Source organism: Granulicella pectinivorans (assembly GCF_900114625.1).
Classification (GTDB): domain Bacteria; phylum Acidobacteriota; class Terriglobia; order Terriglobales; family Acidobacteriaceae; genus Edaphobacter; species Edaphobacter pectinivorans.
This window is the reverse complement of sequence record NZ_FOZL01000001.1, coordinates 2,185,238-2,242,908: the sequence shown is the minus strand read 5'-3', so window position 1 is coordinate 2,242,908 and position 57,671 is coordinate 2,185,238. Positions and strand designations below refer to the sequence as shown.

Genomic DNA, 57,671 nt, shown 5'->3' with positions numbered 1-57,671 from the left:
TGAACGAGGCTGCGCTGACGGCAGCGCGCTTCAACCGCAAGTCGGTCCACATGTACGACTTCGAGATCGCCAAGGACAAGGTTCTAATGGGCGCGGAGCGGAAGTCGATGCTGCGCACGCCGGAAGAGCTGAAGATCACGGCGTATCACGAGGCCGGGCACACGCTGGTTTCGGCGCTGCGTTCGCACTCGGATCCGCTGCACAAGGTGACGATCATCCCGCGCGGCATGGCGCTGGGCGTGACGGTGTATCTGCCGGAGCAGGATCAGCACACGGTCAGCCGCGACTATCTGGAGACGCGTCTCGCGATGATGATGGGCGGACGGGTTGCGGAAGAGATCTTCCTGAAGCAGATGACGACCGGAGCGGGCAACGATATCGAGCGCTCGACGGCTCTGGCTCGCGCGATGGTGTGCGAGTACGGCATGTCGGACCTTGGACCGATGACGTTCGGCAAGAAGGAGCAGGAGGTGTTTCTGGGCCGGGAGATTGGCCAGTCACGCGACTTCTCCGACGATACCGCCAAGCAGATCGATGCCGAGGTACGGAAGTTCGTGGATGCGGCTTACAAGAGCGCGTACGAGATTCTGGACTCGCACCACGACATCATGCACCGCATGGCGCAGGCCCTGCTGGAGCGGGAGACGCTGGATTCGGTGGAGATCGCCCTGCTGATCGAAGGCAAGGAACTGCCACCGGCGCGTTCGCCGCTGTCGGCTGTAGATCCTGGACCGGGCGATACGCAGGAGGTTCTGAAGCCGGGATCGGGGCGCAAGCCCGGGTTCGGTGAGGGACAGCCTTCGCCGGCTTAGTTCAGATCGATATGGAAAGAAAATAAAGAGGCGGCCTTCCGGCCGCCTCTTTGTTTTCCGATGCGCATGCCTACTTCTTTTTTGCGACAGGGGCCTTGGTTTTGCCGATGGACTTCTCGGCTACCGAGGTGCGGGCCTTCTGGGCGGAATCCTGCTTACCGCGATCTTCGCCTGGGATGGCTCCGTTGATGTCGCCTACGGAGAGGCCCTTACCGCCTGCCATCTCGGAGTCGACGGGGTGGAGACCAAAGGACGAGGTCCAGGGACCGCGCATATCGTGATCCCGCTCGTTGCCGTCGCCGGTGGAGGCGTTGAAGTACTCGTCGACAATACCGGGTGTGGGCTTGAGTCGACCGATGGAGAAGGGGTTCTTTTCGAGGGACTCGAGGGCTGCGGAGAAGGCCTTCATGTGGGTAATCTCACGAGTCATCAGGAACTGCAGGGTGTCAATGGAGCCGGGGTCGTCGGTGTGGTCGATGAGGCGCTCGTAGACGATCTTGGCGCGGGCCTCAGCGGCGATGTTGGAGCGGAGGTCGACGTCGAGTTCGCCGGTGATCTTGAGGTAATCGGCGGTCCAGGCGTTGCCCATGGAGTCGAAAAGGGCGACGCCACCGCCGCCGGCGATGGTGACGAGCGGGTCGGCCTCGGCGGCTTCGCGGTTGGTCTTGAGGGGGGCGAGGTGCATGCGGATGAGGGCGCCGACGACTTCGAGGTGAGAGAGCTCTTCGGTGCCGATGTCGAGGAGGAGATCGCGGCGGGCGAGATCGTCGACGCAGTTCCATCCCTGGATGGTGTATTGCATGGCGGCGGCGAGTTCGCCGTTGGCTCCGCCGAACTGCTCGAGGAGCATGTTGCCAAAGCGGACGTTCGGCTCACCGATATTAACGGTGTACATGAGTTTTTTGACGTGGTGATACATGAGTTTTGGCCCTGGATATTCTGGTTTGCGTGCGAACGTTCCAGTCCATTGGATGCAGGATGACAGGGCTGCCCTGTCCCCCGGACGGATTATGTGCGCTGGGCGACGGAGGGCCGGAAGAGCGAACGGACAGCAGATCCTCTGCGGAAAAATGCACAGAACGGACAGAACAGGCAACGAAGAAGACTTTGTTGAGAGAAGTTTCTTAGAGCTCCATGGCGAACTGGTGCGTGTTCTCGTAGGTGCGGGGTGGGTCGCTGGCGAGGGCCAGGATGAGGCGCTCGAGGACCAGGAGCTTATTCGCCGGGGAAGAGCGCAGCTCAAGGTCGGCCTTCGCGACGAGGCGCAACGCACGGGTGAGGGCAGAGCGGGACTTGTAGCGGCGGGCCTGGCGGATGAGGTCTTCGGCGGCGAAGGGCGGCATGCGGAAGCCCTGCCAGAGGACCGACCAGATCGCGCGGGAGTCGCGCACGTTCTTCTCGTGGATGATGAGCATCTGGCGGAAGGTGCGGGCGAGCATGTAGAGGTGGCCGATGGAGGAGTCTTCGCCTCCGTCGCTCGCGTTCAAGAGGCCGTGGAGGAGAAGCAGGGCCTTCGGGCGGTCTTTGGCGCTGATCGCGTCGGTGAGCTCGTAGAGGCTGCGCTGCTTGGCGGCGAGGACCATGGTTTCCACGTTGCCCAGGGTAATGCGCGGTGTGCCACCGGATTCGATTTGGGGGGCGGTGACGTAGAGGGCGAGCTTTTCGAACTCGCTGGCAACCATCATCATGTCGGCTCCGAGTGCGTCGACAAGCTCGCGGGCGGCGTCGGGGTCGAACTGGATGTTGCGCTGCTCGGCAGCCTGGGCCAGCCATTTGACCGCATCGGGGCCGTCTACGCGGGCCAGTTCGACGAGGCCGCACCAGTCGCCGAGGGTCTCGCGGATCTTCTCGTAGCGCTCCTTGTCCGTCATGTCCATCTTGCGGAGGTCGGTGGGGAGGCGGAGGTGGTCGGCCACGAAGATGACGACGGCCTGCGGGTTGGGCGAGCGGAAGTAGCTGTCGATGGCGGCGAACTCTTCCTTCTTCGAGCCGCGTCCGTAGAGGGCCTTGATGCCACGGACGAAGATGACCTGGAAGGGGGCCATCAGGGACGGAGTGCGGGCGAGGTCGAGGGCGTCGAAGATGGTGGTTTCGGCGAGGTCGAGGTCGTGGAGGGAGAAGTCGCGGGATTCGGGCGGGGCGAGCGCGACGAGGACACCGGCGCGGCAACGCTGGTAGAGGAAGGCCTCGTCGCCGAGGAGGACGTAGCCCGGGCGCAGGGCGGAGGTGACGATCTCGGCGAGGAAGCGGTCGCTGGCTGCGAAGGATTTGATGGGGGCGGCCTTTGCCGCTACAGGCGAGGTCATTGGAACGACTCCAGCATGTCGCCGACGAGGGCCTGGGCGAAGTCACGGGCGAGGCGGCGAACGGCGGCGGAGTCTTCCTGCACGAAGAGCGTGAGGTCCTGCGTGGACTGGTACTGCTCGCGGTAGGTGAGGGCTTCGTTGCGATACAGGATGGTGCCGTCGCGGGCGGTGAGGATGACGCGGGCGGTAATGGTGACGAGGTAGCTGGAGGTCTGGCCGGAGGTGGCGTCGTAGGTCAACGGGGTCACGGTCTGCGACAGGATCGAGCCGGTGAGGGTGGCGTCGGCGTCGTTGTCCTTGGACGTGGTGAGGATGCGGTATTTGGTGCGGGTATCGAGCTCGCGGATGACGGCCTGGGTGAAGGTCATCTCGGTGCGATAGGCCTGCGAGTGAGTGGTGAAGATGGGGACGTCGAGGGTGCGGACGTTGGCGGGAAGGTGGGTCGCGGAACCTGCGCGGTGGTAGCCGCAGCCGGAGAGCGGGAGAAGGAGGGCCGAGATCAGGACTAGGGGTGTGAGGAGGCGGCGCATGCTCGTTTCTATTGTCGCATTGCGCTTGCTGGAAAGATGAGCAAAAGATTGTGGGGAACGGGCGGAAAGACGGAAGAAGAGGCAAGTGCGACAGTCAGGCGCAGATTCCCTTCGGGAGCGTCAACCAATCGGCTCATTGAGGTGTTGGAGGTGGGTGTCCTTGAAGTACGTGGGGTATTTGAGGCCGTAACCGAGGACGCGGTCGAAGGCGATATGGGAGATCCAGATGAGTGCGACGGCGAGTGTGGCCTCGCGCTCGGCGTTCCATGCGTAGAGGGCGAGGAGGAGTGGAACCCATACCGTGTGGCCGAGGTTGTAGAGGGCGGAGCCGAAGCGGGGGTTTGCGAGGTAGCCAAGCATGAAGAGGTCGGGGGTGAGAAAGAGTATGGCAAAGCGAAACCATCCGGCGCTGGCCTGGAGATGGTGATAGGCGACGAGGGTTACGACCAGGATGGCAGCGGCTTCGAGGCGGATGAGGAGGGCGGGGCGGGTGAGCATGGTCGGGTCTCTTGATTTGGCTGTTGGCTTAGATACGGGCTTTGGACGCTGATCGTTCCGCGTGGATGCTTTTGCCTGGTGGAGGAAGGCTATCTGGCTTCGCTCGATACCCCATCGGGATGACTCTATCGCGGTAAACTGGTAGGGATATGATTCCTACCCTTGAATGGCTTCCTACCGGCGTTAATTTCCTGGATCAGACCAAGCTTCCGCTTGAAGAGACCTACGTTCTGGCTACCGACTACATCCAGGTCGCAACCGTGATTCGCGACATGATCGTGCGGGGGGCTCCGGCGATTGGGGTTTCGGCGGCGATGGGCGTGGCGATCGGGATTTTGAGGAGCGGGGCGACCTCGTTCGACCAACTGGATGTCGAGGTCGCGGAGATCTGCTCACATCTGGCGGGGACTCGGCCTACGGCCGTCAACCTCTTCTGGGGGATTGGGAAGATTCGGGATCTGTATGAGCAGCGCAAGGCCGCGGGGGACTCGATTGCGGCGATCAAGGACGCCGTCGTCGCCGAGGCCTGCCTGATGTACGACGAGGATATCGCGGCGTGCAAGCAGATGGGTAAGAACGGCGCGGAGCTGCTGCCGCAAAAGGGCACCGTGCTGACGCATTGCAACGCGGGTGCGCTGGCGACGTGCGGGTATGGATCGGCTCTGGGCGTGATTCGCGCGGCCATCGAGGCTGGGCACGAGATCGATGTGTTTGCCGATGAGACGCGGCCGTTTCTGCAGGGCGCTCGCCTGACCGCCTGGGAGCTGATGAAAGACAACATTCCCACGACGGTGCTGTGCGACAACATGGCCGCGCACCTGATGGGCAAGGGACGGATTCAGGCTGTGATCGTGGGCGCGGATCGCATTGCGGCCAATGGCGATACGGCGAACAAGATCGGCACATATGGCGTTTCGATCCTGGCGAAGGAGCATGGGATTCCGTTTTATGTGGCCGCGCCGTGGTCGACGATCGACCAGGCGACCGCTACGGGCGATGGGATTCCGATCGAGCAGAGGTCGGCGCTCGAGGTCACGCACTCGAACGGGAAGCAGATGACGCCGCACGGTGTGGCGATCGAGAATCCCGCGTTCGATGTGACACCGGCGAAGTACATTACGGCAATTATCACGGAGCGCGGCGTGCTGCGGGCGCCTTTCTCGGAGTCGATCAAGGCGATGGGCGAGATGCCTGAGCCGGCTCGGCTGAGGGCAGTTACGGTCTAGAAAGGCTTGTTCTGAGGGAGGACCGTTGCCCGCAGGGCGATCCGTGCCTGACTGTTCTCCGGATGGTGCCTGCGCAGACGTTTCTGGCCCTCGCGTTGCCTGGAGTTTTGTTTCCGGACAACCGAGGGCCGGGCAATGTTCGGCAGCGCATGGTTCTATGCGGGTTATCGACCGGACTTTCTTGGGGTGACGGGTTGGTCTAGACTTGGGTCACGCTGGTTCCAGCTCCGGAGATTCGATGACACGTTCGTTCCCTGCCCTGCTTTTTGGTTTTACCCTGGCTCTTCCGTTTGCGACTGTGGCCCAGACTGCAGCGCCCGCTGCTCCGGCGCTGCCGGCGGCGCCTACGGCCAATGCCCCCGTGGCTCAGGCTCCCGCACCGGGAACGGGTGTGGTGACGACGCTGAAGGCACAGTCGAACCTTGTGATTCTGGATGTCGTGGTGACGGATAAGAATCACAAGGCGATCCATGGGTTGAAGGCCTCGGACTTTCAGGTGCGCGAGGCGGGTACGGCACAGACGGTGAAGACGCTTGAAGAGCATACGCCGGCGACGGTCGCCCCGCCGACGGCTCCGACAGGACCTCTGCCGCCGGGTGTATTTACCAACCTGACGGCAGTGCCGGAGAGCGGGCCGCTCAATGTGCTGCTGATCGACAGACTGAATACGCCGGTGGATTCGCAGGCATTTCTGCACCAGCAGCTGGTGCAGTTCATCAAGACGATGAAGCCGGGGACGCGGCTGGCGGTGTTCGGGCTGAACCGGCAACTGGTGTACCTGCAGGGTTTTACGAGCGATCCGAAGGTGTTGCTGGCTGCGCTGGAAGCGAAGAAGAACCTTCCGGGACAGTCGCCTCTGCTGGACTCGTCAAGCGAAACGGCGGTGTCGGATACGCTGACGGATATGGGTGCGTCGGCTGACACGATTGCGAATGTGCAGCAGTTCGAGGCTCAGACGCAGAGCTTCCAAACGCAGCTTCGGGTGCGCTATACGATGGACGCGATGAACGTGCTGGCGCGCTATCTCTCGGCGTTCCAGGGCCGGAAGAACCTGATCTGGTTCTCGGGTTCGTTCCCGCTGTCGATCCTGCCGGACGGCGATCTTCAGGATCCGTTCGCGGCGATGGCAGATATGGGGGATGAGTTTCGCGAGACGACCGGACTGCTGACAAAAGCGCAGGTGGCGGTGTATCCGATCGATGCACGCGGCTTGCAGAGCTCGCCGGTGTTCAACGCGTCGCAGAACAATTCAAAGTATGCAAGGAATCCGGCTGCGTTTGCGAAGGCGAACAGCGATGCGCTTGGCAAGATTGCCGATGAGCACATCACGATGCGGCAGATGGCGTCGGAGACGGGCGGCGAGGCGTTTGTGAATACGAACGGGCTGGCCGACGCGGTGGAGAAGGCGATCGAGAACGGATCGAGCTACTACACGATTACGTATACGCCGTCGAACGTGAAGGCCGACGGAGGCTTCCGCAAGATTCAGGTGACGACGACGGGTGGGTATGAGCTGGCGTATCGACGGGGATACTACACGGATGGAGCTCCGAAGAAGGACCGGGTGCAGTTGACGACGTCTGCCGCGACGGCTCCGGCACCGACGCCGCAGCAGATGGAGGTGCGGAACTCGATGGTGCGTGGAGCTCCGACGCCGACGCAGATTCTGATGAAGATTTTCGTTGGACCTCTGGGACCTCCCACGGAGGCAACGCTCGCGGAGAAGAACGTCGCTCCACCGACGACGAAGGGACCGTACCGGAACTATGTCGTGAACTACGCGGCTCTGCCCTCGGATATGGGATTCAAGAACGTCGGGCCGGGCAAGTATGAGATCGCCCTGCAGTTTCTGACGTATGTCTACGACGTGAACGGGGTGTTGGTGAACTCCATCGGCAACACGGTGCAGGCGGTGGTGACGCCGGCGAATGTGAAGGCGATGATGGAGACGGGCTTGCAGTTCCGTCAGGTGGTCAGCGTTCCGGCGAAGGGGGATTACTTTCTGCGGATTGGGCTTCACGACCTGCTTGTGGATCACGTGGGAGCCATCGAGGTTCCTGTTGCCGCGGTGAAGAATCTGCCGGTGGTGGAGATTCCGAAGCCGAAGCCGGCGCCTCCAACGCTCAGCGATCTGCCAAAGTAAGGATGTGAGTATTTTGCGAAGGCGGTTCTTCGAGGTGCGAGCACGTTCGCTGGTAAGGGCGAACGTGCTCGTGGCGGTGAGCATGGTGGGTGCTCTGCTGCTGTCGGGGTTTCCGCGGATACAGCCTACGGGATGGCAGGTACTGCCGGCCCTGGTGTGCGTGGCCGGCACGATCGATACAGCCAGATGTATGCGGAAGACGTGGAGCTTTTACCACGGAGGTGTGTTGCTCTGCCTGTACATGGACCTGATGGTGCTGGTGGCTATCTTGTTCTTTTTGTTCTATCCAGCGTCTCCAAACTGATAGTCTTCCTGCGGAGACCACACAGCATGTCGAGCCGCATCTCTGCACCCGGTGTCCTTCTTCTTCTCAGCGTTTTTTCGTCACCTCTGTGGGCTCAGGACGTGACGGTTCTTCAGGCTCGTTCGCGTATCGTGGTCGTGGATGTCGTCGCTACGGATTCGAAGGGGAACCCCGTGAAAGGCCTGACGGCTGCCGATTTTCAGTTGCTGGAGGACAAGGTTCCGCAGACGATCCGGCATTTCGATGAACATGCGACGGTTGCCGGCGACGCTCCGGCGATATCGACGCCAAAGATGGCTCCGAATACGTTTACGAACGTGGTGATGGCTCCCCAGGGCAGTGCGCTGAATGTGATTCTGGTGGATGCTTTGAATACGCCGCGGGAGGCGCAGCCGATGTTGCGGTCCCAGCTTGGCGAGGTCGTGGATAAGCTGCCGCCGAATACCCGGGTGGCAGTGTTCGCGCTGAGCGACCGGGTGGTGATGCTGCAGAGCTTCACTTCGGACCCTGCGGTGCTGAAGGCGGTTCTGACGCAACGGAAGCGTATGCCGGCTTCGGCGTCGCTCCAGGCACAGGGCGGTGGGGCGGGGTTAGTGGGAAGCGACCAAATCGTTGGGGCTTTCGATCCGGGGACTCCGATCGCGATGTTCGAACGATCCATCACCAACATCGTCGGGGACCAGCAGATTGGGATGACGCTGGATGCACTGCAAGAGATCGGCCAGTACCTGGCGGCTTTGCCCGGCCGCAAGAACCTGATCTGGCTCTCCGGTAGCTTTCCGGTGGACTTTATTCCCGATATCAACTCCGCGGGTGGGTTAGGGACGTTCAGCAGTATGAGGTTCTACGCCGAAGAGATGAGGAAGGTGAGCTCGGAGCTGGCGCGAAGCCAGGTGGCGGTGTATCCGATCGATGCGAACGGAGTGCAGATCGATCCGGCGTATACGTCTGCATTGCCGGGACGACCTGCTGGAGCGGTGGAGAACGACCCGGGCTACAACTCACGCATGTCCTCGGCTTTTTCGACGCATCTCGAGAAGGTTCATGGAGAGATGCGGCAGATGGGCGAACAGACTGGCGGACATGCGTTTTATGGTTCGAACAATCTGGCGCGGTTTGTGAACCAGGCGATCGAGCGCGGCGCAAACTACTACACGCTGACCTACGTTCCGACGAACACGAACTGGAACGGCGGGCCACGCTCCATCCAGGTGGAGATGGTGCATGGAAAGAAGATCAACCTGGAGTATCGTACCGGGTATCTGGCAACGGACAAGACGGTGACGGCAAACAACCAGCAGACGACGCCGGAGAGCCAGAGGACGGCGTTCAGCACCGTGGCCGCGTCGATGAAGCGGGGCGCTCCGACGCCGACGGAGATTCTGTTCAAGATTCGGGTAACGCCTTCCGGGGTGATTGATCCGCCGGCCAAGGCAGAGGTGCCGGTTGGGGCCGGGCCCCTGGCTGCGGTGTCTCGCAAACAGCAGAGACGCTACAAGGTGGATTATGCGGTGAATCCGGAGGATCTGCATTGGAGGGTCGACAACGGCGTCCGCGATGCTACGGTCGAGTTCATGATGGTGGGCTATGACCGCGATGGAAGCGTGTTGAATTCAGCCAGCCGCACCCTGTCGTTGAAGCTGACGGAGGCCAACTACGCCGCTGCGGTCAAGGGTGGACTGCAACTGGCCCAGGAGATCGCCATGCCTGCCAAGGGCGACTACTACCTGCGGATCGGCGTGATGGACAAGGAGACCAACCATGTCGGCAGCGTCGAGGTCTCTACCGCAACGCTGGTGATGCCGAGGAGTTAGAGCGGCATCACGGGGTAGAGTGATATTCTGCCGGGGTTGAGTGATTTGATCTCCACGGGGGACGAGGCTTCATGCTGAAAGGTTTTCGCGATTTTATTCTGCGCGGCAATGTCGTCGACCTTGCTGTAGCCGTCATCATCGGCGCGGCGTTTGCCGCGATTACGAACTCGCTGGTTACGGATATCATCAATCCGTTTATCGCGGCGGTCGTGGGCAAGCCTGACTTCTCGGCGATCGTGTGGCATGTGCATCTGTTTCACAAGGCCGGGGCAGCCGGAGCACCGGACGCCAATGCCGGCGTGATCCAGGTTGGCAAGTTCCTGAATAACGTCATCAGCTTTTTGCTGAATGCAGCGGTGGTCTACTTTGTGATCGTGCTGCCGGTGTCGAAGCTGCTGGCCCGCTTGAACAAGGCAGAGCCGGCGCCTCCCTCGACGAAGACCTGTCCGCAGTGCCTTTCAGAGATTCCGTTGGCGGCGAAGCGGTGCAAGTTCTGCACGGAGCCCGTTGCCGTTTAGGTTCTCGCCTTCCAGGAACACGCAAAAGACTGTGGGGAAAAGACGGAAAAGGCGGGACAAAGAAGTCAAAGCCTGGTGAGGTGGGTTTGCGGGCTGGGGGTTGGGCTCGGTCTGGCGGGGTCTTGCCTGCTGGGGCAGAGTGGACCCGCGCTGCCTGCGAAGGTGTTTGGCTTTCGGGACTTCGGCGCGACCGAGGCACGGTGGGATAAGGCCTTTCTGGCGGTGCCGGACCCGGCGCTGGCTCGGGAACATTTGAAGAGGCTGACTGCCGCTCCGCACTGGGCCAGTTCGCCCGAGGACTACGCGACGGCGCTCTATGTCGCCGACCGCTTCAAGGCGGCCGGGCTGGAGACGACGATCGTTCCGTACCGCGTGCAGTTGAACAGGCCGGTGAAGATACTGGTCGAGGCCTTTGCGGCCGATGGCGCACGGCTGATGACCGGACCGCAGGCGGAGCATGTGGATGGGACGGACGGGGGCGATCCGTACCAGAACGACAAGCGGATTCTGCCGGCATTCAGCGGTTCGTCTCCTTCCGGCGACGTGACGGGGACGGTCGTGTATGCGAATTACGGCACGTTGGCGGACTTCAAGCGTCTGCAGGAGATGCATGTCTCCGTCCGGGACAAGATTGTGCTGGTGCGGTATGGCGCGAACTTTCGTGGGGTGAAGGTGTACCTGGCGCAGCAACGCGGGGCGAAGGGCGTGCTGATCTACTCGGACCCTGCAGACGATGGGTTTGCGCGGGGCGATGCGTATCCGAAGGGACCGTTTCGTCCGGAATCGGGAGTACAACGTGGATCGGTGCAGTTTCTGCCGATCTTTCCTGGGGACCCAAGTACGCCGGGGTATGCTTCTGTGCCGGAGTTGCCGGACGCGGAGCGGGTTGCCGTCGGCAAGGGGCAGGTGACGCAGCCTTCGATCCCGGTGAATCCGCTGTCGTGGAAGGACGCGGAGCCGATTCTGGAGGCGATGGGCGGGGCCAGCGCTCCGGCAAACTGGCAGGGTGGACTGCCCTTCAACTACCACGTGGGCGCTTCGGGCAGGAAGGCCGTCAAGGTGCATATGCGGCTGGTGCAGGACATCGCGCTGCGGACCATATGGGATGTGATTGGCAAGATTCCCGGAGTGGGTGGAGCGGAGAAGGACGATCTGGTGGTGGCGGGCAATCATCGCGATGCGTGGGTGTTTGGGGCGGTGGACCCGAGCAGCGGGACGGCGGCGATGCTCGAGGCGGTGCATGGTCTGGGGACGTTGCTGCAGGCGGGCTGGCGGCCAAAGAGGACGCTCGTCGTTGCGTCGTGGGATGCGGAAGAGGAGGGGCTGATCGGTTCGGTGGAGTGGGTGGAACAGCACCCGGAGCTGATGAAGCGGACGGTCGCGTACCTGAACACGGATGTGGGGGTCTCGGGACCTTCGTTTTCAGCCTCTGCGGTGCCCTCCCTGAAGGAGTTTGTGAGCGATGTAACGAAGGAGGTCGAGAGCCCAGCCGGTGGAAGCGTGCATGAGCAGTGGAGGCTCGACCAGGAGAGGGCGCATCCGAAGGAGCCGGTGAGCGAACCCAAGATCGATGCGCTGGGATCCGGGTCGGACTACACGCCCTTCCTGCAGCATGCGGGTGTGGCGGCGACGGATATCGGATCGAATGGGCCATACGGCGTGTATCACTCGGCGTTCGACAACTTCAACTGGTTCGTGAAGAACGCCGATCCGAACTTCCTGTACGAGCAGCAGCAGGCACGGGTGTTTGGGCTGGAGATGCTGCATATGGCCGACGCGGATGTGCTGCCGATGGACTACGGGGCCTATGGCGCGGAGGTGGTCGGGTACCTGTCGGAGGTGCGCGCGAAGGCCGAGGAGAAGGGTTTGAAGCTCGACTTTACGAAGACGCAGCAGGCGGCGATGCGGTTTGAGGCAGCGGGGGTTGCGGCGCGGGTGCGGCAGGACGCGGGGAACGTCGATGCGGTGCGGATGAATCGCGCGCTGAAGGAGACGGAGGTAGCGCTGCTGCTGCCGAATGGGCTGCCCGGACGCGGATGGTACAAGCACAGCGTGTACTCGCCGGGGGAGTACACGGGGTACCAGGCGGTGGTGATTCCGGGAGTGAATGAGGCGGTGACGCTGGGGGATCGTGCGCGTGCGCAAAGCCAGTTGCAGGGGCTGGCGGATGCGCTGGGGCGGGCGAGCGCGGTGCTGGAGTCCGTGGGCCGGTAAGGCCGGGACACGAACGGAAGGCGCTTCTGGATTGCCTCCGGCGGGTACAACTTTCGTTCGGCGATCTTCGCCTTTGTGGGATGTGTTCCTTTTCAACGACTTGGGAAGATGTGACTGGAGATGGTTTTCAACGCATCCCCAGGAGACCGACCGATGACGCACGACCTGATCCTTGCCTGCGCTTTTCTTGCCATGCTGATTGCTCCCTGTATCGTAGCCATGCGCCATGAAAGCGAAGAGAGCGACTAGAGCCGTATTCGCCTCAGTATCCTGCGGATTTGAGTTTTCGCGATGAGTGCGTACTGGCTGCGAGAGCCCAACGCACAGTCGACCTGAACTGGAACGACCGCGCAACCATCTTTGCCTCTCCCACGTCTGTTGCAAACCGGAGTCAACGAACTCCGGGTTCCGAAAAGGCCGCTTCCCTCTTTGCGAGGGGCGGCCTTTTCGCTTGGTCGATGCCGGATGGTTGGGCTATCACACTCTTTTGGGAAACGCCATACCACTTCGTCGAAGGTGCCGGGCGAATAGTGCTATTCGCGTTTCTGGCCGGGGACGCGATGATCGAAAGGTAGATGGTTTCACCGTCTCGCAGGAGCTCTCCCCATGCTCACGACGGTCTGTCGGATGCAGCTTTTCTGGCGATGGTCATGGCTCCCGCACACATCACGATGCGTTACGAAGTCGAGGAAAACGAATAAGCATGAGTGAACTGAACCCCATGGCACTGGCTCGAGAGTTCTATAGCCGCGCGACTCCGTATCGTCTTCTGAAGCGCGTTGCCGGAATCGCCTTCAACTTCAGTTCCGTATCGCTTGAGGCGTATGAGCAACAGCACGCGGAAAAGCCTGCGGAAGCCAAGCCGCGGATGCATGGATTGCACCCGGCGTTTCCGGCTCTCTAACTTTAGATCGACAAAGAGGCCGCATCCCAGGGGATGCGGCCTCTTTTGCTTGTTACTGATTCAGGAGCACATAGAACTAGCTGCGCATCGCCATCTGTTCGGTGACGATCTGGGTGAGGTCGGGCTTCTTGAGGCCGTACTCGCTCTCGTTGAACTTATCGACCTTCGAGGACCAGTTCATCGAGCAGAACTTCGGACCGCACATGGAGCAGAAGGCCGCTTCCTTGTAGTAGTCGTCGGGGAGCGTTTCGTCGTGCATCGCGCGGGCCGTTTCGGGATCGAGCGAGAGGGCGAACTGTTTGTCCCAATCGAAGGTGTAGCGGGCGTGGGAGATGGCGTCGTCGCGGTCACGCGCGCCGGGACGATGGCGCGCGATGTCGGCGGCGTGAGCGGCGATCTTGTAGGCGATGATGCCGTCCTTGACGTCCTTCTCGTTGGGCAAACCGAGGTGCTCCTTGGGTGTGACGTAGCAGAGCATGGCCGCGCCGTGCCAGCCGATCATCGCCGCGCCAATGGCGGAGGTGATGTGGTCGTAGCCGGGGGCGATGTCGGTGACGAGGGGTCCGAGCACGTAGAACGGAGCGCCGTCGCAGAGCTCAACTTCCTTGTCGACCTGCTCCTTGATCTTGTCCATGGGGACGTGGCCGGGGCCTTCGATCATCACCTGTACGTCGGACTTCCAGGCGTGGCGTGTGAGCTCGCCGAGGGTCTTGAGTTCTGCAAACTGCGCCTCGTCGGAGGCGTCGGCCACGGAGCCGGGACGGAGGCCGTCGCCGAGCGAGTAGCTGACGTCGTACTTCGCCATGATCTTGGTGATGCGGTCGAAGTGCTCGTAGAGGAAGTTCTGCTTGTGGTGCGAGGTCATCCACTGGGCCATGATGGCGCCGCCACGGCTGACGATCCCGGTGATGCGCTTGGAGACGAGCGGCACGTACTCGATGAGGACGCCGGCGTGGATGGTGAAGTAGTCGACACCCTGCTGCGCCTGCTCCTCGATGACCTCGAGGTACAGATCGATGTTGAGGTCTTCGACCTTCTTGACGCGGGAGAGCGCCTCATACAGCGGCACGGTGCCGATGGGCACGGGTGAGTGGCGCAGGATGGCCTCGCGGATCATGGGGATGTCGCCGCCGGTGGACAGATCCATGACGGTGTCCGCGCCGTAGTGGACGGCTGTGTGCAGCTTGCGGAGCTCTTCGTCGACGTTCGAGACGAGGGCGGAGTTGCCGATGTTGGCGTTGATCTTGCAGAGCGACTCGACGCCGATGGCCATGGGCTCTAACTCGACGTGGTTGATGTTCGCCGGGATGATCATGGTTCCTTTGGCGACTTCAGACCGGATGAGCTCGGGGGCGATCTTTTCCTTGAGAGCAATGTAGGCCATCTCTTCGGTGATGAGGCCTTTGCGAGCGAAGTGCATCTGGCTCATGTTGGTGTCGCCGGTGCGTGCGGCCTCAGCCTTGCGCTTGACGATCCATTCGGCGCGGCCGGTGGGAACCCTGTATCCGTTTCCGTTCGTTGCGTGGCCGTTGCCGTTGTGTCCGTTTTCCGTACCGCTCATGCGCCTTATTCCTCCTGCTCATTCGATTCGTTGGCAAGATTTTGTGACTCGGTCAACGAAGTTCTATCGCTTGAGTATACGCGCGGCGGGGGCTGGCTACCCAGCGGAGCGAGCCTGCATCAGACCATGCAGAACGCGGAGAACGCAGGCCAGATGCAGCCGCTTCCGCTTCAGGGGCGCTTGAACGATGGCGCCGCGCTTGCTCGAACCGAGCGCCGCACGGTGACGCTAACCGCACAACCGAACGAACAACCCCAGACCGGACCAGGATTGTCAGGAGATTCCTATGAAGATTTTCTCTGCGAACATCGAAGACTTTCGCACGCTTTACACGACGCATCTTGAAAAAGCGCTGGATATGGAACGCAAGATCGTCAAGGCTCTGCCGAAGATGGTGGAGCATGCAAGCGACATCGACCTGTCGGTGGCGCTGCAGAACCACCTTGAAGAGACCAAGATCCACGTCAGCAAGGTGCAGGGCCTGTTGGAACGCAACACGGGTGAGGTAAAGACGAGCACCTGCAAGGTGATCGACGCCCTGGCGACGAGCGCAGCCGACACCATCACCGACGTCACCGATCCCTCCGTGCTGGACATTGCGCTGATTGCAGGCGCGCAGGAGGTGGAACACCACGAGATTGCGGTGTACGGCACGCTCAAGGCCTGGGCGAGGCTTCTTGGCCTTTCGAACGATGTCTCGATTCTGGAGTCCATTGAAGCCGACGAGATCAAGGCGGATCGCCTGCTGACGGCGCTTTCGACGCGCGTGAACCGCGAGGCGGACGTGGCGGTACCGGCGTACCGCTAGACCGTTTTTCGACCCCACAGCACTATGGGTAGGCCGATTGCAATCAGCCTACCCATGGTGCTTTCACGCTTGAGGAAGATTTTCCTATCCAACGTTAAGCGGCTAGGATGATTGTGGATGAACCTGGGTTGACGTCGCAAACAACTTGCTGTGAGAGGGAAGCATGATGGTGATGGGGCAACCGCCGAACCAGCCACGATGCGGGGCGTGCAAGGATGGAGTGCAGGCCCCCTTCGATTTCAGCATGGCTTTTCAGCCGATCGTGGATGTCGCCAGCGGTACGGTGTATGCCTATGAAGCGCTTGTCCGCGGAACGAAGGGCGAGGGAGCGCACACGATTCTCCAGCAGGTGACGGAGGAAAATCGCTACCAGTTCGATCAGAACTGCAGGGTGAAGGCGATTTCGCTGGCGGCGAAGCTCAATCTGGCGGCGACCGGTGCGCTTTTATCGATCAACTTTATGCCGGGGGCGGTGTATAGCCCGTCGTCGTGCATTCAACTGACACTGGAGACCTCGACGCGGGTGGGCTTTCCCTGCAATCTGCTGATCTTCGAGATTACCGAGACGGAGCAGGTCCAGGACCGGGCGCATCTGCGAGGAATCGTCGCGGAGTACCGGCGCCTCGGCTTCAAGGTGGCGCTGGACGACTTTGGCGCGGGACACAGCGGTCTGAACCTGCTGGCGGATTTTCCAACCGACATCATCAAGCTGGATATGGAGCTGACGCGCGATCTGCCCAACCGTCCGACGGCCCTCCTCATTCTAAAGACGATGGTGCGGCTGGCTGAGGAGTTGGGAAGCGAGCTGGTGGCCGAAGGGGTGGAGACGGTGGAGGAGTTCGAGGCGCTGAAGGCATGCGGCGTCAGGCTGATGCAGGGATATTTGTTTGCCCGTCCAGGGTTTGAGTGCCTGCCGGATGTCCTGCTGCCGCGTTGACCCCCCTGGCCGCAGGCCTCTACACTGGTAACGATGGCAAATGCGGCTCCACTACCCAAAAAGATTATCGCGGCTGTAGCGGTCATTCTGGCAACCGTCGGATACCTGACGTTTACCGGAGTGCAGGACACGAAGCAGTACTACGTGACCATTGGCGAGCTGAACTCGATGGGGAACAAGGCGTACACCCGACATCTGCGCGTGGCGGGTAACGTCGCACCGGGGAGCATTCACCGCAACGGGACCAATGCCACCTTCCAGCTCCTGGAACAGGGCAAGGTGCTGACGGTGAACTATCAGGGAATGGAACCGCCTCCGGACACCTTCAAGGACGATGCGCAAGCACTGGCGGTAGGCATGTACGGGCACGATGGTGTCTTCCACGCCACGCAGCTTCAGGCCAAGTGCGCTTCAAAGTATGCGCCGGCACCGGGTGCGACGCCGGGCGCGAAGCCCACGACCACGGCGGCATCGCTGCCTGTGGCTCGCTAAGAGAGATCTATGGGCGAGGCGACGACGTACTGCGCGATGGCCGCCTCCGGGATGAAGAAAGCCCAGACCGACGTTACACCGGCGGCTGCGGCTCTGATCTCGTGCTCCAAGATTTTTGGCTCCTATGCGGTGTTGCGGAATCTTTCGGTGACGTTTCCGCAGGGATCCTGCACGATGCTTCTGGGTGAGAACGGCGCGGGGAAATCGACGCTGTTGCGGCTGGTTGCGGGGCTGATTGCCCCAACGCGCGGGTCCGTCGAGGTAATGGGCAAGACGCCTCAGGCGCAACGCCAGAAGATGGCCTACATGAGCCACGCACCGATGCTGTACGACGAGCTTTCCGCAATGGAAAACCTGCAATACTTTGCGGGGCTGCATCGCGACGGTGGGTGTGCGTGCGTGGGAAATCCGGAGATGGCGCTGCGAGCGGTGGGGCTTGATCCGCACCTGACGCGACCCGTCGGGCAGTACTCGCAGGGTATGCGGCAGAGAACTTCGCTGGCGCGGGTTTTGCAGTCGGACCCCGAGATTCTGTTGCTGGACGAGCCGTTCTCGAACCTCGATGTCGGCAGCGCGAAGCAGATGGTCGATCTGTTAGCGGACTTCAGAACGTGGCCGGTGGCGGGCGGAGGCAAGAGGACGATTCTGCTAACGACGCACCAGGCAGCACTCGCAGCCGAGCTCGCGGATACGACGCTGACGCTGGCGGGCGGGCAGCTCGCATGAAGCATGCGGCACCAGCCAAGACGAATGCGGCACGGATCCTCGATGGGCTGAAGATCGCGTATGAGCTGAGACCGTACGAGGTCGATCTCGAAGACCTCTCGGCTCCGAACGTGGCACGCAAGATCGGGATGCCGGTGGAGCAGGTGTTCAAGACGCTGCTGACGGTCGCTCCCACGGGGGAACATTTCTTTGCGGTGATCCCGGGCGACGATGAACTGGATTTGAAGAAACTGGCGCTCGCGGCTGGCGTGAAGAAGGTCGAGCTGGCGTCGCTGAAGGATGTCGAGCCTTTGACGGGCTACATTCGCGGCGGCGTGACCGTGATGGGCGCGAAGAAGGCCTTCCCTGCGTATGCGGACGAGACGATCGAGTTGCATGACGCGATCAGTGTCTCGGCAGGATTGCGTGGGTTGCAGATCATCCTGGCGCCCGTGGACTACCTGCGGGCGGCGGAGGCCGAGGTCGCGGACCTGACCAAGGCGGTCGTGCGATGAGTTATTGGCGGCATGTCTGGCAGCATCTGCAGAAAGACCTTCGGATCGAGTGGCGATCGCGCGATGCGATCAATGGGATGCTTTTCTTTGCGCTGCTGGTGGTCGTGGTGTTCTCGCTGGCCTTCGATCCCACGGCGAATCCGACGCTGGCACGACAGATCTCGGGCGGCATCCTGTGGGTAGCGATCCTCTTTGCTTCGACGACCGCGCTGAACCAGACATGGACACGCGAGCAGAGGAACTCGGTGCTCGAAGCGCAGAGGATGGCGCCCTCGCCGGCTTCAGCGCTGTTTCTGGGCAAGGTGCTGGCGAACCTGCTGTTTGTGGGCGTCATCGAGGTGGTGCTGGCGCCGCTGTTCATCATCTTCTACAACCTGCATCCGCTGGGCGACGTGAGGCTGTTTGCGCTGATTCTTCCACTGGGAACGTGGGCTTTGCTCTGCAACGGCACATTTTTCGCGGCGCTCGGGCTGCGAACGAGGAACAGGGAGCTGCTGCTTCCGTTGATTCTCTTCCCTATTTCGCTGCCGGCGCTGCTGGGTATGATCAACGCGAGCGCGGGTGTCATGACCGGCGACGAGGGCTTCAATCCCCTGCTCTGGATCCGGATGTTGGGCGGATACGACATTATCTTCACGATTCTGTGCCTTTTACTGTTCGAGACCGTGGTGAATGCGGAGTAAGTAGCATCCATCGGCGCTCGAAGATCATCCATACACTGTAGTTTCTGCATGGATCAGGGATCGATTCCACAGGCATGGGAGATAACGATTGGCCGCGGACGCAGCACACCAAGACTGGAAACCACAGGCCAATCCCTGGCTGATTGCCGCGACCGTGGCGCTGGCTGCGTTCATGGAGGTGCTCGACACCTCAATCGCCAATGTCGCACTGCCGCACATCGCGGGTAATCTGGGCGCGAGTACGGACCAGGGAACGTGGGTGCTGACCAGCTACCTCGTTGCCAACGCCATCATTTTGCCGGTGGGCGGATGGGCATCTTCGGTGCTTGGCCGCCGCAACTTCTTCATGATGTGCATCGTCATCTTTACGATTTCAAGCTTCCTGTGCGGCATCGCGCCGTCACTGCCGATTCTGCTGATCTGCCGCGTGTTCCAGGGCATCGGCGGCGGCGGTCTACAGCCGATGGCACAGGCCATCATGGCCGACAGCTTCGAAGAGAAGAAGCGCGGGCAGGCCTTTGCGCTGTATGGGCTTGTGGCCGTGCTGGCCCCCTCCGTCGGGCCGACCATCGGTGGATGGATCACCGACAACTACTCCTGGCGCTGGATCTTCTACATCAACATTCCGGTGGGTATCCTGGCGTTCGTGCTGACGAGCCGGCTGGTGCAGGATCCGCCGTGGATCAAGGCCGACCGCAAGAACTTCTTCAAGTTGGACTACATCGGGCTGGCTCTGCTGACCATGGCAATGGGCGGTTTGCAGATCGCGCTCGACAAGGGCGAAGAGAACGACTGGTTCCAGTCACGCTTCATCTGCTTCTTCGCAGCCATGTTCGTCGTCGGCATCGTGGGGCTGATCTGGTGGGAGTGGAAGCACAAAAATCCGATCATGAACCTGAAACTGTTCAAGTTCAAGAACTTCGCGATTTGCTGCCTGCTGATGATGCTGGTGGGCGGCGTGCTGAACGCGGCGACCGTGCTGCAGCCGCAGTTCCTACAGCAGTTGCTGGGCTACACCGCGACCAATGCCGGCATGGCGCTTACGGCGGGAGGAATTGCGCTGGTGATCGTGATGCCGATGGCGGGTATTGCGACGGGCAAGTTTGCCGCGAGGAATCTGGCCGCGCTGGGCTTCACGTTCTTCGCGATCGCCTACTACTACGTGTCGACGCACATCACGCTCGATATGAGCTTCGGTGAGGCTTCGTTCCTGCGCGTGATCCAGATGATTCCGATTCCCTTCTGCTTTATCGCCATCACAAATGCGGCATACGTTGGACTGCCGAAAGAGGCGTCCAACCAGGTTTCGGGCTTGATCAACTTCGTGAGGAACGTCGGCGGCAGCATCTTCATCGCTGTCACCGGAGCCTTGGTGACGAATCGTTCGCTCTTCCACCAGGAGCGTTTGGCGGAGAGCATGCAGAACGGAAGCAAGGCGTATGCCGGAACGATTGGGTCGCTAAGCACGATGTTCGGTGGGGGCGCGGGTGGCACGACGATGGCGCAGGCGACGGTGTATCAGCAACTGAACCAGCAAGCCTCGGCGATGGGCTACCAGGACATCTACCGGATGCTTTGCTGGATGTCCTGCGCGATGGTCTGCTGTGCCTTCCTGCTGAGCAAGAACAAGCCAGGACAGGGTGCTCCAGCCGGCGAAGCCGTCCACTAAAGAGCGCGCGTGCAGGACATGGCGCAACCGGGAATCGAAGGAAAGAGAAACGGGATAAGAACAAGCGGTTGCTTGTTCTTATCCCGTGTTCAATCGCTGCGATGTCTTGCTTTTCGTAGGCTCAGCCGCACGTGACGCGACTAGTGAGCCGAAGCGCGGGTACCGATGACCTTCGTGACGATCGCAGTGGGCAGAGCTCCGGCAGGCAGCAGCGTAAAGAGGTTGGGGCCGAGCTTGCTTTGGGTGCGGATGACGGAGACGTCTCCGGAGCGGCCATCCAGGACGAGCAGAAGATGCTCGTCGGCGGAGAAGGCCATGGCCTCGGGCGACGAACCGGTGTGGAGGCTCGAGATGAGCTTGCCATCGTCGATGGAGTACAGTCCGATGGAGTCGGCACCGGAGTTCGAGACATAGAGCGTGGAGTTATCGCGGCTGACGATGCCGTGCGTGGGCCGTGTGCCGATCATGTAGGTGCCGCCCACCTGGTTCGACTGCGTATCGATCTCGGAGACGGAGTCGGAGTCGAGGTTGGAGACGAAGACCTCGCCGCCATCGGGCTTCAGTGCGATGTGGTTGGGGCTCTTGCCGACGTCGAGCAGCGTGAGGACGAAGTCACTCATGAGGCTGGGATTCTGCTTCGCGCTCCAGGTGCCGGGGGCCGCGGCGAGGTTCAACGCCATCACATGATGCGCGCTGGAACATGCCACGAAGGCCTTGGAAGAATCGGGCAGGATGACCGGGGTGCTGGCTCCCGGGCAGCCGCTGAAGATGCCGCGGAGAGCCTCGAAGGGCTTGTAAACAGGCGCCGTGAGCGTAGGCGGAACGAACGGCATGGCATGGAACACGCTGACGGTTCCGGAAGAGGCATGCGTGACGACCAGCGAACGGCCGTCGGGCGCAAGCGCGATCGAGCCGGGCTGAGCCGGCGTGGGAAGCTCGGCAATCTCGCGGCGCAGATCGAGATCGAGGACCGAGATGGAATTTGATCCTGAATTGGTTACGTATGCGCGATGGCCGGTGGAGTCCACGGCGATCGCCGTGGGCTGGCGATGCACGGGAAGCGTAAAGGCCACGCGGTTGGCCGCTGCATCGATCACCGAGACGGTTCCGGATGTCGTGTTCACGACATAGACCTCATTGCGCTCGGGGTTGACGGCAAGGGCCGTCGGCTGGCTGCCCACCTGCAGGGTGCGATCGGTGCGAAGATACACGAGATCGAGCACAGACACCGTGTTCGCGCCGCTGTTGGCGACGTAAGCGTACTCGCGATAGCCGGCCGGCGTATCCGGAAACCCGACATTGCGGCACCCGGTCAGCGTAAGTGCAAGCAACAAAAAGGCGGCGGACGCGCCGTACAAGGGAACAGCACAGGATGAGGTGAGTTTAGACACTGCTGCGAGTCTAGCGGTGTGAGGTGCGCGTCGCAAGTTCTGAAAAAAATCCATAAAAAAAGAGTTAAAGCGCGCAACTTCCGCCGAGTGGTGGGGGTCTAGGGTGACATGAGCGTGGTCTGTCATTGGCAGACGACACCATTAACGGTAAGTCCTCCTCGGACAACGGAGTTGGTTAGAACATCGATCACTCCGTTGCTTTTTTCATTTAAGGAGCTTACTTCTCCGATACCGGCTTGGGCGTATGGAACCATTGCCAGGTGATTCGTCCGAGATAGGCCAACTGAATGACCCAGACGCCAACGTAGACGTAGACGAGGAAGCGGTCCTGCATGGTTTCGAATGGAATGCGCATGATGCCTCCTGATTAAGCGTCGAGTGTGGCGAAGGCCGCGGCCTGTTCGTTGAGTTGACGGCGGCGCTCCAGCTTGTAGCGGACGACGAAGACAAAGGCAGCCCACAGGCACCAGCCAATCGAGCACCAGATGAACGCGGGGTAGAACGACGGGTCGAGATCGCCGTCGCCACCGAAGACCGGTGCAGGGTGCTGCGTGCGCCACCAGCGGATGGACATGAAGACGATCGGCACATCGACGGCGGCGAAGATGGAGAGGATCGCCGCGAGGCTCTGGGTCTGTCCGGTAGACGAAAACTTGCGCAGCACAAGATAGCTGACGTACAGGATCCAGAGCAGGAAGAAAGACGTGAGACGTGCATCCCATGTCCACCAGATGCCCCACACGGGGCGCGCCCACATCATGCCGGTGATGAGGCCGATCGAGCAGAAGAGCACGGTCAGCTCCGCCGCGGCGAGCGCATAGGCGTCGGCCACAAGCGCGCGAGCCGGGTTCTTCGTCCGGTAGAACAGGTACACAGCCGAGGCCACGAGATTCACGTAGGGAAAGATCTCCGCGATGATCGCGTGCGGCACGTGGTAGTAGAAGATGCGCTGGATGTCCCCCATCGTCGCCTCGGTAGGGGTGCGGAGGAGCGCGACGAAGGTGGCATAGGCAAGAACGGCGATGGTCGCGAGGAAACCGAGGATCGCGAGTGGCGGGATGCGGTGCTGGGCGGTGTCTTTGGTAGATTCCACGATACTTTTAGTGTAAATGTTTGTTCTGAAGGGCGGGTCCGCCACGCGCGAAGCGGAAAACGACCTCCGCCGGCATAGGCGCTCCTAAAGCTGGCGGGCCAGCACCAGCGTGATGTCGTCCGGCTGCTCTTCCGCACCGATCCAGGCATCGAGCGCCAGCATCACCTGCGCCGAGATGATGTGCAGCGGCTCATCGCGGTAGCGGGCGACGACCTCGATCAGCCGCTCTTCGCCGAAGTCCCCAAAATCATTCTCCGGCTCGGTCACACCGTCGGAGTAGCCGATGAAGATATCCCCTGGAGCCATGACGACGCGGCCTTCGTCGTAGTGCATGCCGTCCATAAGGCCGACGACCGTGCCCCCCTCCTCCAGGCGACGGACGCTGCCATCGCGACCAAGGACGAAAGGCGGCAACTGGCCGGCGTTCGAGTACGTCAGCACCGAGGTGGCCGAATCGTAGTGGGCGAGGAACAGCGTCGCGTACTTCTCCGGCTGGGTGGAGCGGAAGAGGTGGCGGTTGAGCAGCGACATGATGCGGCTGGGCGACTGAAACCATCCTCCCGCGTCCGCCACACCCTGCTTCGAGGCCATGAGGCCCTCGAGTGTGGATGCGGCGTAGTGCAACTCCTCGGAGGCAAACTGGTAGGCGCGGACGGCGGAGTGCAGCGTCGCCATGAGCAGCGCAGCCGAGATGCCCTTGCCGCTGATATCCCCCAGCGCGATCCCAACCCCGGCAGCGCGACGCGTCAGACGGCCTCCGTTGGCGTCCGCAATGTCTTCCTGAAAGACGAGAAAGTCATAATAGTCGCCGGAGACCGAACGCGCGGGTCGGCAGACGCCGTGAAGCTCCAGCGTGGGCAGGTCGACGGCGGAGTGCGGGAAGAGGTTGGCCTGGACCTCCTGGGCGATGGAGAGTTCGCTCTGCAGCCGCTCCTTCTCCTTCTGTTCTACGAGCAGGCGGCGCAGCGATCCAATCATGACGTTGAAGGACCGGCTGAGTTCGGCGAGCTGGTCGGTGCGGGTGACGGCGATGCGGTAGTCGAGATCGCCGCGGTCGACCCGCTGGGTGGCCTCGTAGAGGTCGGCGATCGAGGAGGTCATCGTCCGGGAGATCCGGATCGCCATGATGAAGGCGAGGAGTTCGATGCCGCCGAAGAGCAGGAAGAGGATGGTGAGCGAGATGCGGATGAAGTCCATGATGCCGCTCGAAAGCGAGGCGGCAAAGAGCTGCTGATAGAGGATGGATGGCAGTGAATCGACGGTGACCGCGACGTTATCGGCCTTGCCCTGCGCCCAGTCGACGATGGGAAGGGTGGACGGAAAGTTGACGGGGATGTCGGCTACGTTGACCCCCTGGTGGGATCTGCCGCCTCGAATCTCCGAGGTGGTGATCCCAGCGCGGCGCGCGGCCAGGCGGTGGCGCTCGGCCTCAGCGGGATCGGCGATCGTCTCGCTGGTGGTGTCGGGATGCACCTTCACGATGCCAAGCCCTTCGGCGAGCATGTCCACCACCGCGCTATCGAGTGGAACGCTGTCGACGACGGAGAACTTGCGGCCATCGTTGAGGACCTGCTGCTGGACGGCAACGAGGTAGAGTTCGCCATTGTCGGCAACGATGTTCCGGAAGCTGCCACCGGGAAGCTGAGTCGCCCAGGCGGGCAGGCCAAGCGGCACATGCTTCTTCGCCATGGCGTGGAAGACCGGGGTGCCCTCGAGGAAACAGGTCGTCTCGTGATGCAGGCGGGCACGCCGTGCGTCCATCATGAGGCTGCGCTCCTCGCGCGGCATGTCGACGGACATCGCCTCGCGGGTGGGATGGCCGTCCACGATCTTTGCGAGCTGCACCAGCCGGTTCTCGTTCTCCGCGGACATCTGGTTCAGCTCGGTCTGGACGCGGGTATCGATCAGGTGGATCGCGAACTGGCCGGCGGCGACGTAAGCCGAAACCAGTACCAGGGTCGCAATCAGCACCACCGGTGCCGCGCCGATTAACACATAGGTGAAGATGAGCTTGTTGCGCAGACTCCACAGCAGCCGGGTGCGGATGAAGGTCCATCCCAGCGGAATGCACACCATCGCGAGGATGACGAGCACCATAATCTGCAGCCCGGCGGCAAGACCGCCTAAAACACCGGGGATCAGACGCAGAGCCGTCAGCGCGAGCAGCCACGCAACCAGCCAGAAGGCGAAGCGGCTCAGGCCCTTGCGGGGCCGCTGCTTCAGCCGTTCGGAGGCGTATTTGCGCACAACATCAAGCACCGTCTATGCCTCCAGCTCGGCCCGCCGGTGAAGATCGGAGGCGATGTAACGGGTCGCGGAGAAGTGCGCCCCGGCCAGCAGGATAAGGCCCGAGAGGAAGGCCCACATCATCAGGCTCACCGAGATATAGAAGGGACCGTAGACGGCCTTGAAGTCCAACCACGGCAACGCGAGGATGTAGCAGTATTTGGCGATCTCCCAGACGATGCCGATGACGATCGCAGTCGGCAGCACGGCGCCCGCGGGCACCTTGCGGAAGGGGAGGATCCAATAGATCAGGAAAAAGAGCAGAATCCCGGCGAGGACCGCGAAGAACTTCAGCACGATAAAGCCGAGGAAGTTGAAGAACATGTTGTCCGTATGGCCGAAGAAGAGCCACGTCATGATCTGGCGCTGTCCGGCGGTGAGCGCGACCGACGTGATGGCCAGCGCTCCCACAGCCGCCGCGAGGCCCAGCGAGACGGCCTGGTTGTGCAGGTAGTTGCGGTTCACCTTCACGCCCCAGACATCGTTCAGCGCGACCTCCAACGGGAGGAAGACGCCGGTCGAGGTCACCAGCAGCATGAAGACCGAGAAGATCTGCACGCCTTTGTGCGGGTGCGCGAGCAGGACCATGTTGCGCATCACGAAGTCGCCACCGGCCGGCAGGAAGTTCTGCATCATCTCCCCGACCATCGCGGTCATCTTGTCGGAGTGGAAGACGCGCTGCGAGATCGTCAGCAGGAGGACGATAAAAGGAAACAGGGACAGAATCGTGTTGGCAGCCACCGAAAAGGCGTAGGTATGGACTTCGGTCTTGCCCAGATATTTCAGCAGCGCCAGGGCCTGCGATCCGGTCCCCGGAGCCTCAGCCGGAACCGCCGTTCCCGCGAGCGAAGCGTCCGCCGCGCCCGACGAGGGCTGGGGTCCGGAGGCGATGCTGTACGGGGGGTCGCTGGGGCTCGTGGGCATTGTTCTCCAAATGCTAGCAGAGGCTTACGAGGTTCGGAGGCGTCCAAGCGCCCAGGCGGCGGTCTCGGCCAGCACCGGGTCTTCCGCCTTCGACCATATATCAAGCTGCGGAACGAAGCGCGCGTCGCCGGAGTTCCCCATCGCGATGGCCACGTTGCGATGCAGCCGCTTTTTTCCGGTCCGCTCCAGAGGCGATCCCCGGAAGAGACGGCGAAACCCGGCGGAGTCGAGCGAAGCCAGCCAGTCGAGCGCAGGGTTCACCAGCTCCGAACGGGTTTCGAGTCCGGACTTCGCCGCGATCGGAGCCTTACGGTTCCAGGGGCAGACATCCTGGCAGATGTCGCAGCCGAAGAGCTGGCGGCCGATGGCCTCACGCAGCGTTTCAGGGATGCTCCCCTTCTTCTCAATCGTGAGGTACGCGATGCATAGGGACGCATCCATCTCGCGGGGCGCGACCAGAGCATGCGTCGGGCAGGCGTCAAGGCAGCGCGTGCAGGATCCGCAGCGGTCTGCAACCAGTGCGGGCGTCTCTTCCAGAGGGAGCGATGTAAGGATCACGCCCACCAACATCCAGGAGCCGATTCCCTGTCGGATAACGCAGGTATTCTTCCCCACCCACCCGATCCCGGCCTGCACCGCGGCGTTTCGCTCGACCAGCGGGCCGGTATCGACATAACAGCGGGTCTGGCAGGGGGCCTTCTCCTGCAATCCAGCCTCGATGGTCCGCAACCGGGCCAGCAGATCGTCGTGATAGTCGACCGGCTTCCCCTCCGAGCCGGACCACGCATACCGCGCAATCCATCCTTGATCCGCATCGGCAGGGTCAATCGAGCGTGGAGCCGCCGCGTTGTAGTTCATGGCGCAGACGACGACCGACCGCGCCCACGGGATCGCCACCCGGACGGACGAGCGCACCAGCGTCCCCTGCTCGTCCCGGCGCTTCAGCCAGTCCATCTCTCCGGCGCGTCCCTGGTCGATCCACGCGGCGAAACGCTCGGCGTTTTCGGGCGATTCGGCCGGTGCGACGCCCGACGCGTCGAAGCCCGACGCGGCTGCGGCTGCGGTCAACCACGCGGTCAGATCCGGGTTCCAGGCAGGTTCCAGCACCTCTTCAGGGTACGACGTTCGCAAGATGGACGGAGCATGCTGACGAAATGGCAAAATCGCGATAAACTGATGAAACGGAGAGGTGGCAGAGCCCGGTTGAATGCACCTGACTCGAAATCAGACGTACCTTTACGGGTACCGGGAGTTCGAATCTCCCCCTCTCCGCCATAAAGTTCAAGCTTCGAAGCAATCCCCGCCCTGGTCGCGGGGATTCTGCTTTTCCGGCGGGCACTCGCGTTTGCCTGTCCTTATCCGCCTTGCACCCTTTGTATCCAGTTTGTTTGCCTTGTGAGCACACCGGAATTCCATTTTGGCCCGACCTCTGAACCCGGTATGCCAATTTGCCCCCTGCCACATCGGATATGGGCACCGAACTTCTGGTAGTTTTGGTCATCCGGGTTTTTCACCGGCAAAAACCACCATGCCGAAATCGCCAACAAAGCGCTACTACCCCACCCCCGCCCTTGAAAAAGGGCTCGATATCCTTGAGCTCTTTGCCAGCACCCCCGAGGGCTTCTCGGTGTCGGAGGCCGCCCGCAAGCTCGACCGCACCGTCTCCGAGATCTTCCGCATGATCCTCTGCCTGGAACAACGCGGCTATCTCGCCCAGTCTCCAAACAAGGACCGCTATCACCTCACGCTCCGCCTCTTCCGTCTGGCCCAGGAGCATCCGCCGACCAAGCGTCTCGTCACCGAGGCCCTGCCGACGATGCACGCACTCGCGCACCGGCTGCGGCAGTCCTGCCACCTCGGCATCCTCGATGGGGGCCACGTCGTCATCCTCGCGCAGGTGGACTCGCCGGAATCGACCGGCTTCTACGTCAAGGTCGGCTCCAAGGTCGACCTCATGCACGCGGCCACCGGACACGTCATCCTCGCGCACCAAAGCGAAGACGCACGCGAACGCGCCATCGAAGAGTGGAAGATCGAGACCAAAAAACGCAAGCCGGCGGACCTCGACGAGCACCTCGCGAAGATCGTCGCGCGCGGCTATGAGCGTCGTGCCAGCTACGAGGTGGCAGGCGTGGTGAACATGAGCTTTCCCATCCTGAACGTGCAGGGGCAGGCGATCGCCGGACTCACCGTGCCGTTCGTCAAGCGGCTCGAAGACAACATCAGCCTCACCGAAATCGTCACCGCGCTCCGCGAGGCCAGCCGCGAGATCTCCGAGGCGATGGGAGCACCGCTCGCCGCGAAGAAAGTGGCTGCGCACAAAAAGACGGTGGCGGCCAAAGAGTAGCCGCCACCGTGAGGGCGAGACTGCTTTACACTCCGGCGCGCGGCTTGTTGATCCGCACGAAGTTCGTATCCTGTTTGGGCTCGCTCTCGCACTCCAGCACGATGGTCGTCACAGGCGCGTCCGGTGCGTCGATCGGCAGCCCCGTCAGATGGACGCGATACGGATCCTGGCTCACCGTCACCGCAGCGTTCGTCTTCAAAATGCGTGCCGACTTCACCGTCGTCTGCAGGCCTGAGATCGCGACATCCGTGCCCGGCCAGTAGTAAACATGCATGTACAGCGTATTGCCCGTGCGCGTGAAACTCGCGTAGTTCGAACGGCGTGGCTGGCAGATCTCCGACTTGCGAATGGTATCGCCATTGGTCTCCATCCACGCGCCCACCTCCGTCAACACCCGTACCGTCTCTTCGGGAATCGATCCATCCGGCCTGGGCCCGATGTTAAGCAGGTAGTTGCCGCCGTCGCGAGCGCACGTGATGAGATTGCGCACGATCGTCTTCGCGCTCTTCCAATCGTCGTCGGCACGCTGATAGCCCCAGCTATCGTTCAGCGTCATACAGCTCTCCCATGCGCGCCCGTTGGTCTCGGCCACAATCTTCTGCTCGGGTGTCGAGAAGTCGCCCTGCAGATGATTGCGATTGTTGACAATGATGTCCGGCTGCAGTTCGAAGACCATCTTGTTCATCTTCTCCGACTCCCATCCCTTCGCATCCAGGGGCCACGAGACGTCGTACCACAGCACATCGATCTTCCCATAGTTGGTCAGAATCTCGCGGATGAGCCCATGCGTATACGCGACGAAACGCTTGCGTGCTGCCTCGTCGGTCGCGCACTTCGCACCATCCGGATGGTGCCAGTCCATCAGCGAATAGTAGAAGCCCACATGCAGCCCCTCGGCCCGCGCCGCATCCACATACTCGCGCACGATATCGTGCTTCGGTCCCTGCTTGGTGGCGCAATAGTCGGTGAGCTTTGAATCGAAGTTGCAGAACCCCTCATGGTGCTTGGTGGTCAGCACCATGTACTTCATGCCGGCGGCCTTGGCGAGCCTCGCCCACGCGCGCGCAGCACCCGGCGTCGGCTTGAACTCCTGCGCCAGCGGCATGTACTCCTGGATCGGAATCGCCTCCTGCTCCATCGCCCACTCATGCCGTGCATGCTGGCTGTAGAGCCCGAAGTGGATGAACATGCCGAACTTGGCCTCGTGCCACCAGGCCATGCGGCGTATCTGGTCGGGCGTCGGCGGAACCGGAAACGCATCGCGCTCCCCCGCAGTCTGGGCCGGCGGCGCTGCCTGCGCGAACGCATCGGAACTGACACCAAGGGAGGCAACGGCCGCGCCGGTGCCAAGCAGCATGCTGCGACGGCTGATGAAGGAAGAGCTCATGGTCGGATCCACCTTTGTACTCGAAACGAGTCGTGCACGTTTGTAGTGGTCCGCAACGGAAGCTGTCAAGGGTGAAATGATATTTTTACAAGGAAAACGATGGGCCAAGAAGATCGTGCCGCACCTCGACCGCCAGCATCGCTCGCTTTACATGGCAGCCGCGGCAGCAGCCGCAGGTCCGAAGAAGCGGAAGCGAAACTCCCACCTGCTCGTCTGGCCCGGCTCAATGTGCAGGTGCACATAACCCTCCGGGCAGATCGTGCTCTTGATCGACCAGAAGTAGACCTTCTCAAGCGGTAGGGTCGATGTCTCCTGCACCCCCACCTTGGTGGTGCGGTCTTCGACGGTAAAGTCGTAGTCCGAGACCTTGTCCGAGAAGCCCTTGAGATACCCCTGCACGCCACCCCGCGCCGGCAGGTCTTTCGTGAAGACGATGTCGTTGTCGCCAACCGTGGCCCACTCGCCCATCGGAGCCTCCGGCTGCAGCTTGAAGCCGAAGTGTACCGCATGCCCCACGCCCGTCGGCTTGCCGTCGAGCATGAAGAATCCATGGTCATACACGCTTGTATCGATCGCCGTCGTCCCGATGTTCTTCATGCTGTGCTTCAGCGTCATCACTGAGCCGTGCTTGTCGAGCACAAGCTCTTTCTCGTAGCGATACGCAATCCCGCCGGGGCCTTTGAGGTCCTGGCGAAACGTGATGGAGCGCCCCTTCACCTTCACGGTCCACTCGCCCGTATCGACAATGGGATAGCTGAAACCAAACTTGTACGGAGCATCGGCCGTCTTGCGCAACACACCCACGCCGGGCTTCACAAACAAACCTCCGACCGGAGCCTGATCGTAAAGAGGCTCCGTGTCGCCCGAGCGAAACTCCTCGGCGGGCCCCGTAATCGCATCGTTGATCAGCGGATCGTACTTGCGAAACCACTCTCCGAAGTACGTATGCCCGTGATACGTCGCGCACGCCACCACGCCCGACCAGTCGAAGCGCGGACCGCGATAGTAGCCATTCACCGCATCCGGCAGGAACACGACGGCCTTGACCTCGCCATTGGTGATCGTCGCCTTCGGATGATCGGCATGGGGGATATCGGTGCAGGGCGCCACCTCGGCCAAGGCCCTCTGCGAAAACATACCGGCTGCTGCCACGACAAGAACTGCCGCCGCCTTCACTGTCCGCTTCATCCGCATCTGCTCCTCTTTCCTGCCACCGGTCGTTCCTCGAGATGGTGTTAGTATCCATGAAAAATCGCTTCCGCCCGCAATGCATAAGACATCCGCCCTACCCATGCCCGGGGGCTCTCTCCCTTTTCCCGCGGCCCCTCGCTACCATCGAACACAAAGCCTCCATACACGATTCGAGACGACCCATGAAGACGACCATGCCCAAAGCCTCCCGTAGACTTCCGCTCCTTCTCCTCTGCCTCGCGATGTTCGCCAGCGTCTGCCCGATGAATGCCCAGGTGGGACCGCAGAAGGGCCTCAAGGGTTCGCGCAACAAGCCCGACCGCATGGAGTGGTATCGCGATCAGGGCTTCGGCATGTTCATCCACTGGGGCGTCGACAGCCAGCTCGGCGTCGTCATCAGCCACTCGCTCGTCGGTGCGTCCGAGGACTACACCAACCGCTTCTTCAACGATCTGCCCAAGACCTTCGATCCCACCCGCTTCGATCCCGGCGAGTGGTCGCGCCTCGCGAAGATCGCAGGCGTCCGCTATGTGATGTTCACCACCAAGCATCACTCCGGCTTCACCATGTACCACACCAAGACGACGCCCTTCAGCATCGAGAACACACCCTTCAAGCGCGACATCACCCGCGAGGTCTACGACGCCTTCCGCGCACAGGGTATCGCCGCCGGCGTCTACTTCTCGCCCGACGACTTCTGGTGGCTGCACCAGCACAACATCCCCATCCAGCGCCTTACGCCTGAAGTGCAGCCCAGCCACAACCCCGGCCTTCTCGCCTACGACAAGGCCCAGCTCACCGAGCTCCTCACGCAGTACGGGCCCATCGATCTCGCCTACTTCGACGGCGAAGCCGACGACCTGCGCGAGACCGCCTGGGACCTGAACCCCAATATCGTCATCACCCGCGGCGTGCTCGAAACGCCCGAGCTCACCGTGCCCTCAAGCGTCCTGGTCGACCCATGGGAGACCAGCATGACCATGGGCACCGCCTGGCAGTACCAGCCAGACAACGAGGTCTACAAGTCCGGCGGCGACCTCATCCGCCTGCTTTACCAGACCCGCGCCAAGGGCGGCAACATGCTGCTCAACATAGGGCCTATGCCCAACGGGCAACTCGCGATCGAGCAGGAAAACCGCCTCCGCGAGATGGGCCTGTGGATGTTCGTCAACTCCGAGTGCATCTACGGCGTGCGTCCCTGGGTGGTCATGAACGAGAAGAACATCTGGTTCACCCAGAAGAAGAACAACGGCCCTCTCTATGCCATCGTCGACTCCCCCGAGATCTGGCAGAAGGGCACATGGAAGGAGTTCGTGCTGCACTCCGTGCACGCCACGCCAGGCACGACCATCAGCGTCCTCGGCCAGGATGATAAGACCATCGAGTATTCGAAGGTCATCCCCAAGAGCACCTTCACGCAGATGGAGGATGGTCTGCACATCCGCGTCAATCGCGCGCAGCGCCTGCAGGACAACAGCCGCTGGCCCAACCCTCTGGTCGTCAAGCTGACCGACGTGAAGCCTTCCCTCGTCCCGCCGCGCGTCGTCACGGATCGCGCCCACAGCGTCAACGGCATCGTCACCTTCAACGGCACACTGGTCGACATGGGCGACGCGAAGTCGCTCGAAGCCGGCTTCGAGTACCGCCCCATCGCCGGCGAAGACGTTCACGCGCGTTCCACCGAGTTCAAGGCGACGGAGTTGAAGACCGTCACCGCAAAGGGCGCCTTCACCATCGAGGTGCGTGGCCTTGCGCCCGGCACCTACGAGTTCCACGCCATTGCGAAGCATCCACTCATGACGCTCTATGGCGCCGACAAGATCGTGCGTTAGCACCCAGGATCAACGTGCACGGCCCGCCCCGGAGCCGTGCACGCACACCCGTTAGACGACCCCCTCCGCATTCCCAGCCGATCGCAGCCACACTTAACAGCCGCCGCAACGTCTCCAAAGCGGGCTGGCAGTATAGTGCCCCATCTGAAATACGACATAGGCTTTTTGCCCTATGAATTTATGTGTCAAGTGTCAGATGACAGGAATCGATCCTCATAATCCAATTGCAACAATCTCATCATTCCATGACAGTTTTGCCGGAACGTCCCATGTTCTACCTCTAGGAAGATTCCCTGGCTTCAGGTCATCTTCATCATTTTTTATTCAAGTGAGCGAGAAGGGGCATCGGCACATGGAGGGAGGATGCTTTGCATCCACAACTGCCTCGCAGCATTCGTTGGGCCACAGCGAGGTAAACGCAGTTCAAGATCTTCACGGTCAGTCTGTACGAGAAGACCACTCTTTTGGAGGCAATACATGCAATCCAGATTCATACGCCATCTCTCGCTGATGCTTTTGCTCGCAGTCTGTTGCTGCGTAAGCGCCTTCGGTCAGACGATCACCGGAAGCGTCAACGGTACCGTAACGGACCCCTCGGGCGCCGTCGTCCCGAATGCCAAGGCGACTGCTACAAACATTGACACCAACGTGGCCACATCGAGCACGACCAACAAGGATGGTATCTACAACATCCGCTTCCTACAGATCGGCAACTACAAGGTAACGATCTCCGCTCCGGGATTCGCGACAGCCACCTATGGCCCGTTCGTCCTTGAAACCGCCCAGGACGCGAAGATCGACAGCAAGCTCACCCTTGAGGGAACGCAGCAGAACGTCTCGATCCAGTCGGAGGTTGCTCCTCTCTTGAACACGGAGAACTCTACTCTGGCGACGACGCTCGATAGCCGCGCGATCGAGAACATCCCCATGGTCAGCCGCGATATCGTCTCACTGACGATGTTTCTCCCCGGATCGGTCAGCACCAGCCCCAACGGCTTCGTCGGGCAGGCCGCCATCACGCAGGGCGGTAACACTGTCTCCATCAACGGCAACCGTCAGCAGACCAACCAGTACATCCTCGACGGCGTCAACATCAACGAGACCCTCAACGACACCCCTGGCTACAACCCCAGCGTCGATGCCATCGGCCAGGTCCAGATCGTCTCGGCCAACGCATCGGCCGAGTACGGCAACGTACTGGGCGGCGATGTGCTCTACACCACCAAGAGCGGTACGAACCAGTGGCACGGAAGCGCCTTCTACTTCCTCTCCGATGGAAAGCTGAACGCCAACACCTGGGCCAACAAGTACAGCACGCCGATCGTCGCCAGGAGCGGATTCACCCGTAATATCTTCGGTGGAACCTTTGGCGGACCAATCTTCAAGGACAAGCTCTTCTTCTTCGCCGACTACCAGGGTGGCCGTTATCACACCGGCGGTCCGGCGACTGCAACCGTGCTCACCGCCAAGGAGCGTACCGGCGACTTCTCAGAACTCCTCAACCCGGTCCTGATGTGCTCGAAGCCCGGTACCACCTGCAACAACAGCAAGCTCATTCAGCTCTACGATGCCACCAACCCCGGCACCGCATACGCCAACAACAAGATCAACATCACCAACCCCGCCGCTATCTACCTGTTCCAGCATCCTGAACTCTATCCTCTGCCCAACCAGCTTCCTTCCGCGAGCAACTCCCCGGCCTCGGCCAACTACCTTGGCTTCTCAAAGAATCGCAGCTATGGCGATCAGTTCGATGTGAAGGTTGACTGGAAGGCGTCCAGCAAGGATGCCGTCTCGGTCCGCTATACCCAGAGCGCGAATGGCAGCACCTCGCAGAGCCCGCTTCCCACCACCTTCACCAGCGCGCCCACCAACCCGGTCAAGGGCGTGGCCATCAACGAGGTTCACACCTTCAACTCTTCGATGGTCAACGAGTTCCGTGCCGGTTACACCCGCATCCAGAACCTTGGCGCAGTCCTGCTGGACCGGTCCGGCGCCTTCGGCCTGAACGGTAACAGCCTGCTCGGCATCAACGCCACGCAAGCCTTCGCCGGCTTCGCGGCTCTCTCGTTCAGCACCCCGGCTAGCCCTGCCGGCATCACCTTGACGAACGGCAGCGAGTATACCGGTCTCGGCAACTCGAACACCGGCACCAACTTCACCGACAACACCTTCCTCTACGGCGACAACTTCACCTGGCAGATTGGCCGTCACACCCTCAAGGCTGGCGTGCAGTTCCAGCGGCAGCAGCAGAACAACTTCTACCCCGGCAACGACGGTTCGATGGGCGGCTTCTACTACCTTGGCGCCGGAACAGCGAACACAGCTACTCCTGATGCAAACGGCTTCACCGCCAACGGTTACACCGCGGCGGACTTTCTGCTGAACCGCGCCTCGTTCGTCTCAAAGGGCGGCGTCTCAGGACCCGCCGGCATGCGTTCGTGGCGCGATGGCTACTTCCTCCAGGATGACTGGAAGATCACTCCAAGCTTCACCGCCAACATCGGTGTTCGCTATGAGTACGACCAGCCCATCTACGAAGTTCACAACCACATGTCGACGATAGACCCGGCCAACCCCTCGGTCATCCTGCTCGACGGAACCCCACAGGCACGCGCCGCTGGCTTTGGCCGTGGTCTTGTGAACCCCTACTATGGCAGCGTGATGCCGCGTGTCGGCTTCAACTACGCGGCTACCCCCAAACTCGTAGTACGCGGCGGATACGGCATCCAGAACTTCATGGAAGGCACTGGAGCCAACCTGCGCATGACCACCAACCTTCCATTCCAGAGCACATACGAAGCCAGCGGTACACAGGTATCAACCACCAACCCTGGCAACTTCTTCACGGTACAGAGTGGCTTCACCGCTCCGGCCAACGCCGCCGCGGCGTCCGGTGCCGTTTACAACGTGTGGAACAAGAACATCAAGCCCGCTTTCATCGGCGAGTACAGCCTGGCAACCGAGTATCAGCTCAACAGGACGTCCTCGTTGCAGATCGCTTACCTTGGCGAGTCCGGACAGCACCTCGTCACGGCCAACGCCCGCAACCAACTCCACAATCCCTGCATCATCAACGGGGCACCTGTACCCGTCTCCACTCCTACCCCACCGGCGGCTTGCCTCACGCAGGCTCCCGCGCCGTTCTACACCACCCCTGGCGTCGGCTACAACGGAACCATTCGTTATACCGACTCCAACGCCATGATGAACTACAACGCGCTTCAGGCTTCGTTCCGTCAGCGTGCTTGGCACGGCCTGCAGTACACCGTCAACTACACCTACAGCAAGGCGATGACCAACAGCACCGGCTTCTACGGCGTGCCGAGCATCAGCGCCTCGTCGGCCTATGCCGAGAACGTCTATGACCTCCACTCGGAGTACGGTCCGACCGGTCAGGACGTGCGTCATGGTCTCAACTTCAACGGCGTCTATGATCTGCCTGTGGGTCGTGGTCGCATGTTCGGTGCGAATATGCCCGTCTATGTGGATGAGGTCGTCGGTGGCTGGAAGATCGGCATGACCGGCATCGCCTACTCCGGATTCCCAATCACGCTCGTCGCATCCAACAACTCCATGGTGAATGGCAACTCGCAGCGCGCCAATCACTACCGCACTCTGAAGATCGTCAACCGCAGCGCCGCCAACTGGTTCGGTACCGATCCTTCGGCAATCCCCTGCACCACGGCAGGCGTCGACAACGGCGTTTGCGCGTACGGACAGCCTGCTGCTGGTACGTTTGGCACGGCGCGCCCCGACTCGGAGCGTGTACCCAGCTACCAGACCTATGGAGCCTCGATCACCAAGGACTTCCGTATCTGGCACGAACAGGCGGTCAACTTCCGCGCCGATGCGGATAACCTCCTCAATAGCGCGTACCTCTCTAACCCGGGAAACAACGTAACCTCAACGAGCTTCGGTGTTATCAGCTCTGCTCGTTCTGGTCCTCGTAACCTGCAGCTCTCGGTCAAGTACCACTTCTAACCCACAACCTTCGGCGGTGCGCCCGGATCATCGGGCGCACCGCACGAAGCCCATCCGATCTCGAATCCCCCAAAACATCTCTTGGACACATCCCCGCTCAAATCATGACGCGGGTTGATCTCTCCGGCCAGCGCAGCCTCTACCGCAGGTACGAAGATTGGGAGCTCCTTTGCGTATCCTGAATCTGTCCCAAACCCTGCGTCCCCGGCCTGCGTTCGCGCCCCCAAGCCCTTCCGCACCTCTCGCCCTCGCATCGCCAGCCGCCGCCAGTGCCTCCATCCGCACGCGCCCTGTGTTCGCCGAGCCCGAGAGAGCCATTCCGATCTGCCATCCGTTCCTCCATCCGACCCAAGCCATCCTCACAGCCTGCGACGCACCCGGTAAAGCACATTGAACATCTGCCTTCAACTCGCCCGAAGAAACACGCCCACATCGCTCGCCATCGACGCGAGCAACCACCATGCATCTTGCTTGAGACAAATGCCCTACGCACCCGCAGCCAATGGGGTTCCACACAAATTACAGTTCAATAGATGCCTTCGTCATACAGCCCCACCCTTTCAAATCCGGGAGACTCAGTGATGGTAAATGGCCGTCACTCCCGAGTCCGTTTCTTCCTCGCCTTCTGGCTCTTCGTCCTCTCAGGCGTCGCGTTCCTCGATCGCACCAACATCTCCATCGCCGGTCTCCAGATCAGCCAGGAGTACCTGCTTGGCAACCAGCGGCTCGGCTGGCTCTTCTCAGCCTTCCTCGTCGGCTACGCCGGCTTCCAGCTTCCTGCCGGATTCCTCGCCGCTCGCTTCGGCCCTCGCCGCGTGCTCACCCTCGGCGTCTTCTGGTGGGGACTCTTCACCGCCCTCACCGCCATGCTCCCCGCTGGGATTCCCCACGCGGTCATGCTGCTCATCGCGGTCCGCTTCGCGCTCGGCGCCGGGGAAGCCGTCATCTACCCCGCAGCCAACCAGTTCGTCGCCCGCTGGGTTCCGCAGCAGGAACGCGGCTTCGTCAACGGCCTCATCTTCGCGGGCGTCGGCGCCGGCTCCGGCCTCACCCCTCCACTGCTCACCTGGATCATCCTCGCCGACGGCTGGCGTTCGGCGTTCTGGTTCTCGGCCGTCATCGGCGTCATCGCCGGAGCCGTCTGGTGGGTGTTCGCCCGCGACACCCCGGAAGAGCACCCCGGCGTCTCCCGCGCAGAGCTCCGCGAGATCCGCGCAGGCATCAGCTTCTCCTCGCGCGACGCCGGAGCCTCACCCTCCACGCCCCACAAGATCTCCTGGAAGGCCATCTTCGCCCGCAAGGATCTCGCCGCCCTCATGGTCGGATACTTCAGCTTCGGCTACATCGCCTGGGTCTTCTTCAGTTGGTTCTTCCTCTACATGGCGCAGGTACGCGGCTTCGACCTCAAGTCCAGCGCACGCTTCACCATGCTGCCCTTCCTCTGCATGACGGTCGGCAGTCTGGCTGGCGGTGCCCTCTCGGATCGCCTCACCCGCCTCCACGGCCTGCGCGTCGGCCGCTGCTACCTGGCCTCGGTCTCGCTGGTCATCACCGCCATCTTCCTCGTCCTTGGCTCCCAGGTGCACAGCCCCCAGCTCGCCGGCATTATCCTGGCCGGCGGCGCAGGAGCCCTCTACCTCTCGCAGAGCACCTTCTGGTCCGTCTCGGTCGATATCGCCGGCCGCAGCTCCGGCGTCTTCTCCTCCATGGTCAACATGGGCGGACAGATCGGCGGCGCCATCACCGCCTCGCTCACTCCCTGGATCGCGGGGCGCTTCGGCTGGACCACCTCCTTCGCCGTCGCCGCCTTCCTCGCCCTCCTGGGAGCCGTCTGCTGGCTCGTCGTTCATCCCGAAATCGCGCTGGAAAGCGAGAAGGATCGCCCGGCGCGCGTTTAACCCTTGCGCATCGTCCTCTGTCTGTGTTCGCGTAGAGGAAATGACATATTTCCCGAGACGGCTGGCGCTTCTCCTGTTGATGTCATCTCTCTGCGCCTGGGCCGGAACCTCCGCCCCAGGCGCCGATGCCCAGATCGCGCCCCTGCCACCCTACACCAGCGTCCCACCCCAGGCCCCGGAACCAACCCCGGCCGGTTCGGAGATCGCCGCACCCGGCGCGCCCACCGCCATCATCCCCGGCTGGTCCTTCACCACGGAGCTCGCCTCCTCCATCGTGGGCAGCGGCAACAGCGTTGTCCTGGAACCCGGCCACAGCGATCTCGTCCTCTTCTTCGACGCCACTCCCCCCGCCGCACGTCCCGTCGAGTTCCGTTACCGCCTTACCGAATACGACAACGATTGGACCGTCACCCCCGGCCGCATCGCGCACTACCGACGCCTCCCCCCCGGCCACTATCGTTTCGAGGTCCAGGCCCACACCCCCGGCCAGCCCTGGCAGACCGCCGTCGCCGTCGTCGCCGTCCGCCAGAAACCTTTCCTCTACCAGACCTGGTACTCCTACCTCTTCGTCTCGCTCGCCCTCATCGCTCTCGCCGCGCAGCTCCTCCGCCAGCGCGACCAGCTCCTCAAAGGGCAGATGGGCATCGTGCTCGAAGAGCGCAACCGCATCGCCAGCGACTGCCACGACACGCTGATGGCCGGTTTCGCCGCCATCTCCTGGCAGCTCGAAGCCACCGCCAAGCTCTTCAAGGACGTCGACGAGACCCTCACCCCCGCCGCAAAATCCTGCGAACTCGCCCGCTCCATGGTCGCCCACTGCCAGGCCGAGGCCCGCCGCATCATCTGGGACCTCCGCGATCCGCACGAACTGACCGACATCCTCTCCGAGGCCCTCTCCCGCGCCATCGACGCCCATCGCCTCCGCGACTCCGTCCAGACCACCTTCGAGGTCCACGGCGACGAGATCCCCATCGCTCCCGGCGCCGTCCACCACCTCGTCTGCATCGGCCAGGAGGCGGTCACCAACGCCATCCGCCACTCCGGCTGCTCCACCATCCACGTCGCCCTCCGCTACGACGAGGAGTCCCTCCACATCACCGTCCGCGACAACGGACGCGGCTTCCTCTTCACCGACCTCGCCGTCCGCACCGGCCACTTCGGCATTCCTGTCATGGAAGAGCGTGCCCGCAAGCTCGGCGGTTCTCTCCGGGTCAACTCCGCCATCGACTCGGGCACCGAGGTCTCGGTCACCGTCAGCTTCCAAACCATCAACTATCTCCCCCACCAGCAGCACTACATCGTACCGTGGATCGGCGTGTAGCTCCTCCTTTCGACCAACGGCAGAGCCCGCGAAGCCGTGACACGGCACGGACTGCCCCGCCCCGCGCGCACCGGAGCAGTCCGGCAGGACAAGGTTTTGATCCACCTTTCACGGGCATTTGACCCATCTCTGTTACCCCCAATCGAGACAACTCTATCCCTCAGCGTGTACAACACTGCTATGGAGCTATCGCGTTGAGGCAGATTCGGGTTCTTCTCATCGAGGATCACTTTCTCGCGCGCATGGCGCTGCAGTCCGTCCTGGCCGGTCACTCGCAGATTCGCGTCATCGGCGAGGCCTCCGACGGCGAGCAGGGCGTCGAACTCTACCGCACCCTCAAACCCGACGTCGTCATCCTCGACCTCCGCCTTCCCCGCGTCAGCGGATTCGACGTCATCCGCCTCCTGCGCAAGGAGCGGCAGCCCGCCCGCATCGTTGTCCTTTCCAACTATCACGGCTCCGAGGACATCTACCGTGCCGTGCGCTCCGGCGCGATGGCCTACCTGACCAAGGATGCCAGCGGCGAAGAGCTCATCAACGCCATCCAGACCGTCGATCGCGGCCTGCGGTACCTCCCGCCGGCGGCGCTCGACCGCCTCGCCGAGCGCATGCCGTCGGTCGATCTCACCCCCCGTGAGACCGAGGTGCTTCTCTGCATCACGCAGGGCCGATCCAACCGCGAAATTGCCGAACAACTGCATATTGCTGAAAAGACAGTACGTATCCACGTCTCGTCCGTCCTGGACAAGATGGGAGCCCGAGATCGCACGCAGGCGACGATCTACGCCCTGCAGCGCGGCCTGGTCCACCTGGACTAGTTGATTCTCTAGGCTCTTTGACGTATTTCACCCTCCGTCAACTGCCTGATGACAGGACTGTGAATCCGTTATCCACTCGTAGTATTCCATCGCAACATGAAACCGTTTCCACATCGAGATCCTTCGATCGAACGGTGTAACAAGCTGTTTTGTCATATCTGCCGGGCCACACCCGATTTTTCAGGAGCCAATGACTGTGAAAAAAATCTTTCTCTGTTGCCTACTCTTCTCCTCTGCTCTCTTCATGAGAGCCCAGGTCGCGAACAATACAGCGCTGGTCGGTACGGTTACCGACGCCTCAGGCGGTGTTGTTGCAGGCGCTAAGGTTGTCGGCACCAATGTCGACACTAAGATCGCATACCCAGGCGTGACCAACGCCGAGGGCTATTATTCGATCCCTTACATTCTTCCCGGAACCTATGACATCACGGTTGAAAAAACCGGATTCCAAAAGACGGTTACGAAAGGCGTCATCGTCAGCATCAACGTCGCCGTCCGTACCGATGCGGCGCTGAAGGTAGGCTCCGAGTCCACCGAACTCACCGTCACCGCCGATAACCCGCCGCTCTCCACCGACGACGCCCTCCTCGGCGAGACCGTCAACGCCGAACAGGTTCACGATCTTCCCACGCAGGGTCGCCAGGCGCTCCAGCTCGCTGCCACCGCCTCGAATATCACGGTCTCGAGCGACGCGCTGACCGGTAACCCCCCGGGCAACCGCGCCTCTGGCGCCGGCACCCGCAACATCACCAACGTGATCTCGCTCGACGGCATCTCGCTGATGAACAACCTCATCTCGACCGCCTTCATCGTTCCCAACTCCGACGCGCTCGACGCCGTCCAGACCCAGAACGGCAACTACACCGCGCAGTACGGCGACTACCTCGGTGTCCACATCAACCAGGTCACCCGCTCCGGCACGAACAAGTTCCACGGCACCGTGTACGACTACGTCCGCAACGACGGCTTCAACGCCAGGAGCTGGCTCCAGGCCAAGACGGTTCCCAAGTCGCAGCTTCGCTACAACCTCTTCGGTGGCGTCGTCAGCGGTCCCATCTGGAAGGATAAGGCCTTCTTCCTCGGCTCCTATGAAGGTCTCCGCAACCACGGCGCCACCTCGACCACCGGCACCGTGCTCACCAACCGCATGCGCACCGGCGACTTCGGCGAACTGTGTACCGCAGGCTTCGTTGGCGGTATCTGCGCCAGCCCCAACAGCTCCACCAACAAGCAGCTCCTCAACCCCATCACCCATGTCGCTTACGCGAATAACATGGTTCCCGTCGATCCCATTTCAGCCAAGATCCTGCCCTACCTCACCACGCCGAACATCGCAACCACCTACTCGCTGGCCAACCCCATCAACTGGCAGGGTAATCTTCCCAACGCCGTCAACTCGAATGCCAACCTCGAGCGCGTCGACTTCAACCCCACCGAGAAGGACCGAATCTTCGCTCGCTTCGCGATGCAGACGGTCAGCAACTACTCGCAGGCCATCAACCTGGCCAATACCGCTTATACCAACTCGCGCGGCCGCAATGGCGTGATCGGCTACACCCGCATCATCACCCCGAACATCGTCAACGATCTGCACCTCGGCTTCAACACCCTCATCACCCAGATCGTGAACCAGCAGTACCAGACCGGCGCGACCTCTGCCGGTTCCGCTCTCGGCATCCCCGGCTTCACTGCGGACGTTGACAGCGGCAACCCCGGACTCGTCGATATGAGCATCACCGGCTACCAGGGCATCGGCCAGAGCGGAACCAACTGGTTCCAGGACGACCGTACCCTCACCCTCTACGATCAGATCTCATACACCCACAACAAGCATGCGTTCATGGCTGGCGTCAGCTTCCGCAAGTTCACCATCGGACGTTCGGCAGCCAACACCGCACGCGGCCAGTTCACCTTCGATACCACCCTCCTCCAGGATCCTTCGGCGGCCTTCATCGGCGGCTTCCCCACCGGCCTCACCTCGCCGCTCTTCCAGGTCAAAGGCTCTATCGGCCAGTGGCGCGATGGTTTCTTCATCCAGGACAATTGGCAGTTGACCCAGAAGCTCACCTTGCAGCTCGGTCTTCGTTATGAACTGCCTCAGGCTGCTTACTCCCTCAACGGCGTGGGCCGTATCCTCGATCCCACCTGGACCAGCCTCTACCCCGCGGCGGGCGGTACCAACCCCCTCACCGCGACCAAGTACCCCGGCTTCAAGTTCAGCCAGACCGACAAGACCAACATCAGCCCGCGCCTCGGCTTTGCCTACCGCGTTCTGGATAAGACCACCATCCGCGGCGGCGGCGGCATTTACTACAACGCCAACCAGATGAACAGCTACACGCTGTCCTCCACCAACTACCCCTACTCGGCCAACATCACCAACTCCAACTGCCTGCCCAACGGAACCTCCTGCACGGCTCTGAAGTTCACCCTCGACAACCCCCAGATCCCAGCGCTCACGGCCTTCGGCCTGGCCTCCAACCCCTACTCGGCCTTCACGGTTGACAACCACCTGCCCACGCAGCGCATGTACCAATGGAACCTCGACATCGGCCAGGAAGTCTGGAAGAACGGCGGCTTCGAGCTCCAGTACCTCGGTTCGCACTCCATCCACCTCGATGAAAGCTACTACCCCAACCAGCCGGCTCCTTCGACTGCTTTCTCCAATGCCAACCGGCCTAACCCCAACATCGGCAACATCCGCGTCATCCACAACGATGCCACCGCCTTCTATAACGGCTTCACCGCCATCCTTCGCCAGCGGCTCTACCATGGCTTGACCGCCAACCTCAGCTACACCTGGTCGCACGCTCTGGACGAAGGCGACAGCTCGAACGACGGCGGCACTGCCATGTGGCAGGGTCACCTCAAGCTCGACTACGGCAACTCCGGCTACGATATCCGCAACCGCTTCGTCGGCGTGTTCACTTACGCGCTGCCCACCCTGGACCACAAGAATATCGTCCTTCGCGAGACCCTCGGCGGCTGGCAGGCTAACGCCATCGTCGATCTCCGCACCGGCGCGCCGATCAACTACACCCTCAGCACGGACTATGCGCACGTCAACGGCGTCGGAGCTGCGCAGCGACCGAACTTCGTTCACGTACCGTATGCCTCCACCTGCAGCCGCGCCACCGTCACCGGTCCCGGCGGCTCCAACCACAACTCCTGCCTCGACAAGACGGCCTTCGCGTCGCCTGCCAACGGCACCTTCGGCAACCTCCACCGCAACGCCTCCTACGGTCCTGGCGGAGCAAACGTCAACGCCTCTCTCTTCAAGAGCTTCCCCATCTGGGAGCAGGTCGCGGCACAGATTCGTGTCGAAGCCTTCAACATGTTCAACCACCCCAACCCCAGCGCTCCCAACGCAAACATCGAGAGCGCATCGTTCGGCTACATCACCAGCGCGCAGACGACCGTAACCTCCACCGGTGCTCGCGTCCTCCAGATCGCCGGCAAGATCAACTTCTAACCCTGCATCACTCCCTCGCCGCCGTCGATACCCTCGACGGCGGTTTTTTTTTGCCCGCCAAACACGGTACGATTTTGCTGATTGGAGAATCACCATGCCTTCCCGCACCAAGAAGATCCTCACCGGCTCCGCCCTCCTCTCGCTCGCAGCCTGCGCCTTCACCCTCCGCGCCGACGCGCCCCTCACCGCCGCCGACTATGAGAAGAACCCAGCCCTCATGATCGATGCCTACCGCCACGTCGAAGCCGCCTCCGTCTCCGACGCCGAAGAGCAGCTCCTCCACCAGAAGCACTACATGTCCCACAACATGCAGTCCATCTTCCCCACCAAGTTCGCCGGCACCGCCCTCACCGTCCTGCTCAAGAAGGAGGAGAACAAAGATCCCAACGCCCTCTCCGGCATGCTCTCCGCCATCGATAGCGGCGGTCCCGGCTCGGTCTACGTCATGAAGGTCGAAGACGGCAAAGATATCGCCGGCATGGGCGGCCTCATGGGTACCTCCATGTTCGCCCGCGGCTTCGCCGGAGCCGTCGTCGACGGCGGCGTCCGCGATCTGCCCCAGCTCAAGAGGATCGGCTTCCCCGTCTACGCCACCGGCCCCGTCCCCTCCACCTCCGTCGGCCACTACCGTTTCGGCGGCGTCAACATCCCGCTCGAAGTCGACGGCACCCACGTCGAGCCCAACGACATCATCGTCGCCGACCAGGATGGCGTCGTCGTCGTCCCCCGCGCCCACGCCGCCGAGGTCCTCATCCTCGCCCAGAAGCTCGACAACAGCGAGCACAGCATGCTCCCCTTCATCGAAAAATTTCACTCCATCGTCGAAGCCGTCAAGCAGTTCGGCCGCATCTAGGGCGTTCAATCAAGGTCCTCGTGCCAATCGGAATTCAAATCCGAGCAACGCGGGGACCAGTACATCTTGAGTCGGCAACACCGGTATACGCGTCACGAAGTGACCGCCGCCCGCGCAGGGCGCCCGTCCGGCAGGACTAGAGCATTTGCCCTACATCTTCAAGGGTCTTCTGCCCGATGACACTCTACGCGTCCTAGCATCAAATGGCATCAGTCCTGCAACACTCCTGCAATGTTCTCCCCGGCGCGCCCCTGCCGCCGCCCACCCCTCTCGAAAGCGTTACGGAGCGACGATTGTCATCCCACACCGAGTCTCGAGCAAGCAGCCTCTCCCGCAGAAAATTCTTCCAGCTCTCCGGTACCGCCAGCCTCCTCGCGGCCGCCCCGGCAGCCTTTGCAGCGGCCCCCAGGGCTGAGGAGGGAGAAGACTACTACGCCAAACTCGGCGTCCCCACCATCATTAACGCCGCCGGCACCTACACCACCATGACCGCCGCCTGCATGCCGCCCTCCGTGCTCGCCGCCGTGCAACGCGCCGCGCTCCACCCCGTGCGCCTGCACGACCTCCAGGTCAAGTCCGGCGAGTACATCGCCAGGCGCCTGCAGTGCGAGGGAGCCATCGTCACCTCGGGTGCCTCCGGAGCCATCTCCCTCGCCACCGCGGCCTGTATGCAAAACGCCAACCCGGGCCTCGGCTACCTCGACATGCCCCAGTCCATCGACGGCAGGAAGAATCAGGTCATCGTCCAGAAAGCCCATCGCTACGGCTACGATCACGCCATGTTCCTCTGCGGCGCACGCGTCACCGAGGTCGTCACCATGGACGACTATAAGCGCGCCGCCGACCAGGGCAACGCCGTCATGACCAACTTCTTCAACGCCGCCGAAGAAGAAGACGGCATCGCCGGCACCGCTCAGATCGGCCGTGAAGAATGGCTCCGCGTCGCCCACGAGCACAACATCCCCTGCCACCTCGACGCCGCCGCCGACATGCCGCCCATCTCCAACCTCTGGAAGTACACCGGCATGGGCTTCGACCTCGTCGCCTTCTCCGGCGGCAAGGGCATGCGCGGCCCGCAGAACGCAGGCCTGCTCCTCGGCAAGAAGCACCTCACCGATCTCGCCCTCCGCAACGCGCCTCCCGGCGATGGCGTGGGACGCGGCATGAAGGTCGCCAAGGAACAGATCGTCGGCATGGTCGCCGCCGTCGACTGGGTCCTCTCCCACACCGAAGAGTCCATGCAGGGCGACTACCAGAAGCGCGTTGACCTCATCGTCAAGCACGTCAAGGACATCCCCTCGGTCACCACGCTCACGGTCGTGCCCAAGATCGCCAACCACGTCCCCCACCTCCTCATCCGCTTCGACCCCGCCGTCACCGGCGTCACCACGCAGGAGATCGTCGCCAAACTCCGCGCGCACGAGCCCTCCATCGAGCTCAACCCCAACACCGGCCACAAGCCCAACCAGGGCATCCCCTCCGACGCCAATACACTCGTCGTAGGCGTCTGGATGCTCCAGCCCGGCGAAGATGAGACTGTAGCCAAAGCCATCCGCGCCGCACTCAAAAAAGCTTAGTCACGAAAGGAAAAATACATGTCCACCCAGTCCCGTCGAGGTCTCCTCAAGAACGCCGCAGCCGCGGCAGCCGCCGTAGCCGGAGCATCCGTCCTCACCCCCGAAGCCCAGGCGCAATCCAGCGCCCAAACCGGCGTCTCCTGGCAGAAGAAGGCCATCAAGCACGTCGACATCCCCAACGCCGCCTCCACGCTGGCCCCGGGCGTCGCTCCCATCGCCGGAGCCCCCCTCTTCAACTCGATCATCACCTACGGCGGTCTCGTCTTCATCGCCGGCACCGGCGCCCACTTCAAGGGCACCATCGAAGAGCACACCAAGCACGTCCTCGATGAGATCGAACTCCAGCTCAAGGCCGCCGGCTCCTCCATGGAGAAGGTCCTCAAGGTCAACGTCTACCTCTCCGACCTCGCCAACTACGCCAAAATGAACGCCGCCTATGCCGGCCGCTTCGGCGGAGTTCCCCCCGTTCGCACCACGATCGCCGTCGTAGGCGGCGTCCCCGGCGACTCCCTCGTAGAAATCGACTGCATCGCCGCCCTCTAAACCGCCCCCAACCCGGGTGCCCCACATCTCGCTGCTGAGATGTGGGTTCCACCCGGGGCACCAGGCGACCGAAGCCACACTGGATAAGCTTGGGCTCTTGAGAATGAGCGTGGGGCTCAATCCGGCAACGTACTCGCTTCAAACAGATTCGTAAAAAGAAAGAAAGACAGGTAAAAACGGCATGTCCCTCCTTCCGACTTCCAAGTCCCGCTGGTCTCGCAGAGACGTCCTCAGGAACTCCGGCCTTCTCACCGCGGCGGCTGCCGTAGCGCCTCTCTCCGCCTCCGCCGCGACCATGAACTCCGGCAGCGCTCCCCTCACCATCACCAACAAGGGCACCTTCACCGACAACCTCTACACCCAGATCGGTCTCCGCCCCATCGTCAACGCGCGCGGCACCTACACCATCATCTCCGGCTCGCAGTCCTTGCCTGAAGTGAAACAGGCCATGTTCGAGGCCTCCCAGTACTACGTCCACATCGACGAACTCATGGCCGCCGTAGGCGCCGAGATCGCCTCCCACATGGGAGCCCCCTCCGCCATCGTCACCACAGGCTGCGAGGCCGCCATCGCCCTTGCCACCGTGGCCTGTTGTATCGGCACCGACCCCGAATACTCCCAGTCGATGCCCTACAAGAAGAAGAAGGACCAGGTCATCATCCCTTCGATCTACCGCAACCAGTACGACTTTGGCACCCGCATGTCCGGCCCCGAAATCGTCGAGGTGGAAACCGACGCCGAACTCCGCGCCAAGATCTCCGACCGCACCGCGATGATCTACATCATCTCCGGCCCCCGCGCCTTCGAAGAGCCACTCTCCATCAAGACCATCTGCGCCATCGCGAAGGAAAAGGGCGTTCCCGTCTTCGTCGACGCCGCCGCCGAAGAGCCCATCGTTCCCAACATCCACTTCGCCGCCGGAGCCACCTTCGTCGCCTACTCGGGCGGCAAGTGCATGCGCGGACCCCAGGCCTCCGGCATCCTCCTCGGGCCCAAAGACCTCTGCGCCGCCGCCTTCTGGAACGCCGCCCCCCACCATAACTGGGGACGCGCCCTCAAGGTCGGCAAGGAAGAGGCCATGGGCATCCTCGCCGCCGTCCGCCAGTGGTACAAGCGCGACCACGAAGCCGAGCAGAAGCAGTGGAACGACTGGATCAACTACATCGCCGCCGAGCTCAAGGGCATCCCGACCCTCACCACCAAGGTCAATCCCATCACCGCCGATCTCTCCAACCGCGCCCCGACCCTCACCGTCTCCTGGGACGCCGCCAAGGTCGGCATCACCGGCACCGAGCTCGTCGCCATGCTCGACAAAGGCAGCCCCCGCATCCTCGTCATGGGCGGCAGCGGCACCCGCCCCGACCACATGCACTCCTCCTTCGAGATCATGCCCTACATGATGGAGCCCGGCGACTACAAGATCGTCGCCGAGTTCGTCTCGAAGTACCTCCGCAACCCCGGCCACTTCGAAAACCCCGTCGTCCCCACCGGCCCCACCGCCAGCCTCGCCGGCACCTGGGCCGTCGAGATCACCTACCTCCGCGGCACAGCCCAGCAGCAGTTCATCCTCGAGCAGAAGGGCACCGCCATCACCGGCACACAGCACGGCGAGCTCTACACCACTGAACTCCACGGCAAGGTCACCGCCGACCACGTCCAGCTCATGAGCGCCATGAACATCAGCGGCTCAACCGTCCCCTACACCTTCACCGGCGTCGCATCCGGCTCCACCATCACCGGCGACGTCAAGCTCGGCGAGTACGGAGCCGCAACCTTCCGCGCCACCAAGGCCTAACCGTTTTAACGTTGCATCGTAGTTGCCCTTGGACGTGGACTTCAGCCCCACGTCCGAGGGCAGGAGAAGAAGGGGCTTGCGCCCCGGTCCGTTGTCTTTGCCGTTGCCGTCGCCCTTTGGCTGTCATCCACGAAGGGAATCCGCTTTTGTCTTTCGTCTTGGCTTCCAGGTATTCCAAGGCTTTAGCCTTGGGTCTCACCGTCCGCCAATGAACCGGGCTTTAGCCCCTGGGGTATGCCTTCCTCTCCCAGGGCTGAAATACAACATCACCGCCAAGAGGTCCTCGATGAACATCAGCCGTTGTACGACCGCAGCCCTGGCCACCCTGGCCCTCTGCTCCTCCTTCGCCTTCTCCCAGCGCCGCGTCGGCCCGACCATGCCGCCGAACCCGCTCCCCTACGATCTCCTCATCGCCAACGGCCACGTCCTCGACGACAAGAACCACATCGACGCCATGATGGACGTCGGTATCAAGGACGGCAAAATCGCCGCCGTAGCCCCCCACATCGACCACGCCCAGGCCCTCAAGACCGTCGACGCCAAGGGCCTCTACGTCACCCCCGGCCTCATCGACCTCCACACCCACGTCTATACCGGCACCGGCGAAAAGGGCTCCTACGCCGGCGACCTGTCCATCTACCCGGATGGCTTCACCCTCCGCAATGGCGTCACCACCATCATCGACGCCGGCTCCTCCGGCTGGCGCAACTTCGACGACTTCAAAGATAAGATCATCGACCGCCAGAAGACCCGCGTCCTCTCCGAGCTCAACATCGTCGGCTCCGGCATGCGCGGCGGCAAGTACGAAGACAACCTCGACGACATGGACGGCAAGCTCACCGGCGAAAAGGCCAAGCAGTTCCCCGGCGTCATCGTCGGCATCAAGAGCGCCCACTTCACCGGCCCCGAATGGAAGCCCTACGAGCAGGCCGAAATCGCCGGCAAAATCGCCAACATCCCCGTCATGATCGACTTCGGCGCCAACCGCATCGAGCGTCCCCTCTACGACCTCGTCACCAAGTACCTCGAGCCCGGCGACATCTACACCCACTGCTTCTCCGGCCTCCGCCGCGAGCAGGACGCCGAAACCGGCGGCCCCTCCGCCGCACTCATCGCAATGCGCAAGCGTGGCATCTACTGCGATATCGGCATGGGCGGAGGCTCCTTCTCCTGGACCGTCGCCATCCCCCTCATGAAGGCCGGCTATCACCCCGACTCCCTCTCCACCGATCTGCATGTCGGCTCCATGAACAGCGCCATGAAGGACATCCTCGGCGTCGCCGACCGCATGCTCCTCATGGGCGAAACCATCCCCGAAGTCTTCGCCCAGATGACCTCGCATCCCGCCCACGAGATCCGCCAGGAGCAGTACGGCAACCTCTCCATCGGTGCCGGCGCCGACGTCGCCCTCTTCTCCATCGAGAAGGGCAGCTTCGGCTTCACCGACATGTACAACACCAAAGCCATGGGCACCCAGCGCATCATCTGCGAACTCACCTTGCGTGACGGAAAGATCGTCTACGACCTCAACGGCATCTCCGCCGACATGTGGGACGCCACCAAGCACTCCGCCGACGAGAGCCAGTCGCGTCGCTGGACTACCTTCAACGAGCGTCCCTTCGGAGCCACCGGCGGCAAGAAGTTCCCCCAGTCCGTCCCCGTGGGCTCGCTCCCCTCCGCAACAAAACCGCAGTAACCAACGTCAAACAACCACGCTCATCCCATGCAGCACACTGCGGGATGAGCGTGGTTTCGAATGGGCCTCACCATCCGCCAATGAACCGGGCTGAAGCCCCTGAGGTAGGCCTTTCTATCCTCCCCACAACCGCTCTTTTGGTCGAATCCCACTCAACCCGCATCCAACCCAGAGAGGAGAACAACATGAACCTTCGCATCCCGGTACTATCCGTCCTCCTCTCCGCCACCCTCCTCCTCGCCGCCCCGGTCCCCGCCACGCAGGTCTCCTGGAACACCCTCAAGACCCTCACCGACACCAAGGCCCCCTCCCCCGCCAAATCCCTCGACAAGAAAATCGTAGCCGTCCCCGGCTTCATGGTGCCCCTCGAGGACGACGCCGATCAGGTCACCGAGTTCCTCCTCGTTCCCTTCTCCGGAGCCTGCATTCACGTACCCCCGCCACCGCCGAACCAGATGATCTACATCAAGCTCAAGAACCACGGCAAGGCGAAGATGTCCTTCACCGATCCCATCATCGTCACCGGCCAGCTCCACGTCTCCACCGTCGATAGCCCCTACGGCGACGTCAGCTTCAGCATGGACGGCGACTCCGTTGGCCCCTACGACCAGGAAAAGGCCCAGGCAAAGAAATGACCGAAGCCGTTCGAATCGAGAACGTCCATTTCGCCTACACCCCCGCCAAACCCATCCTCAGCATCCCGTCTCTCGTCCTGCCCACCGGCCTCCGTACCTTCCTCCACGGCCCCAGCGGCTCCGGCAAGACCACCCTCCTCTCCCTCATCTCCGGCGTCCTCACGCCCCAGCAGGGCTCCGTACAGGTCCTCGGCCAAGAGCTCACCAGGCTCTCCTCCGGCAAGCGCGACACCCTCCGCGGCGCCTCCATCGGCTACATCTTCCAGACCTTCAATCTCATCCCCTACCTCACCGTCGCCGAGAACATCGCGATCCCCTGCCGCCTCCACCCCGAGCGCCGCGCCCGCATCGCCGGCAACCTCCACGAAGAGGTAGCCCGCATCGCACGGCGCCTCGACCTCCACGCCCATCTCGACGCACCCGTCACCCGCCTGTCCACAGGCCAGCAGCAGCGCGTCGCCATCGCAAGAGCCGTCATCGGCTCCCCGCCGCTCATCATCGCCGACGAGCCCACCTCGTCCCTCGACACCGACCGCCGCGACGACTTCCTCAACCTCCTCGACGAGGTTCTGCAAGGCGCGACCCTCCTCTTCGTCTCCCACGACCTGAGCCTGGCATCGCACTTCGACCAAACCCTCTCCCTGCGCACCTTGAACGAGGCCGCCCAATGACCATTCTCTGGCTGGCCCTCCGCTCCCTCCGCGCCCGCACCCTGGCGACCTCCCTCACCATCTTCTCCATCGCCCTCTCCGTCATGCTCCTCGTCGGCGTGGACCGCCTCCGCAGCGCCACGCAAGCCGGCTTCTCCGGCACCATCTCCCACACCGACCTCATCGTAGGAGCCCGCGGCGGCGGCCTCCCCCTTTTGTTGTCAAGCGTTTTCCATATCGGTGCCGCCTCTAACAACATCTCCTGGGCCTCTTACCAGCACTTCGCCCAGCACAAGGCCGTCGCCTGGACCATCCCCATCTCCATCGGCGACTCTTACCGCGGCTTCCCCGTCATCGCCACCGACGAAAACTTCTACCGGCACTACCAGTACCGTGGCGGCCATTCGCTCGCCCTCGCCGAAGGCCACGCCGCAACCGGCCTGTTCGACGTCGCCCTCGGCTCCACCATCGCCAAAGAGCGCAACCTCCACCTCGGCGACAAGATCGTCCTCGCCCACGGCGTCGAAGAAAAATCCATCCTCAACCACGACAACACGCCCTTCACCGTCGTCGGCATCCTCGCCCAGACCGCCACCCCCGTCGACCGCTCCCTCTACATCACCCTCCTCGGCGAAGAGGCCATGCACTTCGGCTGGTCCGGCGGCACGCCCCCCGCCATCGGTGAGGCCGTCCCCGTCCTCGACCCCTCGAAGCTCCAGGTCGACCAGATCACCAGCTTCATGCTCGGCGCCAAATCGCGCGTCAGCACCCTCTACCTCCAGCGCGAGATCGACACCTACAAGCCCGAGCCCCTCACCTCGATCATCCCCGCCTACACCCTCCAGGAGCTCTGGAGCCTCCTCGACTACGCCGACACCGCCCTCTCCCTCGTCTCCGCCGCCGTCCTCGTCGTGGGCCTCTTAGCGATGCTCATCGCCCTCTACACCGCCCTCAACGAACGCCGCCGCGAGATCGCCGTCCTGCGCGCCGTAGGCCTCCACGCCTACCAGATCTTCCTGCTCTTCGTCCTGGAATCCACCTTCATCGCCGCCATCGGCACCGCGATCGGCATCGCCGCCGTCTACGTCCTCCTCTACGCGCTGCGCACCACCATCGAGACCCACTTCGGCCTCCCCATCGCCCAGGTTGGCCTCAGCCCGCGCGTAGAACTCTACGCCGCCGCCACGCTCGTCTCAGCCGCTATCCTGGGGCTCATCCCAGCCTTCGGTGCCTACCGCAACTCCCTCGTAGACGGCCTGAACGCCCGCTAGCCCAAAACCAAACCAAGACAGAACCATCCGGATGGGTGCCGCATCCTTTCGGCATCATCGAAAGGATGCGGTCGGCCCGCCTCAAACCCAATGGCAACGCATAGCCCGTTGCGGTTGCGGTTGCCGTTGCCATCGCCTGTACGTATCCGCTTTGGAATCTCTACCTGGCCACCCTCGCTCCGGTCGCTAACCGAGCTATCTGTCCGATCATCGAACAAAAACAGACCACTTTTGCCAAACACGGAAAAAGTAGCATTCTGTCCACATTTTCCGTACTTTTGCCACGTTTTACCATCCAAAGTGCTCCTGGAGAAACATGGGGATTTCCGCACCGGCCACCCGTAACCCCTTTAGATCACCACGATACGGGCAAAAGAAAAAGTGCACCGAAACCGGTGCACTTTCATACCACTTTTCAGACCGGAGGTCCGACCTCTAGCCAACAACGAGGCTAACCGCACCAGCCTTGGGAAGCACCAAAGCACCCTCCCCAAGCCGTCCAGCAAATACCGGAATCCGGCTCACCCCACCAGCCCCGGCCAACAGCAACTCCTTGCCCGCCAGCACCATCTGCTCCGGCCGCCCCGCACCCGCAACCGTAACGCTCTGCAAAGCCCGCAGCCGCCCACCGGAAGAAAGTCCGAACGAAGCCACAACCGTCTCCCCGGCATGGTCCACACCAGCCAGATAAATCCTATTCCCAGAGCCATTTACCGCCAGAGGTCCACACTCCGCCAAAGCCACCGGAAGCGCATGCACCGCCGCCTCCAGCCGCCCGGAGGTCTGATCCACCGGCAACACCGTGAGCCCAGCCGAAAGCCGCGAAGCGACCACCAGGTGCGATCCCGCCAGCACCAGATGCCCAGGCCCGCTCCCCGCCGGCAGCGAAACCCGGCTGGCCACCGAAGCGATCCCCTCCGTAAACACCAGGTGATTCACCCGGTCCGAGCCGAAATCGCTGGCATACGCGCCCAGCTCTCCAGCCACGGAAGCATGTGGATGTGCTTTCTCCTGAAGGACATGCGGCCCGGACCCAATTTGCTTCAGAGCCGAAGCCACCGGCAGCAAAGCCCCGTCCTCTGCCAGCCCGAACGCGTTGTAGGCCCCTCCGCCCGCCGACGAAACCAGCAGCACGTCGTCCACGACCGAAAGATGCGAGGGCGCGGTCGCCGAAAGCGCCATCCCCTCCACATTCATCGCCGCAAGCCCCGAACCCGTCACGCGGAACGCCGCGACACTCCCCCGCGGCCGATCCCCATGCCCGTCCACGGCATCCGTGGCATACAGCACCGGCAGCGTGGGATGCAGCGCGAGCCCACGCGGACTGGCCGCCACCACCGCAGCGCCATCCTGCCTCCAGGCCCCATCGGAGACCCGGTAAGCCATCACAGTCCCATCCGAAGCCCCCACAAACGCGCGAAAACTCCCACTCGGAGCCTCGGCAACCGCAACGGAGGAAAACTTCGGCGCAACCACCGCCGCCGCGCTCAGAGCCGAAACAAACGTACGCCGCGTCCAGATCATCGTCGCCTCCTAGGCCCGTACGCTCATCGAGCTGTGGAACACATTGTTCGGGTCATACTTCTTCTTCACCGCGATCAGGAACGGATACAGGTCGCCCGTCCCGTAGAACAGCTCCGGCCAGAACTTGTACCGCAGCATATCCGCGTCCGAGTAGTTCATGTAGCACCCCTCGAACCGCGGTCCCATCGGCGTGCCCTGGTACTGCGGTCCAACCTGTGGCCCCGTATAGATCGACGTGTAAAAATCGTCCATGAACTTCAGATGGATCGGATCCTGCTCCTTATCCCGCCAATAGCACTGGTACTGCAGCTTCATGATCGAAGCCCTCTGCGAGACCGAAGTATCCGCCAGCCGGGCCGGATCGTTCACCGCGCCGCCATACGAGTCGATCGCCATCACTGACCCCATCGCACCCGCGCTCGGCGACTTCATGAACTTGTACGCCGCCGCACACTCCTCCGCCGAAAAGCTCTGCTTCATATACGCCGACTTGTACTTGCCCCGGCTCCCACCGCCGACCCCACCGTTCACCGTGGCCTCATACCAGTGCCGGTAGCTGATGTCGTAGGGTCGTCCGTCCTTATTCTGCAACACAGGAGCCATGGTCTGACCATTCCGTCCACCACCACCCCCATTCGGCAAAGGATTCAAATCCCGAAACAAATCGAAGAACTCATGCAGCACCGCGACATCCCTCGCCGTGCCGTCAGGATTGCAGAACTGCGCATGCATCCCGATCCGCGCCTGTGGACCGGATGCCGGGCTCACGCCGAAGAAGGTGAATAACCCCCACGTATCCTTGTCCTTGCCGCGCCCCTCGAAGAAATCGCCGTAACGCTGCAGCAACTTGGTGAACTTCACTTCCGTCATGTCTTCCCAGGCAAACGACACGCCCGCATCCGCCACCTGGCTCGGAGCCGTCGGCAGCTTCTCGAAGTAGAAGTTCGTAATAATGCCGAAGTTCCCGCCGCCCGCACCGCGGCAGGCCCGAAAGAGATCCGCATCGTGATCCTTGTCGATATGCCGCTCAATCACCTTGCCGTGCGCGTCGACCGTCAAAACATCGAGGGACGTGACCCAATCCGAGGTCAGGCCGAAGAGCCGTGAGAGCACCCCGTATCCGCCGCCCGAGATATGTCCGCCAGCACCTACCGCATAACAGCTACCACCCGGCATCGTGACGCCATACTTCTTATAGAGTTGCGCATACGCCACGCCGAGCATGGTGCCCGCGCCCACGCGATAGCCGTATTTGCCCTTGTCCACCGTGTCATGCGTGGACAAGTCGATGATCACGCCGCCCGGGTTGTTCTGCCAGAAGTCCTCATAGCCATGACCACCGGACCTCACCGTCGGTCTCAGTCCGGCGGCGATAATCTGCTGCAGCGCAGCCGCGCACTCCGCCCCATCCGCGCAGACGGCAATCTTGGATGGCGGAGGCACCGCAGGGTCCGGAAACCGCGCATTGTTGCCCTTCTTCAGCAATTCGAACCGCGGGTCAGCACGGTCGATCATCGGGGGATTCGCACTTACGGGCATCGTCTCTCCTGAAAAGCCAACTAGGAAACAAAAACCAAACACTGCGGACTATCGATCGGGAACAGCTTCACCGGGCCCGACAGCTTGCCCGTCACCGCATCCCGCGCCATCACCGACACCTGCGCCGAATCCTGGCAGGCCACCAGCAAAAACTTCTCCGTAGGATCGAGCGTCACATGCCGCGCTGTCTTACCGCCGTGCTCGATCACCTGCTCCAGCTTCACCGCGCCCGTCTTATGGTCGATCGAAAGCATCGCGACCGTTTCGTTCCGGCGGTTTCCCACGTAGCAGAACCGTCCATCCTTCGACGTCAGAATCTCCGAACAGAAAGCCGTATTCTTCGGAAAGTCGGGCTCCAGCGTCGACACAAACGACCCAATCGTCGTCAACGTGCCCGTATGTTTATCCCACGCAAGATGGTCGACCGTGGAGTCCAGCTCATTCACGTTGTAGACCCACTTGCCGTTCGGATGAAACGTAAGGTGGCGAGGCCCCGATTTCTGCCGCCCCTGCCAGAATGCCGGCGTGTTCTCCGTCAGTTTGCCCGTCTTCTGGTCGATCCGGTAGATCATGATCCGGTCCGAGCCCAGGTCGTTCACCAACAGGAACTTGCCATCCGGAGAGGGCGTCGCCTCATGCGCATGGGGATGAGCGTGTTCGGGCAGGCCGTCCACCGGCTTGTATTGAAAATGCGATATCGAAGGCGAGATCGTCCCGGCCTTATCCACGGCGTACGAAGTCAGGCTACCGCTGCCATAGTTGGCAACATAGACGCTCTTTCCATCGCGATTCACGCCCACATGCGCTGGCCCTGAACCTTCCGCCGACTGCTCATTCACCTTGGTCAGCGTCACCCCGCTGCCCTTGTTCACGGCGAACGACGTCACCATGCCCTTCTTCACCTCGCTGATCGCGAACAGGTGCTGCTGATGCCGGTCGACCGCGATCCAGGTCGGGCTTTCCAGCTCCGCAGCCAGGGTCATCTCGCCGAGAGAACCAGTCGTC

46 protein-coding genes and 1 tRNA gene (2 of these 47 running past the window's edge) are annotated in these 57,671 nt (G+C 62.1%); 31 read left to right on the top strand and 16 right to left on the bottom strand.

Going from position 1 to position 57,671, the window contains the following annotated elements; genetic code table 11:
* Nucleotides 1–812: the final stretch of an ATP-dependent zinc metalloprotease FtsH gene (gene ftsH / locus BM400_RS09005; RefSeq protein ID WP_089838610.1), read on the top strand. It extends 1,105 nt beyond the left edge of the window; the window shows 812 of its 1,917 coding nt (coding positions 1,106–1,917); its start codon lies off the left edge, out of view; it ends in the stop codon at nt 810–812.
* Nucleotides 813–882: 70 nt separating this feature from the next.
* Here the strand turns inward: ftsH and BM400_RS09000 are convergent, their stop codons facing one another.
* The 4 genes from BM400_RS09000 to BM400_RS08985 form a co-directional block, all read right to left on the bottom strand.
* On the bottom strand, nt 883–1,731 hold the full coding sequence (locus BM400_RS09000; RefSeq protein WP_089838608.1) for a manganese catalase family protein: 849 nt from the start codon (nt 1,729–1,731) through the stop codon (nt 883–885).
* A gap of 205 nt (nt 1,732–1,936) precedes the next feature.
* Nucleotides 1,937–3,118 (bottom strand): DNA polymerase III subunit delta, encoded by a 1,182-nt coding sequence (gene holA, locus BM400_RS08995; protein WP_089838606.1) that lies wholly within the window; start codon nt 3,116–3,118, stop codon nt 1,937–1,939.
* Nucleotides 3,115–3,648, bottom strand: coding sequence for an LPS-assembly lipoprotein LptE (locus BM400_RS08990; RefSeq protein WP_089838604.1), 534 nt, complete (start codon nt 3,646–3,648; stop codon nt 3,115–3,117). The genes holA and BM400_RS08990 overlap by 4 nt, the downstream gene beginning before the upstream one ends.
* A 120-nt stretch (nt 3,649–3,768) precedes the next feature.
* Entirely contained in the window at nt 3,769–4,146 is a 378-nt protein-coding gene (locus BM400_RS08985) for a DUF4260 domain-containing protein (RefSeq protein WP_089838602.1), read from the bottom strand.
* Between the two features lie 149 nt (nt 4,147–4,295).
* Here BM400_RS08985 and mtnA point away from each other — a divergent pair, with 149 nt between their 5' ends.
* The 7 genes from mtnA to BM400_RS08950 all read left to right on the top strand — a co-directional run bounded on the left by mtnA (nt 4,296) and on the right by BM400_RS08950 (nt 13,269).
* Nucleotides 4,296–5,372 (top strand): S-methyl-5-thioribose-1-phosphate isomerase, encoded by a 1,077-nt coding sequence (gene mtnA, locus BM400_RS08980; protein WP_089838600.1) that lies wholly within the window; start codon nt 4,296–4,298, stop codon nt 5,370–5,372.
* A gap of 238 nt (nt 5,373–5,610) precedes the next feature.
* Nucleotides 5,611–7,515 (top strand): VWA domain-containing protein, encoded by a 1,905-nt coding sequence (locus BM400_RS08975; RefSeq protein WP_089838598.1) that lies wholly within the window; start codon nt 5,611–5,613, stop codon nt 7,513–7,515.
* A gap of 34 nt (nt 7,516–7,549) precedes the next feature.
* Entirely contained in the window at nt 7,550–7,819 is a 270-nt protein-coding gene (locus tag BM400_RS08970) for a permease (RefSeq protein ID WP_245781773.1), read from the top strand.
* Between the two features lie 26 nt (nt 7,820–7,845).
* Nucleotides 7,846–9,633, top strand: coding sequence for a VWA domain-containing protein (locus BM400_RS08965; protein WP_175528934.1), 1,788 nt, complete (start codon nt 7,846–7,848; stop codon nt 9,631–9,633).
* 71 nt (nt 9,634–9,704) lie between these two features.
* Nucleotides 9,705–10,151, top strand: coding sequence for a large conductance mechanosensitive channel protein MscL (mscL, locus tag BM400_RS08960; protein WP_089838594.1), 447 nt, complete (start codon nt 9,705–9,707; stop codon nt 10,149–10,151).
* 75 nt (nt 10,152–10,226) lie between these two features.
* Nucleotides 10,227–12,365: a M28 family metallopeptidase gene (locus BM400_RS08955; protein ID WP_245781772.1), complete on the top strand. Its 2,139-nt coding sequence runs from the start codon at nt 10,227–10,229 to the stop codon at nt 12,363–12,365.
* A gap of 703 nt (nt 12,366–13,068) precedes the next feature.
* Complete coding sequence (locus tag BM400_RS08950; RefSeq protein WP_089838592.1) at nt 13,069–13,269, top strand: hypothetical protein; 201 nt, start codon at nt 13,069–13,071, stop codon at nt 13,267–13,269.
* Nucleotides 13,270–13,345: 76 nt separating this feature from the next.
* On the opposite strand, the gene thiC is transcribed toward BM400_RS08950, so the two are convergent.
* Entirely contained in the window at nt 13,346–14,830 is a 1,485-nt protein-coding gene (gene thiC, locus BM400_RS08945; protein ID WP_089838591.1) for a phosphomethylpyrimidine synthase ThiC, read from the bottom strand.
* A 286-nt stretch (nt 14,831–15,116) separates the two neighbouring features.
* On the opposite strand from thiC, the gene BM400_RS08940 reads away from it, so the two are divergent.
* From BM400_RS08940 to BM400_RS08910, 7 genes are all read left to right on the top strand, one after another.
* A complete protein-coding gene (locus tag BM400_RS08940) occupies nt 15,117–15,638 on the top strand; it encodes a YciE/YciF ferroxidase family protein (protein ID WP_089838588.1) in 522 nt (173 codons plus the stop codon).
* A 244-nt stretch (nt 15,639–15,882) separates the two neighbouring features.
* Nucleotides 15,883–16,575, top strand: a complete 693-nt coding sequence (locus BM400_RS08935) for an EAL domain-containing protein (RefSeq protein ID WP_245781771.1) — start codon at nt 15,883–15,885, stop codon at nt 16,573–16,575.
* A gap of 33 nt (nt 16,576–16,608) precedes the next feature.
* Nucleotides 16,609–17,067 (top strand): cytochrome c maturation protein CcmE, encoded by a 459-nt coding sequence (locus tag BM400_RS08930; RefSeq protein ID WP_089838584.1) that lies wholly within the window; start codon nt 16,609–16,611, stop codon nt 17,065–17,067.
* Between the two features lie 9 nt (nt 17,068–17,076).
* Nucleotides 17,077–17,793 (top strand): ABC transporter ATP-binding protein, encoded by a 717-nt coding sequence (locus BM400_RS08925; RefSeq protein WP_245781770.1) that lies wholly within the window; start codon nt 17,077–17,079, stop codon nt 17,791–17,793.
* Nucleotides 17,790–18,287: a Cys-tRNA(Pro) deacylase gene (gene ybaK, locus BM400_RS08920; protein ID WP_089838582.1), complete on the top strand. Its 498-nt coding sequence runs from the start codon at nt 17,790–17,792 to the stop codon at nt 18,285–18,287. Before BM400_RS08925 ends, ybaK begins: the two co-directional genes overlap by 4 nt.
* The gene (locus BM400_RS08915; protein ID WP_089838580.1) at nt 18,284–18,970 is read left to right on the top strand and encodes a heme exporter protein CcmB; all 687 of its coding nucleotides are present in this window, start codon (nt 18,284–18,286) and stop codon (nt 18,968–18,970) included. The genes ybaK and BM400_RS08915 overlap by 4 nt, the downstream gene beginning before the upstream one ends.
* An 88-nt stretch (nt 18,971–19,058) precedes the next feature.
* Nucleotides 19,059–20,639 (top strand): DHA2 family efflux MFS transporter permease subunit, encoded by a 1,581-nt coding sequence (locus BM400_RS08910; RefSeq protein WP_245781769.1) that lies wholly within the window; start codon nt 19,059–19,061, stop codon nt 20,637–20,639.
* Nucleotides 20,640–20,779: 140 nt separating this feature from the next.
* Here BM400_RS08910 and BM400_RS08905 read toward each other — a convergent pair whose 3' ends face one another.
* The 6 genes from BM400_RS08905 to queG all read right to left on the bottom strand — a co-directional run bounded on the left by BM400_RS08905 (nt 20,780) and on the right by queG (nt 27,440).
* Nucleotides 20,780–22,030, bottom strand: a complete 1,251-nt coding sequence (locus tag BM400_RS08905) for a YncE family protein (protein ID WP_245781768.1) — start codon at nt 22,028–22,030, stop codon at nt 20,780–20,782.
* 217 nt (nt 22,031–22,247) lie between these two features.
* A complete protein-coding gene (locus BM400_RS22015) occupies nt 22,248–22,385 on the bottom strand; it encodes a hypothetical protein (RefSeq protein ID WP_175528933.1) in 138 nt (45 codons plus the stop codon).
* A gap of 12 nt (nt 22,386–22,397) precedes the next feature.
* On the bottom strand, nt 22,398–23,123 hold the full coding sequence (ccsA, locus tag BM400_RS08900) for a cytochrome c biogenesis protein CcsA (protein ID WP_245781767.1): 726 nt from the start codon (nt 23,121–23,123) through the stop codon (nt 22,398–22,400).
* Nucleotides 23,124–23,207: 84 nt separating this feature from the next.
* Nucleotides 23,208–25,382 carry a PP2C family protein-serine/threonine phosphatase gene (locus BM400_RS08895; RefSeq protein WP_089838576.1) on the bottom strand — a complete coding sequence of 725 codons (2,175 nt, stop codon included), beginning with the start codon at nt 25,380–25,382 and terminating at the stop codon, nt 23,208–23,210.
* Nucleotides 25,383–25,385: 3 nt separating this feature from the next.
* Nucleotides 25,386–26,333 (bottom strand): YihY/virulence factor BrkB family protein, encoded by a 948-nt coding sequence (locus tag BM400_RS08890; RefSeq protein ID WP_089838573.1) that lies wholly within the window; start codon nt 26,331–26,333, stop codon nt 25,386–25,388.
* Nucleotides 26,334–26,357: 24 nt separating this feature from the next.
* Complete coding sequence (queG, locus tag BM400_RS08885; protein ID WP_245781766.1) at nt 26,358–27,440, bottom strand: tRNA epoxyqueuosine(34) reductase QueG; 1,083 nt, start codon at nt 27,438–27,440, stop codon at nt 26,358–26,360.
* Between the two features lie 76 nt (nt 27,441–27,516).
* Between queG and BM400_RS08880 the strand changes: the two genes are divergently transcribed.
* A tRNA-Ser gene (locus tag BM400_RS08880) sits at nt 27,517–27,608 on the top strand.
* 253 nt (nt 27,609–27,861) lie between these two features.
* Nucleotides 27,862–28,680: an IclR family transcriptional regulator gene (locus tag BM400_RS08875; protein ID WP_089838570.1), complete on the top strand. Its 819-nt coding sequence runs from the start codon at nt 27,862–27,864 to the stop codon at nt 28,678–28,680.
* Nucleotides 28,681–28,705: 25 nt separating this feature from the next.
* On the opposite strand, the gene BM400_RS08870 is transcribed toward BM400_RS08875, so the two are convergent.
* Together BM400_RS08870 and BM400_RS08865 are read right to left on the bottom strand one after the other, a co-directional pair.
* Nucleotides 28,706–30,067, bottom strand: a complete 1,362-nt coding sequence (locus tag BM400_RS08870; protein ID WP_245781765.1) for an alpha-L-fucosidase — start codon at nt 30,065–30,067, stop codon at nt 28,706–28,708.
* Between the two features lie 147 nt (nt 30,068–30,214).
* Nucleotides 30,215–31,255 carry a hypothetical protein gene (locus BM400_RS08865; RefSeq protein ID WP_245781764.1) on the bottom strand — a complete coding sequence of 347 codons (1,041 nt, stop codon included), beginning with the start codon at nt 31,253–31,255 and terminating at the stop codon, nt 30,215–30,217.
* A gap of 185 nt (nt 31,256–31,440) precedes the next feature.
* On the opposite strand from BM400_RS08865, the gene BM400_RS08860 reads away from it, so the two are divergent.
* From BM400_RS08860 to BM400_RS08795, 14 genes are all read left to right on the top strand, one after another.
* A complete protein-coding gene (locus tag BM400_RS08860) occupies nt 31,441–33,090 on the top strand; it encodes an alpha-L-fucosidase (protein WP_175528932.1) in 1,650 nt (549 codons plus the stop codon).
* 477 nt (nt 33,091–33,567) lie between these two features.
* Nucleotides 33,568–37,074, top strand: a complete 3,507-nt coding sequence (locus BM400_RS08855) for a TonB-dependent receptor (RefSeq protein ID WP_089838567.1) — start codon at nt 33,568–33,570, stop codon at nt 37,072–37,074.
* 581 nt (nt 37,075–37,655) lie between these two features.
* Entirely contained in the window at nt 37,656–38,972 is a 1,317-nt protein-coding gene (locus tag BM400_RS08850) for an MFS transporter (protein ID WP_089838565.1), read from the top strand.
* A 79-nt stretch (nt 38,973–39,051) separates the two neighbouring features.
* Nucleotides 39,052–40,293 (top strand): ATP-binding protein, encoded by a 1,242-nt coding sequence (locus tag BM400_RS08845; protein WP_089838564.1) that lies wholly within the window; start codon nt 39,052–39,054, stop codon nt 40,291–40,293.
* Between the two features lie 194 nt (nt 40,294–40,487).
* Nucleotides 40,488–41,111 (top strand): response regulator, encoded by a 624-nt coding sequence (locus BM400_RS08840; RefSeq protein WP_089838562.1) that lies wholly within the window; start codon nt 40,488–40,490, stop codon nt 41,109–41,111.
* A 244-nt stretch (nt 41,112–41,355) separates the two neighbouring features.
* On the top strand, nt 41,356–44,583 hold the full coding sequence (locus tag BM400_RS08835; protein ID WP_245781763.1) for a TonB-dependent receptor: 3,228 nt from the start codon (nt 41,356–41,358) through the stop codon (nt 44,581–44,583).
* Between the two features lie 94 nt (nt 44,584–44,677).
* The gene (locus BM400_RS08830) at nt 44,678–45,436 is read left to right on the top strand and encodes an RraA family protein (protein WP_089838560.1); all 759 of its coding nucleotides are present in this window, start codon (nt 44,678–44,680) and stop codon (nt 45,434–45,436) included.
* A gap of 293 nt (nt 45,437–45,729) precedes the next feature.
* Nucleotides 45,730–47,013 carry a selenocysteine synthase gene (locus BM400_RS08825; protein ID WP_089838558.1) on the top strand — a complete coding sequence of 428 codons (1,284 nt, stop codon included), beginning with the start codon at nt 45,730–45,732 and terminating at the stop codon, nt 47,011–47,013.
* Nucleotides 47,014–47,031: 18 nt separating this feature from the next.
* Entirely contained in the window at nt 47,032–47,556 is a 525-nt protein-coding gene (locus BM400_RS08820; RefSeq protein ID WP_089838556.1) for a RidA family protein, read from the top strand.
* Between the two features lie 181 nt (nt 47,557–47,737).
* A complete protein-coding gene (locus BM400_RS08815) occupies nt 47,738–49,351 on the top strand; it encodes a PLP-dependent transferase (RefSeq protein WP_089838554.1) in 1,614 nt (537 codons plus the stop codon).
* A gap of 286 nt (nt 49,352–49,637) precedes the next feature.
* Entirely contained in the window at nt 49,638–51,047 is a 1,410-nt protein-coding gene (locus tag BM400_RS08810; RefSeq protein ID WP_089838552.1) for an amidohydrolase/deacetylase family metallohydrolase, read from the top strand.
* A gap of 185 nt (nt 51,048–51,232) precedes the next feature.
* Nucleotides 51,233–51,682, top strand: a complete 450-nt coding sequence (locus BM400_RS08805; protein ID WP_089838551.1) for a DUF3299 domain-containing protein — start codon at nt 51,233–51,235, stop codon at nt 51,680–51,682.
* The gene (locus tag BM400_RS08800; protein WP_089838549.1) at nt 51,679–52,353 is read left to right on the top strand and encodes an ABC transporter ATP-binding protein; all 675 of its coding nucleotides are present in this window, start codon (nt 51,679–51,681) and stop codon (nt 52,351–52,353) included. Before BM400_RS08805 ends, BM400_RS08800 begins: the two co-directional genes overlap by 4 nt.
* Entirely contained in the window at nt 52,350–53,603 is a 1,254-nt protein-coding gene (locus tag BM400_RS08795) for an ABC transporter permease (RefSeq protein ID WP_089838547.1), read from the top strand. The genes BM400_RS08800 and BM400_RS08795 overlap by 4 nt, the downstream gene beginning before the upstream one ends.
* Nucleotides 53,604–54,038: 435 nt before the next feature.
* Here BM400_RS08795 and BM400_RS08790 read toward each other — a convergent pair whose 3' ends face one another.
* The 3 genes in view from BM400_RS08790 to BM400_RS08780 are tightly spaced (at most 20 nt apart) and all read right to left on the bottom strand, a layout consistent with a single transcriptional unit that may run on beyond the window.
* Nucleotides 54,039–55,127, bottom strand: coding sequence for a lactonase family protein (locus BM400_RS08790; RefSeq protein WP_089838545.1), 1,089 nt, complete (start codon nt 55,125–55,127; stop codon nt 54,039–54,041).
* A 9-nt stretch (nt 55,128–55,136) separates the two neighbouring features.
* Nucleotides 55,137–56,666: an FAD-binding oxidoreductase gene (locus BM400_RS08785; protein ID WP_245781762.1), complete on the bottom strand. Its 1,530-nt coding sequence runs from the start codon at nt 56,664–56,666 to the stop codon at nt 55,137–55,139.
* A 20-nt stretch (nt 56,667–56,686) separates the two neighbouring features.
* Nucleotides 56,687–57,671: the 3' portion of a lactonase family protein gene (locus BM400_RS08780; RefSeq protein ID WP_089838540.1), read on the bottom strand. Its footprint extends 320 nt past the window's final position; 985 of the gene's 1,305 nt are visible here — the last part of the coding sequence; its start codon lies beyond the right edge, outside the window; it ends in the stop codon at nt 56,687–56,689.

What these genes read in the sequence shown, in the direction of transcription:
- BM400_RS09000 (WP_089838608.1), bottom strand. Translation starts at nt 1,731, where the DNA reads ATGTATCACCACGTCAAAAAACTCATGTACACCGTTAATATCGGTGAG.
- holA (WP_089838606.1), bottom strand. Translation starts at nt 3,118, where the DNA reads ATGACCTCGCCTGTAGCGGCAAAGGCCGCCCCCATCAAATCCTTCGCA.
- BM400_RS08990 (WP_089838604.1), bottom strand. Translation starts at nt 3,648, where the DNA reads ATGCGCCGCCTCCTCACACCCCTAGTCCTGATCTCGGCCCTCCTTCTC.
- BM400_RS08985 (WP_089838602.1), bottom strand. Translation starts at nt 4,146, where the DNA reads ATGCTCACCCGCCCCGCCCTCCTCATCCGCCTCGAAGCCGCTGCCATC.
- mtnA (WP_089838600.1), top strand. Translation starts at nt 4,296, where the DNA reads ATGATTCCTACCCTTGAATGGCTTCCTACCGGCGTTAATTTCCTGGAT.
- BM400_RS08975 (WP_089838598.1), top strand. Translation starts at nt 5,611, where the DNA reads ATGACACGTTCGTTCCCTGCCCTGCTTTTTGGTTTTACCCTGGCTCTT.
- BM400_RS08965 (WP_175528934.1), top strand. Translation starts at nt 7,846, where the DNA reads ATGTCGAGCCGCATCTCTGCACCCGGTGTCCTTCTTCTTCTCAGCGTT.
- mscL (WP_089838594.1), top strand. Translation starts at nt 9,705, where the DNA reads ATGCTGAAAGGTTTTCGCGATTTTATTCTGCGCGGCAATGTCGTCGAC.
- BM400_RS08950 (WP_089838592.1), top strand. Translation starts at nt 13,069, where the DNA reads ATGAGTGAACTGAACCCCATGGCACTGGCTCGAGAGTTCTATAGCCGC.
- thiC (WP_089838591.1), bottom strand. Translation starts at nt 14,830, where the DNA reads ATGAGCGGTACGGAAAACGGACACAACGGCAACGGCCACGCAACGAAC.
- BM400_RS08940 (WP_089838588.1), top strand. Translation starts at nt 15,117, where the DNA reads ATGAAGATTTTCTCTGCGAACATCGAAGACTTTCGCACGCTTTACACG.
- BM400_RS08935 (WP_245781771.1), top strand. Translation starts at nt 15,883, where the DNA reads ATGGCTTTTCAGCCGATCGTGGATGTCGCCAGCGGTACGGTGTATGCC.
- BM400_RS08930 (WP_089838584.1), top strand. Translation starts at nt 16,609, where the DNA reads ATGGCAAATGCGGCTCCACTACCCAAAAAGATTATCGCGGCTGTAGCG.
- BM400_RS08925 (WP_245781770.1), top strand. Translation starts at nt 17,077, where the DNA reads ATGGGCGAGGCGACGACGTACTGCGCGATGGCCGCCTCCGGGATGAAG.
- ybaK (WP_089838582.1), top strand. Translation starts at nt 17,790, where the DNA reads ATGAAGCATGCGGCACCAGCCAAGACGAATGCGGCACGGATCCTCGAT.
- BM400_RS08915 (WP_089838580.1), top strand. Translation starts at nt 18,284, where the DNA reads ATGAGTTATTGGCGGCATGTCTGGCAGCATCTGCAGAAAGACCTTCGG.
- BM400_RS22015 (WP_175528933.1), bottom strand. Translation starts at nt 22,385, where the DNA reads ATGCGCATTCCATTCGAAACCATGCAGGACCGCTTCCTCGTCTACGTC.
- BM400_RS08890 (WP_089838573.1), bottom strand. Translation starts at nt 26,333, where the DNA reads ATGCCCACGAGCCCCAGCGACCCCCCGTACAGCATCGCCTCCGGACCC.
- BM400_RS08875 (WP_089838570.1), top strand. Translation starts at nt 27,862, where the DNA reads ATGCCGAAATCGCCAACAAAGCGCTACTACCCCACCCCCGCCCTTGAA.
- BM400_RS08870 (WP_245781765.1), bottom strand. Translation starts at nt 30,067, where the DNA reads ATGAGCTCTTCCTTCATCAGCCGTCGCAGCATGCTGCTTGGCACCGGC.
- BM400_RS08865 (WP_245781764.1), bottom strand. Translation starts at nt 31,255, where the DNA reads ATGAAGCGGACAGTGAAGGCGGCGGCAGTTCTTGTCGTGGCAGCAGCC.
- BM400_RS08860 (WP_175528932.1), top strand. Translation starts at nt 31,441, where the DNA reads ATGAAGACGACCATGCCCAAAGCCTCCCGTAGACTTCCGCTCCTTCTC.
- BM400_RS08855 (WP_089838567.1), top strand. Translation starts at nt 33,568, where the DNA reads ATGCAATCCAGATTCATACGCCATCTCTCGCTGATGCTTTTGCTCGCA.
- BM400_RS08850 (WP_089838565.1), top strand. Translation starts at nt 37,656, where the DNA reads ATGGTAAATGGCCGTCACTCCCGAGTCCGTTTCTTCCTCGCCTTCTGG.
- BM400_RS08845 (WP_089838564.1), top strand. Translation starts at nt 39,052, where the DNA reads ATGTCATCTCTCTGCGCCTGGGCCGGAACCTCCGCCCCAGGCGCCGAT.
- BM400_RS08835 (WP_245781763.1), top strand. Translation starts at nt 41,356, where the DNA reads ATGAGAGCCCAGGTCGCGAACAATACAGCGCTGGTCGGTACGGTTACC.
- BM400_RS08830 (WP_089838560.1), top strand. Translation starts at nt 44,678, where the DNA reads ATGCCTTCCCGCACCAAGAAGATCCTCACCGGCTCCGCCCTCCTCTCG.
- BM400_RS08820 (WP_089838556.1), top strand. Translation starts at nt 47,032, where the DNA reads ATGTCCACCCAGTCCCGTCGAGGTCTCCTCAAGAACGCCGCAGCCGCG.
- BM400_RS08815 (WP_089838554.1), top strand. Translation starts at nt 47,738, where the DNA reads ATGTCCCTCCTTCCGACTTCCAAGTCCCGCTGGTCTCGCAGAGACGTC.
- BM400_RS08810 (WP_089838552.1), top strand. Translation starts at nt 49,638, where the DNA reads ATGAACATCAGCCGTTGTACGACCGCAGCCCTGGCCACCCTGGCCCTC.
- BM400_RS08805 (WP_089838551.1), top strand. Translation starts at nt 51,233, where the DNA reads ATGAACCTTCGCATCCCGGTACTATCCGTCCTCCTCTCCGCCACCCTC.
- BM400_RS08800 (WP_089838549.1), top strand. Translation starts at nt 51,679, where the DNA reads ATGACCGAAGCCGTTCGAATCGAGAACGTCCATTTCGCCTACACCCCC.
- BM400_RS08795 (WP_089838547.1), top strand. Translation starts at nt 52,350, where the DNA reads ATGACCATTCTCTGGCTGGCCCTCCGCTCCCTCCGCGCCCGCACCCTG.
- BM400_RS08790 (WP_089838545.1), bottom strand. Translation starts at nt 55,127, where the DNA reads ATGATCTGGACGCGGCGTACGTTTGTTTCGGCTCTGAGCGCGGCGGCG.
- BM400_RS08785 (WP_245781762.1), bottom strand. Translation starts at nt 56,666, where the DNA reads ATGCCCGTAAGTGCGAATCCCCCGATGATCGACCGTGCTGACCCGCGG.